Here is a 57,671-nt window from a genome sequence, read left to right as displayed (position 1 = left end):
CGTATCTCAACACCGGCAAGCCGACCCGCGATTGGTACTACTCGGCCGACGGCGACCCGCAGGACATCGTCACCGAGGAGGACGCGGCGCCGCTCATCCACGGCGAGTGCGATTGAGCGGCCTGCCCGCGGGTGGAGTGAGGGCTCAGGGCGACTGCGAACCGTCGCTCTGCGCCGGCGCGAGGCTGTAGAACGCGACGTCGCCGTACCGAGACGGATCGCCGCTGCACTCGGGCAGGCTCCTCCAGCCGGAGAGCAGTTCGACCGGGGGATCGTAGGCCGGGTTGCGGTGGGCGCCGAGCGGCCGCAGCGGGTCGGTCGTGAACTTGCACTGCGCCCCGCGGGCCTCGTCGCCGGTGTCCCGGTACACCGACTCGAGGATCCACTCGTACTCGCCGGCGGCGGACGGGCGCCGCGCCAGCGAGTCGAGCGTGTCGAACAACGGCGGGTCGTTGGCGACGTCGCGGATGCCGACCTCGGCGCCGAAGAAAGTCCTCGACTCCCCGGCGAAGACCGCCTGCCAGCCCTGCATCAACGAGCTGTAGCGGGCGTGCCCGTAGCCGCGGGCGCTGCCGGCCCGCGGGACGACGTTGAGCTCCGTGAGGCCCTTGGCCAGCGCGTGGCCGTCGCAAGCGATCGCGAACTCGCCGTCGTCGAGGGCGACCGAGCCCACGCCGGCGTCGGCGTCGGCGTGCGTCGCCGGGAGGAGCACGGCCAGGTTGGAACCGCCCTCGATCGTCGGGCAGATGCTCCACCACGACTCGCCGCCGATCCGCCCGAAGTCCTCGTGGTCGGGGCCGGGGTCGACGTCGGTGCGGATGTCGTAGCGCGTGATCGTGAAGGTCAGGTCCTCGTCCCCCTGCTCGGTCGTCGCGCCCGCGAACCATAGCTTGCGGCTCTTGGAGGTGTCCCCGCGGGTGACCGTCAGGTCGAAGCGCGCATTGACGATCGGGGCCGTCGCGCCGGTGGCCAGCGCCACGCTGGCCGCGCCGTGCGGGTCGACGATGATCGCGTCGATGGCCGTCTCCGTCGGGGCCATCACGCCGGCGGTCCAGCGCACGCGGACATGGCCGTCGGGGCTGATCGCGTCGACGCCGCGGCGCAGCGACTGGTTGGTGATGTCGAGGACCCCGAGGTACGGCGAGTTCACGCACGGGGTGCCGCAGCGGAAGAGGCTCGGCTCGTCGACGTCGCAGGCGGCGAGGAGCACGGAGAGCGAGGCAAACGAGAACAGAATGGATGTACGTATCATGGGAATGATCGGACCTGGAATGATCTGCCAGTGGTCGAGTTCGCACCCTACGAACCCTCACCGTTCCAGCTACCACGAACGGCGAGACGACGGCAATGCGGCGCCCGCGGGCCCGACCGAGAGTCGGGCCTCCCCTGGCCCGACGCGGCAGGGCCCTCGCGGCCCCTGTGACAGGGCGGACGGGCCGCGCTATAGTGGCGAATCGTGGCCTCGGAGAGCGACGACGACGAGCTGCTGGCGGCGTGGCGACGGGGCGAGCGCGCGGCGGGGCAGCGGCTGTTCGAGCGCTACTACGAGGTCGTCGCCCGCTTCTTCGTCAACAAGGTCGGCGACGCCGGGACGGAGCTGATCCAGAAGACCTTCCTGGCGTGCGTCGAGGGTATGCCGCGGTTCCGCGGCGACGGCAGCTTCCGCAGCTACCTGTTCGCGATCGCGTACCGCCAGCTGTGCCTCCATTACAAAACCCGGGCGAAGGCGCCGGTCGACCTCGCCAGCCAGTCGGTCGCGGGCCTCGACCCCTCGCTCGCCAGCGTCCTGGTCGAGCGCGAGGAGCAGCGGCTCCTGCTCGCGGCGCTGCGATCGATCGCGCTCGAGCTGCAGGTCGTGCTCGAGCTGCACTACTGGGAGCAGTGCCCGGTCGCCGAGATCGCGGCCGCGCTCGAGATCCCGCCGGGCACGGTGAAGTCGCGGCTCCGCCGCGGACGCGAGCAGCTGCGCGAGGCGATCGAGCGCCTGGCGGCCACCCCCGCGCTGGCGCTCAGCACCTTCCGGGGGCTCGAGAGCTGGGCCGCGGCGGTGCGCGCACGCGCGCGCGAGCGGCCGTGAATTTTTTCGTGATCCGGATCGGGCCGGCTCGAACCACGCCGGCATGCTCCACCAACTCGCCGAACTCGTGATGAAGATCGAAGACGCCGACGCGACGCACCCCAGCGGCTCCGCGAGCGTCGCGTCCCCGCCGCACGACACCCTGCTTTCGCCGGAGATGCGACCGGACGTGATCAGCGGGCCCGAGCACGTCCGGGCCAAGCGCTCGGTCGCGGCCGCGCTGTTCGGGGCCGACACCGAGCCGGTGCAGCTCGGCCGCTACCGCCTGCTCGAGCGCCTCGGCGCCGGCGGCATGGGCATCGTCTACGCGGCCCACGACGCGCGCCTCGACCGCAAGCTCGCGCTCAAGCTGTTGCGGCCGACGCGGCTCGGCAGCGCCGAGGCGGCGGCGCGGACCCTCCGCGAGGCGCGAGCGCTGGCCCGGCTGTCGCACCCCAACGTGGTCCACGTGTACGAGGTCGGCGAGCTCGAGGGCCGCGAGATCTTCGTGGCGATGGAGCACCTCGCGGGGCCGACCCTGCGCGCCTGGCTCGACGCCGAGCCGCGGCCGTGGCGAGCGGTGCTCGAGGTGTTCCGCCAGGCGGGCGAGGGCCTGGCGGCCGCGCACGCGCAGGGCATCGTCCATCGCGACTTCAAGCCGCACAACGCGATGTTCGGGGCCGAGGGCCGCGTCCGCGTGCTCGACTTCGGCCTGGCCCAGGTCGACGGCGCAGCCGAATCGGGCGAGGTCGACCTGGGCCAGGCCGAAGCCCGCGACCTCTCGCGCATGCTCACGACCACCGGCGCGGTGCTCGGCACGCCGGCGTACATGGCCCCCGAACAGCTGGCGGCCAGGAGAGGCGACGCGCGCACCGATCAGTTCAGCTTCTGCATCGCCCTCTACGAGGCGCTGTACGGGCATCGACCGTTCGCGGGCGAGACGCTGGCCGAGCTGACCGACTCGATCAGCTCGGAGCGGGTGAAGCCGCCGCCGCGATCGACCGGGGTGCCGGCGTGGGTCCGCACGGCGCTGCTGCGCGGGCTGCGGGCCGACCCCGAGCTGCGCTGGCCGTCGATGACGGCGCTGCTGGCCGCGCTGTCCGGCGACCCGGCGCGCCGGCGCCGGCGGCAGCTGTGGACCGGCGCGACCATGACGGGCGCGATCGTCCTCACCGGCGGCGCGTGGTGGGCCGGCGAGCACCTGCGGCGCGTCGACGCCGAGGCGCGTGCAGAGCTCGACCGCGAGGTCGTGAGCGCCCGCGCCGAGGTCGACCGACAGGCCGTGGCGAGTACCCTGGCGCACGCGCGCGGCCTCCTCGACGGCGACCCGGCCGGCGCGATCCGGGCGCTCGCGCAGCTCGACGCGATCCCGCCGGAGAGCGCCCTCGAGGCGCGCACCCTGGCCCTCGCGGCGCTGTCCCGCGGCCTCCCGGACGCGGCGCTCGTCGGTCCCGAGGCCGAGCTCCTGAGCGTCGCCACGGCCGCGGACAGCGGCACGATCGTCGCCCAGGACGCGGCCGGCGACGTCTGGCGCTGGACGGCCGACGATCGGCCGGGCGAGCGGATCGCCCGCCTCGGTCAGCGCGCCGGCGAGCTCGTCGTGGCCGCGAGCGGACAGGCGTGGGGCGCCGCGCAGGGCGACACGCTGATCGGCGCGCACGTCGAGGGCGACGGGTGGCAGATCTGGCGCGCCGCCGCGCCGGCCGACCCGCCCGATCGCGCTCGCCTGATGATCACCAGCGACGAGCGCTGGCTGATCCGCCACCACACGTGGCCGATCGTCGCGCTCGACCTGCGCAGCGGTCGACCGGTCGCGGACGCGTTCCCCGTGGTCGATGCCGGCGATCGGGCGGTCCAGGCGATCGTGTCGCCCGACGCGCGCTTCCTCGTCCGCGGCCGCGAGGGCGACGACGCCATCACCATCTGGGATCGCACCACCGGCGAGACCCGCAGCGTCCCCGCGCTCGGCGCCCTGCTCGGCCTCACCGGGGTCGTCGGCGACGGTCCCCACGTGCTCGGCGGGAGCAAGCGCGACGGCGTGCCCTTCGCGATCGCGTGGGACCTCGCCCGCGCGACCGCGCACGAGTGGCGCAGCGACGCCGTCGCCGCGGTCGACCTCGGCGGGCTCGTCGGGCTCACGCGCAGCACCGACGAGGGCCGGATCCTGTGCGTCGCGCAGCCGCTGGCCGCCGAATGTCAATGGCAGCAGCCGCTCGTCGATCCGTACGATCGCGTGCTCGCCGACTCACAGCATTATGCGATCGAGTCGGTGCGAGAGCAGCAACCCCGCCGTCCGCTCGAGCTCGGCGATCTCGCCACCGGAGCCGTCACGCGCCGCTTCGTCGCCGGCCCCGCGCGCGACGGCGGTCAGCTCGACCACGCGGGGCGCTACGTCGCCGCGCGAGGCGCCGCGATCGACGTGTGGCAGCGACGCGACCCGGCGCACACGATCGTCGACCTCCGCCGCGACCTCGCCGACACGCTCCATCACCACTCGCCGCACGGCAAATTCCTGGTCCGCCAGCACAAGCCGAGCGGCGCGCTCACGCGGATCGACACCCGCACCGGCGAGGCCCAGCCGCTCGCGCCGTGCCTCGCGCCGGGCGAGAAGATCGGGTGGATCTTGATCGACGAGGAGGGCCGGGCGCTCGTGCGGCACGACGACGGCCGCCTCGATCTGTACCTCGCCGGTTCGACCGAGCCGCGGGCGATCGCCGGCGTCGGCGAGCCGATCCGCTGGACCTACCTCTCGCCCGACGGCCGGGGCTTCGCCGCGCTCGCGGCCGGCGGCACCGCGTATGTGTGGGCCGATCCCGACGCGGCTCCGCGCACCTTCGACGCCGGGGCCAAGGGGTTCCGCTACCTGTTCTACGATCGCAGTGGTTCACGGATCGTCTCGCTGTCCTCGGACCGCGGCGTGCAGGTGTTCAGCGGCGGCGCGCTCACCTCGGTGCCCGTGCCCGCGGAGCCGCAGGAGGGGAGCGTGACGATGGTGCTGTCCGGCGACGGCCGCTGGCTGGCCGGGACGCGCCTCGGCACCGGGACGCTGGTCCTCCACGACCTCGAGGCCGGCACCACGCGCCAGCTCGACCTCGGCCTGAGCCTGCGCGCCGAGGGCTATCACGGCCTCGAGATCGCCCACGACGGCGCGCGGATCGCCGTCACCGAGGAGGAGCGGCTGTTCCTCGTCGATGTCGCGAGCGGCGCGGTGCAGAAGGTCGACGCCGGCGCGAACATCTGGTCGCTGCAATTCGAGCCCGCCGGCGAGCTGCTGTTCGCCGCCGTCGGTGACGCGGTGCAGGCCTGGGACCTCGCCCGCCTGACGGCCACGCCGCTGTGGAAGACCGCCGGCTTCGCGCGCCAGAGCCACCTCACCCCCGACGGCGAGCTGGTGACGCGCGAGCAGGGCGAGGTCCACCGCTTCGCCTTCGCGGCCGTCCCGCGCGAGCCGGAGGCGCTGCACGCCTGGCTGCGCGATCGCGCGGCTCGGCTCGGGCGCTGAGGCGTCGCAGGGCGGGCTCGCCGACTTCGTGTTCCCGTCCGACGGCTAGCGATTGGTACTACTCGGCCGACGGTGACCCGCAGGACATCCTCACCGAGGAGTACGCAGCGCGGCTCATCCACCGCGAGTGCGACTGAAGAGGTCCCGAGACCGGCCGCCGAGAATGCGAGACCCAGAGCCAGGTTGACCAACGCAAACCGGTTGAGCGGACGATCAACTTGGCGAGGGGGTGACCATCGGCGCAGCCGTGCTGGCGGCGGCTAAGAGATCCGCGGTTTGCAGCCCTCGCGCGAGGCGACACGCCGCATCTGATCCTTGCCGCAGGAGACTACACGTCGCCAACCGGGCGGGGCCAGGCGCGCGTGAGCTGAGGCGGCCGCCACACCCGTCCTCCGGCCTCGCGGCCCGGAACGGCGTCCGCACAGCGATGACAGGCATTGTGGTAGAAGTCCGAGCACGGTCTAAATCGCGTACGTCACAGTCACGCCATGGCATCCGTCACAGGCGAACGACCACGGATCAGGTACAACCTGATCCGTGCATCCACGTCGACAGGACCGGTCTCGGACGGCGGCTTCGCCGGAGGAGCGCGCGGCTCGGCAATGCACGAACTAAGATCTCGATGGCAGGCCCTCCGGGGATCGCACTATCGGGGATGACGAAAGTCGCAAGTGACAAAGAGGAGAAATACCACATGAGCAAGGCATATATCGTCCTGGCAGCGCTAGCGGTACTCGGAACGACCGGAGACGCGGTAGCTGCGGGAAAACTGAAGTGTTTCAGCGGGGAGCCGGCGACCTGCTCGATCAGCCAAAACACGGTCACACTCGACACGTCCGAGGGGGGCTTTGCGGGCGCCTTCATCACCAATGCCCGTAGCCTCTCGGGAACGTTGCTCAGCGGCGTCACGTTTTCGTTTCAGTATAACTGTGACCCGAGTGACAACACGACCGATTGCGTAGGTGGTGGCTCACCTCGCTGGAGCATCCCGATCAACACGGGCGGTAACAGCAAAGCCGAGGGCTTCGCATTCATCGACGCAGCCAATTGCGGGTCCACCGGAATCGTCAGCACCGAAAGTGACACGTGCCCCGTGTTCTTTGGCAGTGAAACTTACGACAACTGGGCCGACTTCGCAAGCGAGAACCCGACGTACAGGATCGCGAGTGAGCTCCCCTTCGTGATTACCGACACCACCGAACCGGGAACTACCCTGATCTTCGACATCACGATCGCCAAGGCATAGTCGGCAGCGAAGTGCGACTATGGCTGGGGAAATTTGACCTGCTCGGCGCCGTCCGCGACTGGACTACTCGGCCGGCGGAGACTTCCGGACGTCGTCGCGGCGACCCCCATCCGCTCGGCCGTCCCGAAGCCGCACGGCGAGGTCGCAGCGAGTGACATGCTTCTGAGTTTCCCACCGGCTGGCGCCGACCCGCGGGGATGAAACGGCCCTGGGCCCCCGTGGGGAGGTCTTGGCGGGTGTTGCGCGATTTCGCGCGAGGGAGTATTTTCGCCGCGAATGCCGGCGCAGAGGTCGTTCACGCACTGGTGCAGGGTGAGCCCGTTTCTGAGTTGGACCGGAGGGCCCGTGAGCACCCTTGGTTGCGAGCAGGAGGTCCTTGGACCTCCTGGAGCGCGTTTGAGAGACTTCGAGTTAGGGGCCCTCATGCCGGCGTTCTTCACGGAGGATCGCCATGGAAGTGATGTACGGGACTTGTGCGGGCATGGATGTCCACAAGGACAGCATCGTTGTCTGCGTGCGACGAATGAAGGGCAACAAGGTCGACAGGGAGGTCCGGACCTTCGGCACGATGACCTCGGAGCTGATTCGGCTGGGGGACTGGCTCGAGGACAGCGGCTGTACGGTCGCAGTCATCGAAGCGACCGGCGTGTACTGGAAGCCTGTCTGGCAACTCCTCGCGGGTCGTGTCGAACTGGTGCTGGCGAACGCGCACGAGGTTCGCAACGTGCCTGGTCGCAAGACCGACATGAACGACGCGATGTGGCTCGCGGACTTGATCGCGCACGGGCTTGTGCGTGCGAGCTTCGTGCCACCCGAGCCGATCGCGGATCTGCGGGATCTGACCCGGACGCGCAAGCAGCTCTCGCGCGAGGTCGTCGAGCATACACAGCGGATCCAGAAGGTGTTGGAGACCTGCAACATCAAGCTTGCCTCGGTCGCCTCCAACATTCTGGGCAAGAGCGGGCGGGCGATGCTCGAGGCGATGGTCGCGGGCGAGTCCGATCCCGTGAAGCTCGCCGGCCTCGCCCGCGGGACGCTGAAGGGCAAGCGCGGCAAGCTCATGGAGGCGCTCCGGGGTCGTGTGCGCGATCATCACCGCATGCTGATCTCGACGCACCTCCGGCTCATCGACTCGCTGCAGGCATCGATCGCCGAACTCGAGAAGCGGATCGAGGAAGAGCTCCGCCCTTTTGCTAAGGCCGTCGAGCTACTCCAGACGATCCCTGGAGTCGGACCGACGGCCGCGCAGACCATCATCGCCGAGGTCGGCGTCGATATGAGCCGCTTCCGCTCCGCAGGCCATCTGCGCTCGTGGGCAGGCCTGTGCCCCCGCATGGACGAGAGCGCCGGCAAGCGCCGCTCCAACCGTATGCGCAAGGGTAACGCGTGGCTCAAGACGATGCTCATCCAGAGCGCATGGTCCGGCATCCGCAAGGAAGGTTACCTCTGCGCGCTCTTTCACCGCGTCCGAGCGCGGCAGGGCAAAAAGAAGGCGATCGCCGCCGTCGCCGCCGCGATCCTCACTGCGGTCCACGGGATGCTCCGTGACGGTGAACCTTACCGCGACCTCGGCGCCGAACATTTCAACCGCCACGACCGCGAGCGCGCTGCGTCCCGCCTCGTTCGCCGCATCCGCGACCTCGGCTACGAGGTCGAGATGCGCCCGGCGGCCTGACGACCCCGCTCCGCAAAGCCTGGGCCGCGCGAGGAACAGACGTCCCGTGAACCCAGGCCCAGGCCGCGCGGAGAGGGCCGTTTCTTGAGAGCCGCACGGCGAGGTCGCAGCGAGTGACATGCTTCTGAGTTTCCCACCGGCTGGCGCCGACCCGCGGGGATGAAACGGCCCTGGGCCCCCGTGGGGAGGTCTTGGCGGGTGTTGCGCGATTTCGCGCGAGGGAGTATTTTCGCCGCGAATGCCGGCGCAGAGGTCGTTCACGCACTGGTGCAGGGTGAGCCCGTTTCTGAGTTGGACCGGAGGGCCCGTGAGCACCCTTGGTTGCGAGCAGGAGGTCCTTGGACCTCCTGGAGCGCGTTTGAGAGACTTCGAGTTAGGGGCCCTCATGCCGGCGTTCTTCACGGAGGATCGCCATGGAAGTGATGTACGGGACTTGTGCGGGCATGGATGTCCACAAGGACAGCATCGTTGTCTGCGTGCGACGAATGAAGGGCAACAAGGTCGACAGGGAGGTCCGGACCTTCGGCACGATGACCTCGGAGCTGATTCGGCTGGGGGACTGGCTCGAGGACAGCGGCTGTACGGTCGCAGTCATCGAAGCGACCGGCGTGTACTGGAAGCCTGTCTGGCAACTCCTCGCGGGTCGTGTCGAACTGGTGCTGGCGAACGCGCACGAGGTTCGCAACGTGCCTGGTCGCAAGACCGACATGAACGACGCGATGTGGCTCGCGGACTTGATCGCGCACGGGCTTGTGCGTGCGAGCTTCGTGCCACCCGAGCCGATCGCGGATCTGCGGGATCTGACCCGGACGCGCAAGCAGCTCTCGCGCGAGGTCGTCGAGCATACACAGCGGATCCAGAAGGTGTTGGAGACCTGCAACATCAAGCTTGCCTCGGTCGCCTCCAACATTCTGGGCAAGAGCGGGCGGGCGATGCTCGAGGCGATGGTCGCGGGCGAGTCCGATCCCGTGAAGCTCGCCGGCCTCGCCCGCGGGACGCTGAAGGGCAAGCGCGGCAAGCTCATGGAGGCGCTCCGGGGTCGTGTGCGCGATCATCACCGCATGCTGATCTCGACGCACCTCCGGCTCATCGACTCGCTGCAGGCATCGATCGCCGAACTCGAGAAGCGGATCGAGGAAGAGCTCCGCCCTTTTGCTAAGGCCGTCGAGCTACTCCAGACGATCCCTGGAGTCGGACCGACGGCCGCGCAGACCATCATCGCCGAGGTCGGCGTCGATATGAGCCGCTTCCGCTCCGCAGGCCATCTGCGCTCGTGGGCAGGCCTGTGCCCCCGCATGGACGAGAGCGCCGGCAAGCGCCGCTCCAACCGTATGCGCAAGGGTAACGCGTGGCTCAAGACGATGCTCATCCAGAGCGCATGGTCCGGCATCCGCAAGGAAGGTTACCTCTGCGCGCTCTTTCACCGCGTCCGAGCGCGGCAGGGCAAAAAGAAGGCGATCGCCGCCGTCGCCGCCGCGATCCTCACTGCGGTCCACGGGATGCTCCGTGACGGTGAACCTTACCGCGACCTCGGCGCCGAACATTTCAACCGCCACGACCGCGAGCGCGCTGCGTCCCGCCTCGTTCGCCGCATCCGCGACCTCGGCTACGAGGTCGAGATGCGCCCGGCGGCCTGACGACCCCGCTCCGCAAAGCCTGGGCCGCGCGAGGAACAGACGTCCCGTGAACCCAGGCCCAGGCCGCGCGGAGAGGGCCGTTTCTTGAGAGCCGCACGGCGAGGTCGCAGCGAGTGACATGCTTCTGAGTTTCCCACCGGCTGGCGCCGACCCGCGGGGATGAAACGGCCCTGGGCCCCCGTGGGGAGGTCTTGGCGGGTGTTGCGCGATTTCGCGCGAGGGAGTATTTTCGCCGCGAATGCCGGCGCAGAGGTCGTTCACGCACTGGTGCAGGGTGAGCCCGTTTCTGAGTTGGACCGGAGGGCCCGTGAGCACCCTTGGTTGCGAGCAGGAGGTCCTTGGACCTCCTGGAGCGCGTTTGAGAGACTTCGAGTTAGGGGCCCTCATGCCGGCGTTCTTCACGGAGGATCGCCATGGAAGTGATGTACGGGACTTGTGCGGGCATGGATGTCCACAAGGACAGCATCGTTGTCTGCGTGCGACGAATGAAGGGCAACAAGGTCGACAGGGAGGTCCGGACCTTCGGCACGATGACCTCGGAGCTGATTCGGCTGGGGGACTGGCTCGAGGACAGCGGCTGTACGGTCGCAGTCATCGAAGCGACCGGCGTGTACTGGAAGCCTGTCTGGCAACTCCTCGCGGGTCGTGTCGAACTGGTGCTGGCGAACGCGCACGAGGTTCGCAACGTGCCTGGTCGCAAGACCGACATGAACGACGCGATGTGGCTCGCGGACTTGATCGCGCACGGGCTTGTGCGTGCGAGCTTCGTGCCACCCGAGCCGATCGCGGATCTGCGGGATCTGACCCGGACGCGCAAGCAGCTCTCGCGCGAGGTCGTCGAGCATACACAGCGGATCCAGAAGGTGTTGGAGACCTGCAACATCAAGCTTGCCTCGGTCGCCTCCAACATTCTGGGCAAGAGCGGGCGGGCGATGCTCGAGGCGATGGTCGCGGGCGAGTCCGATCCCGTGAAGCTCGCCGGCCTCGCCCGCGGGACGCTGAAGGGCAAGCGCGGCAAGCTCATGGAGGCGCTCCGGGGTCGTGTGCGCGATCATCACCGCATGCTGATCTCGACGCACCTCCGGCTCATCGACTCGCTGCAGGCATCGATCGCCGAACTCGAGAAGCGGATCGAGGAAGAGCTCCGCCCTTTTGCTAAGGCCGTCGAGCTACTCCAGACGATCCCTGGAGTCGGACCGACGGCCGCGCAGACCATCATCGCCGAGGTCGGCGTCGATATGAGCCGCTTCCGCTCCGCAGGCCATCTGCGCTCGTGGGCAGGCCTGTGCCCCCGCATGGACGAGAGCGCCGGCAAGCGCCGCTCCAACCGTATGCGCAAGGGTAACGCGTGGCTCAAGACGATGCTCATCCAGAGCGCATGGTCCGGCATCCGCAAGGAAGGTTACCTCTGCGCGCTCTTTCACCGCGTCCGAGCGCGGCAGGGCAAAAAGAAGGCGATCGCCGCCGTCGCCGCCGCGATCCTCACTGCGGTCCACGGGATGCTCCGTGACGGTGAACCTTACCGCGACCTCGGCGCCGAACATTTCAACCGCCACGACCGCGAGCGCGCTGCGTCCCGCCTCGTTCGCCGCATCCGCGACCTCGGCTACGAGGTCGAGATGCGCCCGGCGGCCTGACGACCCCGCTCCGCAAAGCCTGGGCCGCGCGAGGAACAGACGTCCCGTGAACCCAGGCCCAGGCCGCGCGGAGAGGGCCGTTTCTTGAGAGAGCATGTCCTGATAGAGATGACATGGCTGCCTCGCTCGGCGCCGTCCGGGGGGCGAATATCCTCCAGTACGCCCGGGGGTCCGCCTTGCAAGGAAGTAACCCCGGATTAACGGTGTTTGACCGGGCGGGGTGTCATGGTCACGGTCGATGCGCTCGGCCTTCGGACCCTGGCTCGCGGCGGCCGTCACGGTGGGCTGCGCGGCCCCTGCGCCCCGCGAATCGGTGACGCTCGCGCCCGCGTACACGCCGACCGCGGACGGGCGCATGCGGGTGCGCGAGGACCTGTGGGAGCGCCTCGAGCTGGTCCGGGCGGAGCGCAGCGACGTGGAGGCGGAGATCGAGGGATTGGGGCGCCTCGAGTTCGCGCCGGACGCGGCCTATGCGGTGCGGGTGCCGTTCGACGCCTACGTCGAGGCGGTCCACGTCGCGGCGGGCTCGCACGTGCGGCCCGACGACGCGCTGGCGACCTTGCGCAGCGGCGAGGTCGCTCGCCTCCGCAGCGAGGTCCGCCGGCTGACGGCGACGCTGGCGGCGCGGCGCGACGCGGTCACGCGCTTCAACCAGCTCGTGGCGCAGGGGGCCGCCTCGCCGCGCGAGCTGGTCGAGGCCGAGGCCGAGCTGGCGGCCGGCGAGGCCGAGCTGCGCGGGGTGCGGGAGGGCCTGCGCGCGGTGCAGGCCGACCACCGCGGGGCCGACCGCTTCGTCCTGCGCGCCAGCGCGGCCGGGCAGGTGCTGCGGCGCACGCTCGACCCGGGCGAGCGCGTCAGCCCCGACGACGTCGAGCCCGCGTTCCTGATCGGCGACGCCGTGCGCCTGATCGCCACCGCGGCGTTCCCCGAGCGCGACGCGGCGGCGGTGCGCGAGGGGGCGGAGTGCACGTTCTTCGCCCCCGCGCTCGGCGCGGAGCGGTTCGCCGGCACGCTCGTGCAGGTCGTGCAGACGCTCGACCGCGCGACGCGGACGGCGGTCGCGGTGTGCCAGCCCGAGACGACCGAGCCGCGGCTGCGCGCCGAGATGGCCGTCCGCGTGCGCGCGGTGGCGCGAGGCGCCGACACGCTGGTGGTGCCGCGCAGCGCGGTGCTGCTGCGCCGCGACGCGATGGTCGTGTTCGTCGCGGCCGGCGACCACGTGCTCGAGCGCCGGGTCGTGTCGCTCGGGGCCAACCTCGGCGATCGGGTGCAGATCACCGGCGGCCTCGCGGAGGGCGACGAGGTCGTGGTCGAGAACGCGGTCCTGCTCGACAGCGAGCTCGATCGCCTGCTGTGAGGGCGGATGTTCGCTGCGCTGACCCGCCTCGCCGTCCGCCGCTGGCCGCTCGTCCTCGTCGGCGCGCTGCTGCTGGCGCTGTACGGCTGGGGGGCCCTGCGCGAGCTGCCGATCGAGGCGTTCCCCGACGTCACCGACCCGATGGTCGAGGTCGTCGGGATCTACCCCGGACAGGCGGCGGAGGAGGTCGAGCGCCGGGTGACGCTCGAGCTCGAGCGCGCCTTCGCGGGCACGCCGAAGCTGATCGACCTCCGCTCGGTGTCGGTGTTCGGGCTGTCGCTGGTGACGCTGACGTTCGAGGAGGGGACGTCGGACTTCGAGCTGCGGACGCTGGTCGCCGACCGCCTGCGCGGGGCGGAGCTGCCCGAAGGGGCAGAGGCGGAGATGGGGCCGCAGGCGACGCCGGTCGGCCAGATCTACCGCTACACGCTGCACGGCGACCGCAGCCTGCGCGAGCTGCGGGCGCTGCAGGACTTCGTGGTCGAGCGCCGGCTGCGGGCGGTGCAAGGAGTCGCCGACGTGGTCACGTTCGGCGGGTTCGAGCGCCAGTACCAGGTCCGCATCGACCCGGCGCGGCTCGCCAGCGCGGGCGTGTCGGTGGCCGAGGTGCACCACGCGCTGGCCCGCAGCAACGCCAACGCCGGCGGCGGCTACGTCGGCATCGGCGCGCAGGAGTTCGTGGTGCGCGGCCTCGGGGCGGTGACCTCGCCGGCCGACCTCGGGCTGGCGGTGGTGCGCGAGGAGAACGGCGTGCCGGTGCGCGTGCGCGACGTGGCGACGCTGGTCGAGGGCTCGACGCCGCGGCGCGGCAGCGTCGGCCGCGGGCCGATCGACGAGGTGGTCGAGGGCATCGTCCTGCTGCGCCGCGGCGAGAACCCGAGCGTGGTGCTGGAGGCGCTGCACGAGCGGGTCGAGCAGCTCAACGCGGAGATCCTGCCGCGCGGCGTCCGCATCGAGACGTTCTACGACCGCACCTGGCTGGTCGACGCGACGCTCGGCACCGTCGGCAAGAACCTGGCCGAGGGCGCGCTGCTGGTCCTGGCGGTCGTGTACCTGTTCCTTCGGACATGGCGCGGCGTGCTGATCGTCGGCGTGGTCGTGCCGCTGTCGATGCTGACCGCGTTCATCGGCCTGCGCTGGATGGGCCTGCCGGCCAACCTGATCTCGCTCGGGGCGATCGACTTCGGGATCCTGGTCGACGGCGCGATCGTGGTGGTCGAGGCGACGCTGCACGCGATCCACCACCAGCCGCAGCGCGACCGCGCGACGGTGATCGAGGAGGCGGCCGGCGGGGTGGCCCGCGCGGTCGCGCTGGCGCTGCTGATCATCATCGCCGCGCTCCTGCCGATCTTCACGCTCGAGCGGGTCGAGGGCCGGATCTTCGCGCCGATGGCCTACACCTACGGGTTCGCGCTGATCGGCGCGCTGCTGTCGGCGGCGCTGGTGGTGCCGGCGCTCGAGCGGGCGCTGTTGCGCGGCCGCGTCGACGCGGCGCCGCCGCGCTGGCTGGCGGCGCTCGGGCGCGCCTACGCGGCGCTGCTGGCCCGCCTGCTGCCGCTGCGCCGCGCCGCGTCGGCGTCGCTGCTCGCGCTCACCGTCGGCCTCGGGATCTACGCGCGCGACATCGGCAGCGAGTTCCTGCCCGAGCTCAACGAGGGCGGGTTCTACATCACCGCAGTGTTCCCCTCGACGATCGCGCTCGACGAGACGCGCCGCCACGTGACGGCGATGCGCGCGGCGATCCTCGAGCTGCCCGAGGCCACCGACGTGCTCACCCACATCGGCCGCCCGGAGGACGCGACCCAGGCGGAGGGGCCCAACAACGCCGAGTTCTTCGTCAACCTCGCGCCGGAGTCGAGCTGGCGCGACGGGACGTCGCGCCGCAGCCTCGAGGCCGAGCTGCGCGCGCGCTTCGGCGACCTCCCGGGGGTCGAGCTCAACTTCTCGCAGCCGATCACCGACCGCGTGTTCGAGACGATCTCGGGGATCATCGGCCAGGTGGTCGTGAAGGTCCGCGGCCAGGACCTGGCGGCGATGACCTCGGTCGCCGAGGGGCTGCGCGAGCGCCTGGCCGAGGTGCCGGGGGTCGCCGACCTGGCGCTCTACCAGGCCGGCAGCGTGCCGCAGCTGCGCATCGAGCTCGACCGCGAGGCGCTGGCCCGTCGCGGGCTGGCGGTCGAGGACGTGCAGACGACCATCCGCGTGGCGCTCGGCAGCGCGGTGGCCACCGAGGTGTGGGACGACGAGCGCCGCTACGGCGTGGCCCTGCGCCTGCCCGACGCGGTGCGGGCCGACCCGGAGGCGCTGCGCCGGCTGATGCTGGCGCGGCCCGAGGACGGGGTGACGCTCGGCGAGGTGGCGACGATCGCCATGGCGCCGGGGCGCGCGGCGATCTGGCGCGAGGACTTCACGCGCTTCGTGGCGGTCAAGTTCAACGTCCGCGGGCGCGACCTCGGCAGCACGGTGAAGGCGGCGCAGGCGGCGGTGGCCGAGCTGCCGCCGGCCGAGGGGATCCAGCTGGTGTGGAGCGGCGAGTTCAAGAATCAGGACCGGGCGATGCGCCGGCTCGCGCTGTCGCTGCCGGTCGCGCTGGCGGCGATCCTCGGGATCCTGTTCCTCAACTTCGGCCGGCTGCGCCCGACGCTCGTCATCGCCGCGTTCCTGCCGCTGGCCTGCCTCGGCGCGATCGCGGGGCTGCGCGCCGCCGGCGAGCTGTTCTCGGTCAGCAGCGCGGTCGGCTGCATCGCCTTGCTCGGGCAGGTCGTGCTGTCGGGGGTGGTGCTGTGCGGGGCGATCGATCACGCGGCCGGCGAACGCGCGGCGTCGGGATCGATCCGCGGCGCGCAGGCGGCCCTCCGCCCCGTGCTCCTCACCACCGCGCTGGCGCTGCTGGGCCTCGTGCCGGCGGCCCTCAGCCACGCGATGGGCAGCGAGACGCAGCGGCCGTTCGCGATCGCCATCGTGTCCGGGCTTTTGCTGACGACCCCGGTGATGCTCGCGTTGCTGCCGCTGCTGTACCGCGGCGACGAGCGGCGAGGTGGCGCGTGATCGGGTGGGCGCTGGCGCTGCTGCTGGCGGGGCCGCCGACGCTCGACGGGCCGCCGCGCGCCGCGACGAGCGCCGCGGAGCCCGGCTTCTCGCTCGACCAGGCGCTCGCGGCGATGCGCGAGGGCCACCCGCTGCGCGAATTCGCGGCGGCGCGCGCCGACTCGGCCGCGGCGACGCGGGTGGCGGCGCGCCTGTGGGAGAACCCGGTCGTCAACGTCGACTACTTCCTGGGCGTGCGCTCGACGTCGTACGACCGCGCCGGCGCGCTGGTGGCCGGCGTGGCGCAGTGGCTGCCGGTGACGGCGGCGCCGCGCGCCCGCGGGCAGGTGGCGTCGCACGAGGAGCGGGCGGTGGCCCGCGACAATCAGGGGCTGTTGCGGGCGCTCGAGCTCGAGGTGGAGCGGGCGATGCTCGGCCTCGCCGGCGCGCTGCGGGCCGCGGAGATCCACCACGACGCGCTCAGGGACCTGCAGGAGAGCGAGCGCATCGTCGGCGCCCGGGTGGCGGGCGGGGTGGCGCCGAAGTACGACGCGACGCGGATCGGGCTGGCCGTCGCCGCGGCCGAGGCGGCGTTCCGCGGCGCCGAGGCGGACGTGTCGGAGGCGCGCGGCCAGCTCGACGTCGCGGTGGGCCCGCTGGCGGAGCGGCTGCGCGGGCAGCCTCGCGTCGACGTGTTCGCCCCCGCCGAGGTGCCGCCGCTGGCGACGCTGCAGGCGCGGATGCTCGAAGGGCGCCCCGACCTCGCCGCGGCGAGCGAGCGCCTCGCGGCCGCGCGCGCGAGCGTCCGCGTGGCCCGCCGCGAGGTGTTCCCCGGCATCGGCCTGCGGGTCGCGGCGGGCTTCGGTCAGGGACCAGGGCAGGTCGACGTCGGCGCCGGCTTGACCGTGCCCCTGCCGATCCTGTCGCGCGGGCAGGGCTTCATCGACCGCGCGCGGGCCGAGGCGCGCGCGGCCGACAGCGTGGCCCGGGCGCTGGTGGTCGCCGCCGAGCAGCGCCTCCGCGCCGCGCACGAGGTCGCCCGCCGGCGCAACGAGACGTCGCAGCGCCACGTGGCGATGAGCCGCGACGCCGCGGAGGCGCTGCTGCACCAGGCGCAGGCGAACTATCAGAACGGCCGCCTCAGCGCGTTCGAGCTGGCCGACGCCAGCCTCAGCGTCCGCGAGATGCACCTCCGCGACCTCGAGCTGGCGCTGGCGGCCCGCCTCGCGGAGCTCGAGGTGCGCCGCGTGGTCGAGGTCGGCGGGGTCGAGTGAGGGCCGGGCAGGCCGTCATCGCATGCTCTTTTGCGCATGTCCTGAAGGTCATGGTGCACGCTCGGCAGGCTGCGCGATCGAATATGACCTGAAGGACAGTATCGCCGGGTCGGCGGGTTCACGGCATCGAGCAGTCGTAGAACGCGGTGAACTTGTCCTCGCAGCCGGCGACGATCGGGCGGCCGGACATGTCGCAGGTGAAGGTCGGCTGCTCGCCGGCGCAGGCCCGCAGCGCGGAGAACTCGGCCTTGCAGGCGCCGACCTTGCTCTCCTCGCAGCCGGTGACGCAGGCCGCCTTGTCGGGCGGGCCGCCCGGGCACATCGGCACGATCACGAAGTCGCAGATCGCGTCGCACTCGAGGCAGGGCGCGGGGAACACTTCGAAGTGCTCCCACAGGCCGCCCTGGCAGACCCAGGTGTTGCAGAACGAGCACTGGTCGGAGCAGTCGGTCGAGCACGACGCGCCCTCCGGGCTGCACGTCATGCCCTCCTCCGGGAAGTTCGGCGGGTCGCACGCCCCCTCGCCGCACTCGGGCGGGGGCACGTTCTCGAAATACGTCCACGCGCCCTCCTGGCACTTCGCGCCGACGAACTTCATGCACAGGTCGGTCTCGAACTGGCAGATTTCTCCCTCGACCGCGCACGCGGTGCCCTCGTCCGGCACCGCGTCCTCGCACGCCACGGGCTCGTCGCCGGTGGTCGGTCCGGTGGTCGGCGCGGTCGTGTTCGTGGCGGTCGTCGTGGTCGCGCCGCTCGTGGTGGTGACGTCGGTCGAGGTCGCTGGACCGCTCGCGGTCGAGGTGTCGGTGTCGGTGTCGCCGCCGCCGCCCGGACAGGCGGCCAGCGCGACGAGTGCAGTGGACAGCAAGGCGAAAGCGAAGCGCATGGGCTGGAAGATGCCCCAGCGGCGGAGCGGGCACCAGCCGCTGCAGTGCGGCGAGCGAAGTGCGCGGGCGCGCGACGGGGGCGGCGCGCGTCGTGTATCCTCCCGTGATGTCGCCGCGCCTCTCGCCCTCGCTCCTCCTCTCGCTCGTCGTCGCCTCGTGCGGGGGCGACCCGAACCCGGACGCCGGCGAGACCTCGACCGGGAGCACGGACGGACCCGCGACGACCGGCGCGAGCGAGCCGACCGGCAGCACGACGGACGCCCCGACCGGCACCACCGGCGAGGCGCACGTCGTGCCCGAGTTCGGCGCGAACTTCGTCGTCATCGGCACCGCCGAGGACGGCCTGAACGCGGTCCGCGACCTCGAGTTCAACCCGGCCGCGCCCGACCAGCTGTGGACGTTCAACATGCTGAGCCACGGCGTCGTGATCTACTTCGCGCCCGGCACCGCGCAGCAGACGTCGGAGGAGCGGATCGACGCCTACGGGCAGCACTTCATGGCCTACGTGTCGTCGGCCGCGTTCGGCGATCTGAACACGTTTGCGACCTGCCAGGAGTCGCGCAACGAGTGGAACGTCGGGCCGCAGGACCCCGACGACTTCATGGGGCCGGCGCTGTGGCCCGCCGACCTGGAGATCTTCGCCAAGGTCGGCCAGGAGTTCCCGCCCAACGGGCAGGAGGGCAGCCACCTCGACATGCTGCACCAGAGCCCGCTGTGCATGGGCATCGCCCACGAGGCCGGCAACGCGTTCTGGGCCTTCGACGGGATGGACGGCAACATCGTCCGCTACGACTTCCAGGCCGACCACGGGCCCGGCGGCAGCGACCACACCGACGGCATCATCACGCGCTACACCGACGTCACGGTGACGCGGAAGGGCAACATCCCCGGACACATGGAGCTCGATCACGCGACCGGGATGCTGTACATCGCCGACACCGGCGCCGGCCGGCTGCTGCGCCTCGACACCGCCACCGGCACGAACACCGGCACCATCCCGGGCGACTGGGACGGCGCGGAGTACACCGGCGTCGAAGGGGCCGACGTGCAGGTCCTCGCCGAGGGCCTCGACGAGCCCTCCGGCCTGGCGCTGCACGACGGACGGATCCTCGTCTCCGAGCACGGCACCGGCGACATCATCGCGTTCGACCTCGAGGGCAAGGAGATCGATCGCATGACCACGCCGGCCAAGCGCATCATGGGGATCACGATCGGGCCGGCCGGCGACCTGTGGTACGCGGACGCCGGCGCGAACGAGATCGTCCGCGTCGATCCGTGAGGCGTGGTCGCGCCGCCCCTCCTTGAGGCATGTCTCGCTCGTGCCCGCGCGGACGTGACAGGCGCCAGCCGTCGGCCGGCTGAGGCGCACATCAAACCCGGGTGATGTCTCTGGCGTCACTCGGGCAATTCGAGCCTTCTACGGCAGCGCCGCTCGACCGCGCCGAGCCAGATGGCATACACCATGATCATGCCGATGCCCCAAAACGGGCCCGCGGCAAATACGACAAGAGCGCCGAGTGACAGCTCCAGGGCGAACCGCACGGCTCCTCCGAGGGTCCCGAAATGGTGACGGAAGAAGGCCTGTTGAAACTCCTCGGTGGCACAGAAGCCGAGAGGTTGATCCGGGCGAACCTGAACCAGGGCCGCGGGCTGCGGGGGGGCGGGGGCGGGTAACCGGGGCGGTCGTCGCTGGATCCGTTCGCGCGTGAACCGCTCGATGATGCCGGCAAGAGGGAGCAGCAGCAGACCATACACCCATAGTTGCCACGCCGATAGACCGAACAAGCTGTCCAGGAGCATGAGTGGGATGAAGGCCAAAACCATCGCCCCGATACCCAGGGGGGTGCGAATCGCGACGCTCCAGAATTCTCGCGTCGGCCAGAAACCCAGGTGCTGGGCCGGGAAGGCCCGCTTCCCGTAGATCGAGAGTTCCATGGGCCCCTTCACTTCTTGTTCTGGGCCTTGTCACATTTGTTCTTCACATAGGCCCCGGCGGCGAGCGCAGTCGTGGCGCCGCAGGGACCACAGCCGGTCACTGTGATAATGCCGACCGTGGCGGCCGTAAAGGCTCCAGCGAGCCAACACTTCCATCGCTCCTCGTCCTCACTCGGGCCCCCGAGCTCAAGACCTTCATCCAACCAGACTTGCACGGTACTGGCGGCGATGCGGGCCACGTCCTTCGGGGATGAGGATGTCGGTGAGTGATCGAGCTCGCCAGCGAACTCCCAATCGACGAACCGGAGGTCGACGAACGGAACGCGATCGATGACCAGTGCAGCCGTACCGCTCCCGCTCGCATCGAGCGACAATGCAATGCTCACCGCGCCGACGTCCGGCAGGTCATAGTCGATCCGGCCGGCGATCCCGTCCGTGAAGTCGAATGAGGCTGCGAGGTTCCTGATGTCGCTTGGCAACGCCGCTGCTTCAGCGAAGGTAGCCTCGACCTGCTCGCACGCCAGCTTCGGGGCCGGCGAGGAGACGGAGAGGAGGAGCATGGTGTGCAGGAGCATCCTGGGATACCTGGATGAGGTTCGGAGAGCTGCAAGGTGTGACGCGCACTCTTCTCGATACCGTCGCCAGCGGTGATTTGGCGTGTCCAGGACGCTGGCGATGTCGCCGCCGATCTCGCCGCGCCTGGCCGCCAAGTGCGGCGACCTCGGCAGCGCGGTCGGCGAATCTAGCGAGCGAGCAGCCAGGCGAAGCGCGAGCAGTCGCGGTTGCCATGGCGGGCGTCTCGCCAACACGTCCAGCGCGGGCACGGTGAGCGTCGCGCCCGTACGGGCCGGCCCGGTGAGGGCGGTCCGACAACGTCGAGTAGAAGCTGAACTGAGCGCTACGGGTGTGGTTACCGCCCGGGTGAAGTCGCGCCGGCGAAGGCCGCGAGACCTGCAATTGCGCCGCTCAGGGCGCGCGCCATTCGTAGGTCTGCTCGCCGTGGTCGCTGCCGCAGAACGGCGGGTCGCTGTGGGCGATCAATCGGAAGCCGCATGCTTCGTACAATCGGCGGGCGGCGTCGAGGCCGGGCAGGGTGGTGAGGTAGACGCGGGCGTAGCCCTGGTCGCGGCAGAAGGCCATGGCGCGGGCGAGCATCTCGCGGCCGAGGCCGCGGCCGCGGGTGGCCTCGTCGAGGATGAAGAAGCGCAGGCGGGCGGCGTCGCGGCCGGCCTCGGGGCGCGGGCCGTCGATCGTCAGGGCGCCGTGCGGCACGCCGGCGATCATCGCCACCCACACGCGGTCGCGGGCCGGGTCGAAGCGGCGCAGGAACTCGGCCTGGCCCTCGGCGATGAAGACGTCGACCTGCCAGTCGGTGCCGTGGCTGGCGCCGATGATCCGCCCGAACAGGCCGGCGACGACGCCCAGCAGGCCCGGCGGGTAGTCGGCGAGCGAGCGCATCTCGAGGATCGTGGCCTGGTCCGTCGTGGGCTGTCCGGGGGTCGCCGGCATGTCCCGGACGATCGACCGCAGCGAGCCCGGCGGTCAAGCCGCAGTCGGGCCGCGATGTGCGCACTTCGAGCGAGCAGCGGCCCCAGAGTCGCCATGGCGCGGGCGCGGCGGGCGTTCGCGCGACGTGCGAGTGCCGCCGGGAGCGCGCCCTTCACCATGGCGGCATGGAACTCTTCGCCGACAGCGTCCGTCGCGACCCGTATCCGTTCTACGAGCACCTGCGATCGGAGTCGCCGGTGGTCCACGACTCGCGGACCGACGTGTGGATGTTGCTCGATCACGACAGCGTCCGCCGGGCCCTGAACGACCACGAGGTGTTCAGCTCGGCCGTGGTGGCGCCGCCGGCGATGACGTCGCAATGGCTGGTGTTCAACGATCAGCCGCGGCACACCCGGCTGCGCGCGCTGGTCACCCGCGGGTTCGCGCCGCGGGCGGTGGCGGCGATGGAGCCGCGGATCCGCGAGCTGGCGCGCGAGCTGCTGGCGGCGACGCGCGGGCGCGAGGCGTTCGACCTGGTCGACGAGTTCGCGGTGCCGCTGCCGCTGCGGGTCATCGCCGAGCTGTTCGGCGCGCCGGCCGAGGACCTGCCGCGCTACCGCCGGTGGAGCGACGTGATCATGGCGCTCGGGTGGTCGGTGGCCGGCGGCGAGGCGGCGGCGCGGGTGCACGCCGAGTTCGCGGCGGTGACCGACGAGATGCGCGAGTACCTGGCCGGGCTCACCGACTCGCGGCGGGTCGCCGGGCGCGACGATCTGCTGACGCGGCTGGTCGAGGCCGACGCTGACGGCGAGCTGCTCGGCGCCGACGAGCTGCTCGGCTTCTTTCAGCTGCTGCTGTCGGCGGGGCACGAGACGACGACCAACCTGATCGCCAACGCGGTGCTGTGCCTGCTCGAGCACCCGCACGAGCTGGCCCGCCTGCGCGCGACGCCGGAGCTGCTGGGCACGGCGATCGAGGAGGTGCTGCGCCACCGCTCGCCGGTCCAGGCGATGTTCCGCGTGACGCGCTCGCCGGTCGAGCTGCACGGGCGGACGATCCCCGAAGGTCGCATGGTGATGCCGATGATCGGCGCGGCGAACCGCGACCCGCGCAAGTTCGACGACCCGCACCACTTCGACATCACCCGCGACCCCAACCCCCACCTCGCGTTCGGCCACGGGATCCACTTCTGCGTCGGCGCGCCGCTGTCGCGCCTCGAGGCCCGCGTGGCCATGGGCGAGCTGCTGGCCCGCTTCGTCCGCATGGAGCGCGCCGACGACGAGCCGTGGCAGCCGCGCCGCGCCATCCACGTGCTCGGCCCGACCCACCTGCGCCTGCGCTGCACGGAAGGGTGAGGCGGGCGCGCCGCGGCGGGTTGCGGCCGCCCATGCCGTCATGGGCGTGCGCGCATGTTGTACAGGGCATGCTCATGGGAGCATGTCCTTTCATGCATGTCTGTATGGACATTCTCGAAAGAACATGTTCGTTCAGTCATGCAGCCCGCGCGTGGCGGCGGGCCCAGAACGGGCGGTCGGGCCAGCGTTGCTCGCGGCAGTAGGTGTCGTCGCGGTGGCGGACGTAGGCGGCGCGGACGCGGTCGAGCTGCTGGGCGTACTCGGCGAGGGCGTGGGGGGCGCCGTCGAGGTGGCGGCTCATCGCCTCGGCAGCGGCGAGGCCGGTGTAGAGGGCGTGGAACAGGCCCTGCGAGGCGAGGGGGTCGAAGGCGAGGGCGGCGTCGCCGACGGCGGCCCAGCCGGGGCCGGCGGGGGGCGCGAGGACGGTGCCGTGGGCCAGGGCCAGGCCGGCGGCCGGGGGCGCGCTGAAGCGGGCCCCGGCGAGCACGGGGGCGAGGCCGGGGACGTCGGCGGCGCGGGCGAGCAGGCGCACCGGGTCGCGGGCGTCGCGGGCGGCGGGCAGGTCGGCGTCGGTGTGAAAGGCGAGGACCTGGCGCTCGCCGGGCAGCGGGGCGGAATACCACCAGCCGTCGGGCTCGGCGACGAGGGTGGTCAGGCCGGGGCCGCCGCCCTCGCCGTGCAGCCAGCCGCAGACGAGCCGGTCGTCGCGGCTGCGCCCGCCGCCGAGGCGACGCGACAGCGGCGAGCAGCGGCCGCCGGCGTCGATCAGCGCGCGGGCGTGCAGGTGGAGGACGCCGCCGGGGCCGCGCAGGACGACGCGCCAGCCGGGGCCCGCGGGCGCGACGTGGTCGGCGGCGGCGTGGACGAGGCGAGCGCCGCGGGCCACGGCCTCGCACTGCAGCCAGGTCTCGAAGCGGGCGCGGTCGAGGTGCCAGCCGGGGCCGTCGGGGCCGCGCAGGAAGTCGAGCTCCTCGACCGCGTCGCTGCCCCAGCAGGAGGTGTTGCCGTACCACGGCGCGTGGCCCTCGCGCTCGAACGCGGCGAACAGGCCCATGTCGACGAGCAGCCGGCGCGCCGCGGGCAGCAGCGACTCGCCGACCCGGACCGCGCGCTCGCGCCGTTCGACCAGCAGGAGCCGGCGCCCGGGCGCGAGGTTCAGCGCGGCGACGGCCCCGGCCGGACCGCCGCCGACGACCACGACGTCGACCTCCGGGCTCATCGGCGCAGCCCGGTCGGGAAGCGATGGACCTTCTCGATCGCCAGCAGCTCCTGCTCGAGCGCCTCGACCTCCTGCGGGGTGGCCCCGGCCGTGGGTCGTTTGCTCTGCGGCACGGCGAGCAGCGGGGGCGGCAGATCCTCGACCTCGATCACCGCGGGGAACGGCGCGCCGTCGCTCGGGCCGGGGCGCGGCTCGACGATCCCGGGCGACTCGATGTGGCCGATGAAGTTGTTGATCGTGTCGGTGTACGAGCTCCTGTCGAAGGTGCGCGTCCACGAGGCCCGGTTGGCGAACGCGGCCAGGCGCTCGGCGAGCGGCTTGCTCGGGTCGACGACGATGTCGTAGTTGTCGCGCGTGAGCACCTGGTTGGGCACCCGCGCCGGCCAGAAGGTCGGCAGGTAGGGGTCGTACGACTTGAGGTAGCCGGAGCGGCAGCTGGCGGTGTCGGTCTGCCACGGCACGGCCATCCAGCGGGTGATCCCGCCGGGGAACTGCCCGGCCAGCGGCCCGTCGGGCAGGGTCAGCGTGTCGCCGATCAGGCTCGCGCCGTAGCTCGGCTCGACCTTGTGGGCGGCGTGCTTGAAGCGAAACGCGGACATGTACATCGAGGCATGTCGCACGGGCCAGGTCATCTCGCAGCCGGGGTGGAAGGCGTCGGCGAGGCAGTGGTCGAGGGCGGCGCGGTCGAGCGCGTCGCCCTGCCGGGCGACCGGGTAGTCCTCGAGGCGGGCCGGCGGCGGGGCGGTGTCGTAGTCCTCGTCGAAGTCGCCGGCGGCCCACTGCTGCAGCATGGCCAGCTGGGTGTCGGTGAGCGCCGCGTTCTGCCGCGGGGTCTCGGCGGGCGGGACGTTCATCGCGTCGCCGTACAGCCACGGCCACGGCTGGGCGGCCCAGGCGTCGCGGTCGAGGACGCGGAACTGGTTGGCGAGCACGTGCCGGGCCTCGCGCTGGGCCGGGTCGGCGACGGCGAGCCGGCGCAGCGTGGTCGGCTCGGTCAGGTCGAACTGGCCCTTGTAGCCGAACGCGGCGGCGAAGCCGGCGTTGACCCACTGCAGGCCGGACAGGCGCTCGAAGATCGGGCGGATGTCGTGGTTGAACGAGGGCCGCGCGGGCCGGGGCAGCATGCCGTTCTGGATCGCCAGGTCGCGCATCAGATCCCACATCGTCCGCACGCTCTTGCGCATCGGCGCGTAGTCGGGCGGCGCGACGATCACCCACGCCGGCTTGACCGCGAGGGCGCGGCCGTCGAGCTCGACCTCGGCGGTGACCGGGCCGTCGGCGGTGTCGTCGTGCCAGCCGTCGTTGTTGCCGAAAGTGACGGCGCGGCTGCCGTCGAACGAGGCCGAGTGGCCGCGCCCGCCGAGGACGACGAGGCGCCCCTTGTCGTCGGTGCGCAGCTCGCCGAGGTAGACGCGCGCGCCCATGAAGGTGCCGGTGTCGAACGCGACGCCCGGCCGGTCGACGCCGGAGACGCTGCGCGGCCCGGGGTCGATGACGAGCTGCTTGCGATCGCCGACGCCGGCGTTGCGCAGCAGGGTCGGCGGCGCAGAGGCGGCCTCGGGGATGTCGAGGGCGAGCTGGAACTCGTACCAGGCCGCCTTCTTGTTGGCGAGGTGGACGGTCCACTTGACCTGCGCGTCGGTCAGCTCGCGCACGATCTTGCCGGTGGCGTCGACGCCGTAGACGCGGAACCGGGCGGCCTGGCGGGCGAGACGGCCCTGGTCGTCGCGGCGGCTGCCGGGCTCGGGGGCCGGCGGGTCGGGCACCTCGGGGCCGTAGAACCACTTGTCGGGGCTGTTGCCGACGCGGGCGACGCCGATCGCGGGGTGGATCACCGCGCCGACGATGCACGAGTCGGCGGGCGCGGGCGCGGCCGGAGGAAACGGCCGCTTGACCCGCGGCTCCTCGTCGGCGACGCCGTTGGCGGTGTGACGCGTGGTCGCGCTGGCGGCGTAGACCCGCCTGCGCACCTCGGCGATGCTGCCGACCGGCTCGTGCTCGGCGAGCGCGTGCCAGATGTTGAAGGCGAGGTTCTCGCCGTAGCTGCTCTGCCCGGCGGCGTCGATGTCCTGCTGCGGGATCTCGAGCGTGGCGACCACGATCGGCTCGCTGTTCCACGGCACGGTCGCCGCGTCGAGCGGCATGTTGGCCGGATCGGTGCGCCGCTGGACGCAGAACTCGAAGGTGTAGCCGCCGTCGCGCAGGCGCGTGCGCAGGTCGGTGGCCAGGTAATCGGGGTCGTCGTCGGGGACGTTCGCGGGCAGGGTGGTCGGGCGCAGGAGGTACTTGACGTAATCGCTGCTGCCGAGGCGGAACGGCAGGGCGCTCCAATAATTCGTGGTGAGGACGCTGCCCTCGACCTTGGCCATGTCCTTGAGGATCTGGTCGGTGCGCGGGTGGGCGTCGAGGTACGGTTGATAATCGCCGGCGACCACGCCGGCGTAGGTGAACTCGCACATGTCCTTCGCGGTGTCGACGAAGAACACGTCGTGGTTCTGCAGCAGGAAGTCGTGGGTCTCGCCGTCGCCGAGCAGCTTGCGCCCGGGCACCCCGAACAGCTTGATGCCGACGCCGATGGTGCTGGTCAGGTCGCTGCTGGTGGGGGCGGTGTCGCTCGAGAAGCGGACCCAGGCGTCGTACGCCGAGCCGGCGAATACGCCGACGGCGAGGTCGGGCGGCAGGCCCGGCTTGACGACGAAGCGGGCGCCGACCACCCCGTGCAGCTTGCGGAACACCGGCCGCATCGCCGGCGACTGGCCGAGCGCGATGCGCCGCTTCTGCACGATCTCGACGAACATCTGCTCCAAGCGCCCGCCGGGCTCGGCGGCGCAATCGAAGCAGGAGGGAAGGTCGCGGGATTTGTCTTTCATCGCAGGGTCCTCGGGGCTCGCCAGACAAAACACGCCCACGGCCCCGGCAGGAGCGCCGGCGCCTATGGTGCGAGAGGGGCGCACCATACAATTCCCGGAGCAAACCATCAACCGAGCCGGTCCGGAGGGCACGCGATCGAGCATTGCGGGGAGGAACACGATCCGTCGGCGCGCTCGCGCCATTGCAGCGAGTCGCGAATGGGCCTTCGCGCCGATCGCGGATACGGGGGCAGGTGGCCTCGCGCCGCTTTTCGAGGTGAGTTCAACGCCGTTCGGCCCGACGGCCCCCAGAGGCGCGTACGCAGCGAACGGGCTCACCGGCGAGCTCGGCGGTGCGCGGGCGGTCGGCGGCGAGCGCAGGTCTGTGCGATCCTCTGCGGCTCGCCGGGGAACGAATGGGGTGGCAGGGGTCAGCCCGGCCGCGACGGAATCGTGGCAGGACAGCGGTTATCGTCGGGCTCGCTGCGCATTCGCCGGATCGATCTCGAGGCCGATCGAAGCCGGGTGGCCTGCTCAACTCCGCGCGCTCCGACGAGATCGGGCGCGCTCCTGTGCGTGGCCGCGAGGCGCTGGCGAAGCGGCTGTGCGAGGGGATCAGCGCAGCAGGTTGGTCTTCGCCAGATCGACGACCTGATCGACGCGCCCGTTGAGGACGGCCTTGAGCATGAAGAGGCTGAAGCCGAGCACCTGATCGGCCGCGAGGGACGGCGGCATCGCCAGCTCCTGGCGGGCGACGACGACGTCGAGCAGCGCGGACCCGTCGTGCGCGAGGGCCCGGTCGAGGGCAGGCCGCACCTGCTCCGGCGCCTCGACCCTGAGACCGAGGATGCCGGCCGCCTCGGCCAGCCTCGCAAAGTCAGGATTGTGCAGCTCGGTGGCGAAGTCGAGGATGCCGGCGGCTTTCATCTCGAGCTCGACGAACCCGAAGGCGCCGTTGTTGAAGATCACCAGCTTCACCGGCAAATTCAATTGCCGCAGCGTCAGGAGGTCGCCCAGGAGCATGGCGAGTCCGCCGTCGCCGGAGAGCGTGATGACTTGCCGATCCCGATGCGCGAGCTGGGCGCCGATGGCCTGCGGCAAGGCGCTGGCCATCGACCCGTGGTTGAACGAGCCCAGCAGTCGCCGCCGCCCGTTCATCTGCAGGTAGCGCGCGGCCCAGATCGTCGGCGTGCCGACGTCGCAGGTGAAGATGGCGTCCCCGGCGGCGACCTCGCTCACCATCTTCGTCACGTATTGCGGGTGGATCGGCCTTCGCCCGGGCTCACCGACCGCGAGGTCGTCGAGCTCGCGGCGCGCCTTCCGGTAGTGCTCGAGGCAGCGGTCCAGGTGGTCGCTGTCGGTCTTCGGCTCGAGCGCGGGCAGCAAGGCGGCGAGGCTGGTCTTGACGTCGCCGACGACCCCCAGGTCGACCCGGGTTCGCCGGCCGAGCTGTTCGCCGCAGATGTCCAATTGAACAATGGTGGCGTCGCGCGGGTAGAACTGCTGGTAGGGGAAATCGGTCCCGAGCATCAGCAGGGTGTCGCACTGCATCATGGCGTGGTACCCCGACGAGAACCCGAGCAGGCCCGTCATCCCGACGTCATGCGGATTGTCGTGCTCGATGAATTCCTTGCCGCGGAGGGCGTGGACGACCGGCGCCTTGAGGACCTGGGCGGTCCGCACCAGCTCGGCGTGGGCCCCTGCGCAGCCCGCACCGCCGAGGATCGTGATCTTCTTGGCCTTCTTCAGGACCGCCGCCAATTCCGCGAGCTCCGCGTCGGAGGGGCGAATGCTCGGCTCGGGGGCGCGCCGGCGCGGCCGGGGCGGATCGTGCACCGCGGGCCGCAGGGCGACGTTCCCGGGCAACACCACGACGGCGACGCCGCGGCGGGAGAGGGCGGTCTGCACGGCGATCTCGAGCAGCCGCGGCATCTGCTCCGGCTCGGACACGAGCTCGCAATAATGGCTGCACTCGCGGAACAGCCGCTCCGGGTGGGTCTCCTGGAAGTAGCCGCTCCCGAGCTCCTCGCTGGCGATCTGAGCGGCGATCGCCAGCACCGGCACGCGACTGCGGTGGCAGTCGTACAGCCCGTTGATGAGGTGCAGGTTGCCCGGGCCGCAGCTGCCCGCGCACACGGCGAGCCGCCCGGTCAGGTGGGCCTCGGCGCCGGCGGCGAAGGCGGCGGTCTCCTCGTGTCGCACGGGGATCCACGCGATGTCGTCTCGCGGCCGGATCGCGTCCGTGATCCCGTTGAGGGAGTCGCCGGCCAGGCCGAAGATCCGGGTGACGCCCGCCGCGACGAGCGTGTCGACGAGCAGCTGCGCAACGGTTCGTGTCGCCATGATCGCTGGATCTCCGGGCCTGCCTCACAGGCAGCGCATGAAGGCCGTCAGGTCGGCCTTCTCCTCGTCGGTGAGCCGCAGCGCGAGCACGAGGTTGAAGAACTCGACGGTGTCCTCGAGGGTCAAGAGCCGGCCGTCGTGGTGATAGGGCGGGCTGTCCTTGATCCCGCGCAGGGTGAAGGTCTTGATCGGCCCGTCGGCGATGTTGTACTGGTCGCTGATCGTCTCCGGGGTATAGAACCGCTCGAGGTGCAGGTCGTGCATCTCGTTGTCGAGGAAGAACGGGGGCGGATGGCACTGCGCGCACTTGCCCTTCCCGTGAAACACCTTCTCGCCGCGCAGCTCGGACTCCGTCGCCTTGGCCGGGATCAGCCGGCCCAGCTCGTCCAGCTTCGGCGCGGGCGGGAAGTCGAGGATGTTCTGCATCTGGGCCATCATCACCACCTGGCTCGCACGATCGGGCAGGTTCACCCCCTTCTTCGCGGCGATCACGTGGTCGCCGTCGAAGTAGGCGGTCCGCTGCTCGAACTCGGTGAAGTCCTCGATCGAGCGCAGCGACCGCTTGGAGCCGTGGATCTGCTGGTTGAACACCCCGCGCAGCGAGGTCGTGTCGAGGCGGAACCGGGCCGCCTGCGGGCGCGTGTCGGGGTTCTCGTGGAACGCGGCGTTGGTGTGGCCGTTTTGATGGCAGTCGAGGCAGGACACGCCCAGGCTGGCGTCGGCGCTGCGGCGGTCCTCGGTCTGGTTGAATTGCTGCTGCGGAAACGGGGTCAGCAGCAGCCGGAGGCCCTCCATCTGCACCGGCGTGATGATGCCGTGGAAGATCTCGTAGTAGTTCTTGATCGTCACCAGCTTGCCCTGCGACACGTCGCCGAGGTCGGGCCGGGTGGTCAAGAAGATCGGCGGCGGGAACTCGGGCGTGAGGTGGTCCGGCAGGTCGAACTCGACGTCGAATCGCTGGAGGTCGCGGCTCTCGGCCTCGAGGATCGCGTCGATGTGGTTGGCCGGGAACACCTGGCCCCCGGCCAGGTGCTTGACGTGCGGCAGGGGGCGAAACCCCATCGGAAACAGGTTCTGGGCCCGGATCTGCTCCGGCGTGAGGTCCGCCAGCGTGGTCCAGGCGTTCGCCTGCTCCGGCAGCCGCACGCGCACGCCCTGCTGAACGGCCTTTCGCCCGCCCGACATCATCACCTCGGAGGGGCGATCGCCCATGTCGTAGCGGGCCGCGAGCAGCTCCCTCTGACGATTGAGGACGCGCGGCTTGTCGGCCTCCTCCCGCTGCTTGAGGGTGGCGAAGGTCTCGCCGATCACCACGGGCATGTACGTCTGACCGCGGGGCTCCGCGGACATGTTGGCCGCCGATGGCCCTTGCGGGGGCTCGGCCTCGACCGCCAATGTCTTGCCCTCGGCCCGGGGTACGTCCGCTCGCTCGCCCCGCTCGGCGGCTCCCTCTCTGGCCGTGCAGGCGGCCAGCAGTGCGAGCGAAGACATGGCTCCGATCCGCTTGTTTGCTCCCATGACGAGAATCTCCTTCTCTCCGCGGCAGGGCTCGCCCATACCGAGCCGGGCCTCCGCTCCGGTTAATGATGCAGATATGGGCTCGTGCCACGCTGCGAAGCCACCGGACGGGCGAGCCGCGATTCGAAGGGTCCGCGTGCGGGCCTGGATGGCCCGAGACTGGTGCCGACAATTCGCGACGGGCTGTGCCTGTGTCGACACGCCGTCGGCTCGACGGGCGGGAGCGACGCGGAGATCGCCCGGGCCCGTAGCGGCAAGCGCCGGTCGCCTGCGAGGGCTCGACGGATCCGGGCGCGGGCGAAGGCATGAGGATCGCTCGGCGTGCGCCACGACGGCCTCGACGGTCGTGTGTCGCCGGCGACCCGGGGTGAGGCACGCGCGGAGGAGCGCGCCCCGCGGCGGTGATTCGCGCGCCTGCGGGCTTGATCGGCCGTCGCGGATGAGAAATCGTGGCGTATGACTTACGCCTCGCCTGTTCGTCCCGATCTCGTCCACGCGTGCGCCGGCGTCGGTGCGGTGCTGCTCCTCGCCTGCGGCGGTGCGGGCGGCGGCACGGCCTCGGGCGGGATGTCCGACTCGGTGGCGAGCGAGAGCGACAGCGAGAGCGAGACCTCGCCGAACCAGCCGACCGGGACGACCGTCAGCGGCAGCGAGAGCGACGGGCAGACGGGCACCGACACCGCGTCGCCGACCTCCGCGAGCACCGAGGGCAGCGACTCGATGTCCGACCCATCGAGCGGCACGACGGCGGTCGGGGTGACCGAGGGGACGGGCGAGTGCGGCAACGCGGCGCTGGAGCCCGGCGAGCAGTGCGACGACGGCAACACGCTGGACGGCGACGGCTGCGAGTCGAACTGCCTGCTGCCGCACACCTGTGGCGACGGCAAGCTCGAGGTCGGCGAGGCGTGCGACGACGGCAACACGATGAACGGCGACACGTGCAGCGCCGACTGTCAGGTGGTGACGCCGCCGCAGGACTGCGGCAACGGCTCGGTCGAGCTGCCGGAGCTGTGCGACGACGGCAACCAGGCCGGCGGCGACGGCTGCGAGGCCGATTGCACGTTCACGCCGCCCGAGTGCGGCAACGGGAAGATCGAGGCCGGCGAGGCGTGCGATGACGGCAACGACGTCGACGGCGGCGACTTCGACTTCTGCAACAACGACTGCACGAAGTCGCAGCCGGGGTTCTGCGGCGCGCCGGAGAATTACGTGGTGTGCGACGACGCGATCGACCTCGGCGACAAGTCGGACCCGCGCGACGCGTTGCGGGCGATCGGGGTGTGCGACCTGGGGGCCGACGACTCGATCGTCGTCACCGCGTTCGAGTTCGACCCGGCGGCCCAGCCCGACACCTGGCAGGTGGCGCGCGGGTTCGGCAGCTACGTCGCCGACCTCGACGGCGATCCGAACACGCCGCCGCAGCGGCTGTACGCGCCGCGCGAGGGCGAGGCGTTCCTGATGCTGTCGACCGGGCGGATCGCGGCGCCGGACGCGGAGGGCGTGGTGCTCGAGGACACCAACTCGCAGGTGGGGCACACGGGCAACGGCAACTCCGGCGACGACGCGCTGCCGCCCCCGTTCAGGGCCGAGGACGGCAGCAACGGCGGGATGGGCGGGACCCCGTTCACCGGGTGCGACAACGTCGAGCCGGGCGGCGACCGCGACTGCTCCGACACGCTGCAGGCGCAGTGGCAGAAGACCAACGGCAAGGTCAACGACCGCATCTACTTCACGTTCGACACGGTGGTGCCCGCGGCCACGCACGGGTTCACGTTCGACTTCGTGTTCTGCTCGTCGGAGTGGCCCGGTTCGGTCGGCACCGTGTTCAACGACATGTTCTTCGTCTACCAGGTCGACCCGACGCCCGACGATCCGAACGCCAACCCGCCCGTCGACGCCTACAGCGGCAACGTCGCCTTCATCCCCGACCCGGACGACCCGACGAAGGGGCTGCCGGTGACGATCACCGCGCTCGACAGCTACTTCGACGGCCCGGGCTACACGAAGGCCGAGCCGCAGCTGTGGGGCACCGGCTTCGAGACCCACGCGTGCTCGGACTGGTTCACCGCCCGCGGCGGGGTCCAGCCCGGCGCGGCGATCACGGTGGGCTTCTTCCTCGCCGACATGTCCGACGCGAACTTCGCCACGGTGGCGCTGATCGACGCGTTCCGCTGGGACTGCGAGGGCTGCGTGCCGAGCGAGGCCGACGACTGCGGGATCAAGCCGCAGTAGGCGAGCGCGAGGGGCTTGACATTGTCCTTGTGCGACAGGACCCTTTCCAGGGGATTGATTCATGCGGATCCAGCCTGGCATCTATCGCCATTACAAGGGACCCGAGTACCGGGTCTTCGGGGTCGCCCGGCACTCCGAGACCGAGGAGCAGGTGGTCGTCTACCAGGCGCTCTACGGCGAATACGGCCTGTGGATCCGGCCCCTGTCGATGTTCGTGGAGTCGGTCGAGGTCGACGGCGAGACGGTCCCGCGCTTCGCTCTGGTCCGGGTCGAGGACGACCTGTTCAGGCCGCCGGGCGAGGCTGCCGTCTGAGCCGCCGCGCTTGCTCTGCGGTCCGAGTCGTCACTCGCTCGCCGTCATGCGCAGGGCGAGCGTCAGCAGCCGCGCCTGCAACCATTCACCCGCGCCGCGGGGACGATCGAGCTGCATGCGCTGCAGGGCCTCGCGGTCGTCGCTGAGGCCGGCCCTGGTGGCGCGCAGCAGCAGGCGCAGCTTCGCGTCGCCGTGTTGCTTGAGCCAGGCGAGCGCTCTGGCCAGGCGCGCCTCGACCTCGGTGAAGTCACAGCCGAGCGGATAGTCGGGCAGCACGCCGGCGGCCCGGTGCGGGGCCAGCTGCTCGCGCAGGCGCCCGGGCGTGCACTCGGCCCAGCGCGCCGGCGGGCGGAAGCTCGGCCGCAGCTTGCCGTTCTTCACCGCGGTGGCGAGCAGCTCGTCGTGGAAGCGGGCGTCGGCGATCGCCGTCATGGCGACGACGCAGTCCTCGTCGGTGCGGCCGCGCAGGTCGGCGAGCCCGTACTCGCTGACGTAGACGTCGCGCAGGTGGCGAGGGATCGTGGTGTGGCCGTAGCTCCAGACGATGTTGGAGGTGGTGCGCCCGCCGCCGCGACGGGTGGCGCGCAGCATGAGGATCGAGCGCGCGTCCTGCAGGGCGTGGGCCATGGCGACGAAGTTGTACTGACCGCCGACGCCGGACACGACGCGGCCGCTGTCGAGGCCGTCGGACGTGGCGGCGCCGAGGGCGGTCGCCAGCATGCAGGTGTTGAAGAAGCAGGCGTCGCGCCGCTGCAGCCGCCTGAGCGCCGCGTCGTCGCCGTCGAGGTCGTTGACCTCGCTGACGCGCTTCATGCCGATCGCGCGCGCCAGGGCGGGCGGGAGCTCGCGCAGCCACGCGTAGAGCTCGGGCGAGCCGAGGTAGAAGGCGCCGTGGAGGAGCTGGCCGTCGCGCTCGAGGCGGGCGAGGTCGTCGTCGTCGGCGCGGCCGTCGGCGAGGCGGCGCATCAACGCGAGGTCGTCGACGACCTTGCGCCGGAGGACGCCGACCTGCACGAGGCGGCGGAAGCCCTCGTTGATCATCTCGCTGCAGCCGTACAGGCCGGCGCTGAATGGTGCCAGCGCCGGATCGGCGGCGCGCGGCGAATGCAAGGAGTGCAGGACGCGGCGATAGGCGGCGTTGTCGGTGTGGCGCAGGACGAGCGCGTGGCACAGCGCGTCGGCCAGCGTGCCGATGCCGATCTGCAGGGTGCCGCCGTCGCGCACGAGGGTGCTGGCGTGAAAGCCGATGGCGTAGTCGACGTCGCCGACGGGCTCGCGCGGGAGCCCGAACAGCGGCGGATAGGGGCCGGGCGGGGTGACGACGACGTCGAACCACTCGACCGGCACGACGGCGCTGCCGCCGAGCCACGGCAGCTGCGGATCGATCTCGGCGATCAGCAGCGGCCGCGCCCGGCCGCGCGCGAGCACGGCGTCGACGGTGTCGAGGGTCAGGTCGGTGTTGCACGACAGCGACAATTGCGTCGGCGTGGCGGCGTCGTCGGGCGGGCGGGCGACCTTCTGCACGATGGCGTTGACGCCGCGATCGGTCAGGGCGCGGGCGACGTGGGTGTAATTGAGGCTGGCGTAGCGCCGCTGCGCCGCCGACGAGCGCAGCAGGGCGCCCGATTGCAGGTAGAACTCCTCGACCTCGACGTGCGAGGGCAAGGCGTCGCGCCGCAGGGCCTCCACGTAGGCGAGGCGCGGGAAGTCGGGGCCGAAGTGACGCCGCACGAACGGGCCGAGGAAGCGCGCCTGCAGGCCCTCGCCGGGGTCGGGCGGGTCGAGCGAGAGCGCGGTGTAGAGGTGCAGCGGGCGCGAGGGATCGCCGGCGATCCGCGCGTAGAGGGCGTTGAGCAGGCGGTGCGGCTTGCCGAGGCCGAGCGGGGCGCCGACGTGGAGGGGGCCGCTGACGCGCGTCAGGAGGGCCTCGACGGCGTCGTCGAGCGAGGCGAGGAAGGTCGGCGCGGGGCGCATGCGCACAGCGTAGCGCCGTCGTCGAGGGGCGCCGCCGTCGGCCGCGCGCTTCCTCCGCGGAGCGCTCGCGGCGCATTGCATGTCCCTTCGGACATGTCCTCAATTTCAGCCGCGGCCTCCGGGGCGGCTCCCCGGCAGGGGGCAAGGAGCGGCTGCGGGTTTCGCGCGAGGGGCGGACGGGAGCGGGCGAAATTTTTTTTCGTCGGCGGTGTCGGCGATGTCGAAATCGCCGGGGCGGAAACGACTCATGACGTGAGCACGGCCGACGGTGCCGCCCAGGCAGGGGGACAGGCCGGGGTTCATCCCAACTCAAACACGGCACGTCACGAAGGAAAGACACCATGGCAGGCAAGATCAAGCAGCGAATCTCGGCATTCCTCTGGTTCGACGATCGCGCGGAGGAGGCGGCGAAGTTCTACACCTCGATTTTCCCCAACTCGAGCATCGGCAAGATCACCCGCTACACGGAGGAGAGCGGCGGACCGAGCGGGCGGAGGGCGGGCACGGTCATGACCGTGGGGTTCACCCTCGACGGGGTGGAGTTCGGCGCCATCAACGGCGGGCCGCACTTCAAGTTCACCGAGGCGATCTCGCTGGTGGTCCACTGCGAGTCGCAGGCCGAGGTCGACCATTACTGGAGCCGCCTCGGCGAGGGCGGCGACCCGCGGGCGCAGCAGTGCGGCTGGCTGAAGGACAAGTTCGGGGTGTCGTGGCAGGTCGTGCCCGAGGCGCTGTTCGAGGTGCTCGAAGACCCCGACCCGGAGCGCGCCCGCAGGGCCGCCGCGGCGCTGATGCAGATGAAGAAGCTCGACGTCGCCGAGCTGCGCCGCGCGGCGGCCGGCTGAGGCGGCTCGGACGCGCAGACGGTCCCGGCAGCGGTCCCGGAGGCGGCGAGGCCCCGCACGCCGGGAGGCGTGGGCCGCTGCGACATGTCCGCCGGGACATGTCGCTCCTGCGGCCGTGTTCGCGGGGCGACCGGGTTCACGGGGCCGGGCGGCCGCGGCGGTCATCATAGATGTCTGATAGAACATGTCCATGCGGACATTGTGAGTCGCCCGCCGGCTCAGGCCGGCGGGGCGCGGTAGCGCGGCCCGACGTACAGCCACACCGCCCAGGCGAGCAGGCCGACGCAGTAGAGCCCGACCACGGAGACGGTGAAGCCACCGGGGAGGACGCGCCCGCGGGCGACCGCGCCGACGGCGGACATGACGAGCGTGAGCAGGAGGAAGGTGGCGGCCCCGACGCCGGCCAGGTCCTCACGCATCATGCTGATCATGCGCGGGTGATTCTCGGGGCGCATCCAGTAGCCGACGTTCGGGACGTTCACCTGCGAGGGCGGGAGTCGGGGCAGCCAGCGGGCGGCCCCGACGAGCACCAGGGCGACGAAGGCTCCGATCGCCAGCGCCTGCACTACGTGGGCGGTGCGGCCGTGCCAGCGGGTGGCGTTGCCGAGGACGTCGAGGTGCGCCGGCACCTGGTCGGGGAGCGCGAACGCCTGCCAGCCGATGAGCGCGGCGTAGGCGAGCAGACACAGCCAAAAGAACGTCCGGCGTTGCATTCCACGCAATCTACGATTGGCCGCAGCGGCGCGGATGCCGACCGGAACGAGCGCCGCGGACGGCCGCGCGGAGGATGTTCATGATTGCGGCGAGGCGAACGGGCGCGCGGCCCGCGATCGCCTGCGCGACGGGCAACGTCGACGGCGAGACGTACCTGGAGGAGGTGGCGAACGAGGCGCGGCCTGCTCGCGGGGCGGGACCGCGGCGACCATCAAACTGAGGCGCGACGTCGCCGGTGAGACGTGTCCGTGGCCGACGAGGCGCAGATCCGCCCGCAGGCCGGAGCTACCTCGGCGGGGGCGGCTTCGAACCGGTCTGCGGCGAGGGGCGAGCGGGCGAGGTTTGCGGTGACATGTCTCTTTGGACACTGCTTATCGAGACATGTCCTCAGGAGCACGTCGGAGGCCGACGCGCTCGTGCGAGCGGTCGCATCGCGCTCGGCTGCGAGGGGGGTCGTTCAGGCCGCGGTGGCGTTCGGCCGCCAGGGTCTGGACACCCCAATCGAGGCTCGCGCCGGCGACTGCGAGGCCTCCGGGACACGGTTTACGGTTGCGCCTATTGCGCGTGACTGCGACGAGGTGCTGCTCTGTGTCGGCCGCGGATCTGTTACAGTCGAAGCATTCGAAGATGACCCGTATTTCTTGCGTTCCCATCCTCGTCTTGACATCGATCGCGGCGTGCAGCTCGAACGACCCCGCCGGCACCGACACCGACACCGACGCAGCGAGCAGCACGACGACCTCGACGTCTTCGACCACGGACACGCCGACGACCACCGATCCGACGATCGGCGACGACGACGACCCGCACGCCTGTCAGTTTCGCCCCGGCGCCGAGGAAGAAGGCGTCGAGTGGTACATGCTCTGCGGCGGTCCCGGCGGCGAGCACGTCGACGAGATCGCGATCGACGCCGAGGGCAACATGTACCTCGGCATCGAGCTGTCGGAGCCCGAGCCGGGCGTGACGCTGCGCTTCGGCGAATTCGAGGTCACTCCGGGTGGGCTCACCGACGTCGTGTTCCTCAAGCTCTCGCCCGCCGGCGCGCCGCTGTGGCTGCGCGCATTCACGGGGCCCGGCGAACAGAGGGTCTCCAACCTCGAGCTGTGCGGTGACGGCTTCGTCGCCGTCGGCGACGCGGCGGCGGGGAGCCTCGACCTCGGCGGCGGCGCGCTCCCCGGTACCGCGTGGATCGGCTCGTTCGCCGCCGACGGTACGCACCGCTGGAGCCGGACGCTCGTCGACGTCGAGGAGAATTCGCGGGCGTCCTTCTCCGGCCTCGACTGCGACGGCGCCGGCCGGATCGTCGCCACCGGGGAGTATTCGAGAGGCGTCGACTTCGGCGAGGGTCCGCTCGAGCCGGCCCTGTACGGGGACGGCTTCGTCGCCATGTTCGACGACAGCGGCGCGACCGTGTGGGCGCGCCCGTTCAACGGCACCGGCGATCGCGCCGATGGGGGCCACGTGGCGTTCACGCCGGCGGGCGAGGTGGTGTTCACGGGCACCTTCAACGAGACCGTCGACCTCGGCGGCGGCGTGCTGACCTCCGTCGCCGCGGAGGACATGCTGCTCGCCAAGCTCGACGGAGGCGGCGGTCACGTGTGGAGTCAGCGCATCGGCGGCCCCGGCTCGCATTACGGGGTGGGGGTGGCGGTCGGTTCCGCCGGTCAGATCGCCCTCAGCGGGCTGTTCACCCATGAAGTCGAGATCGGCCCCGCGCTGTTCGAAAACCCGAACCCCGAGGACTTCTCCGTCGACGGCTTGCTCGCCGGCTTCAACCCGGCCGGCGAGCTGCAATGGGCGACACAGCTCGGGTCGACCAGCTCGGCGCACATCTTCGCGATGGAGTTCGATCCGGCCGACGCGCTGGTCGTGACCGCGATCCTCGACGAGACCCTGTCCGTGCGCATGTTCGTGGGATCGGACCAGACCTGGGATTGGACGACCGACCAACTCGGCAACGGCCTGGCCGCCGTCGCCGGGCCGGATGCGCTGATCGTCGGCGCCTGGCCGGGCCTCGACAAGGTCGTCGACTTCGGCGGCGGTCCCCTGGTCGGGCGCGGCAACGGCGACTTCTTCCTGGCGAAGGTCCGCCGCTGACGCTGCGGCGGCGACACGCTCTCGTCATTTCGAGCGACGGCGCGTTCGCCGGCAGACTGATGGCAATGGCTCGAATGTACATACCTCGACCTCGGCGAAACCCGCGGGGGGGTTCACGCCTCGGCCTCGCCGGGCATCTCCGCGCTCGGGGACCGTCTGACGAATCATTCGTCGTACGAGGCTCCCCGAGGACGCCGGAGACGGCGCGCAACAAATTCACGCCGTACACCTGCACCTCGTCGCGGGCGCGAGCGGGTCCGGCAGCGTAGGCTGAGGCCGCGATGGCGACGGCGACGGAGATGCAGCGCGCGCTCGAGTTGTTTCAGGCAGCCGCGGACGCGCTGCCGTACAGGATGTTCTGGAAGGACCGGGCGCTGCGCTACGCCGGTTGCAACGCGGCGTTCGCGGCCGCCGCCGGCCTGGCCTCGCCGGCCGACCTGATCGGCCGTGACGACTTCGAGATGCCGTGGCCGCGCGCGCAGTCGGAGGGGTTCCGCGCCCACGACCGCGAGGTGCTCGACAGCGGGGTGGCCAAGCTCGGCATCCTCGAGACGCTGCGGGTCGACGGCGTCGACCACTGGGTGGAGACGCACAAGGCCCCGCTGCGCGACGCGAGCGGCGCGGTGATCGGCCTGGTCGGGTGGTTCCACGACGTCACCGACCGCAAGCTGGCCGAACAGGCGGCGGCGCAGGCCCACCTCGACGCGCTGCAGGAGCTGGCGACGCCGCTGCTCCCGGTCGCCGACGGGGTGGTCGTCATGCCGCTGATCGGCATGATCGACGCGCGGCGCGGCACGCAGGCGACCCACATCCTGCTCACCGGCGTGGCCGAGCACGGCGCGCACACGGCGATCCTCGACGTCACCGGGGTGCGCAGGATCGACACGCCGGTGCTCGAGGGTATCGGTCGCGCCGCCCGCGGCGTCCGCCTGCTCGGGGCCGAGGCGGTGATCACCGGCGTGAACCCTGCCGTCGCCCAGGCGATCGTGACCCTCGGGGTCGACCTGCGCGACATCGTCGCGCTCGCCGATCTCAAGGCCGGGGTCGCGTACGCGCTGCGATCGCGGCGCACGTGAGCGGCGCGGCACCAGATCACGACTCGACGAGGATCACCGGCGAGGCGGTCAGGTCGAGGCCGAGCAGGCCGCCCTCCGGGGCCAGCGGCGTGGCAATGCCGGTCTGGCTGAAGTCCCAGGCGTGGAGGTCGAAGCTCGCGTCGGTCGGCATGTCCCAGTGGGTCTGCGTCGATTCGTCGGTGCCGAGAGCGTAGGCCCAGGCGACGATCGCCGTGCGGTCGTCAGGCAGGCGGAACGCGTAGGCGCGGACGTCGGGGCCGGCGGCCAGCGCCGCGGTGGCCGCCGGGTCGGCGCGCGAGTCGGCCAGCAGGGTGTTGAGGGTCCTGGCGGCGACGCCAGTGACCGATAGCACGCCGTCTTCCTTGGCCGGGAGGTCCTTGATGTCTTGATAGAGGCCCATCTCCCCGAACACCTGCCCCGGGTCGCCGTCGCTGAGGATGAACCAGTCGGCGCCGACGAACTTCTCGGCCTGGGCGCGCGCGAACACCTTGATGTAGAAGTTGCGCGCGTACTCGATGCCGCCCGGCTGACCGTCGACGACGGCCTTCGGCGCGCCGACCTCGGTGACGTTGTACGGCCGCTCGGGCAGGCCCGCGGCCGCCATCTTGGCGGCGAAGCCGTCGCGCGTGGCGAAGAAGCCGTCGGCGCCGGCGTCCGAATTTCCGGGGGTCCACAGCGGGTAATAATGATAGTTGAGGATGTCGAAGTAGGCGGCGCCGGTCTCGGGGAATTCGGGGGTGACGGCGCCGCCGTCGGGGTTGTCGGTGTAGCGCAGCAGGGCGTCGAGGAAGTTGGCGTAGCCGATCCCGCCGAGGGCGATCTTGGCGTCGGGGTCGGCGAGCAGGGCGGCCTCCTTGCTGACCCGCAGCATGCGCACGTAGTCGAAGATCGAGCCGCCGAAGCGCACCAGCTGCTCCTTGGTCGGCGGATCGGTGTCCCACGTCTCGGTGTAATTCCAGTCGGCGACCCAGTCGGGCTCGTTCCAGATCTCCCACATGTCGACGTGGTCCTTGTACGTGCTGACGGTCTTGTACACGTATTCGGCCCAGTAGTTGTTCGGATTGATGGCACCGTCGATGGTGGCCGGCTCGTACAGGTTCTGCGGGATCCAGTGCGCGAGCTCCCAGTCCGGGGTGCCCTCCGGCGCGGTCGAGTGCTCGCGGATCGGCGTGGTCAGGAAGGCGATGTGATGATCGAGGCCCATGCCGGCGTACGCGTCGATGTCGGGGACCTCGATGTCGTAGCCCCAGGTGACGAGGTGCTGCTCCGGCAGCGAGACGCGGATGCTGTTGCAGCCGACCTGCGCGGCGAGCCAGGCGCACTCGGGATCGGAGAAGTTCGGGTTGCGCACGCCGATGTTGATCCCGCGACGGAACGGCCCGCCGAGCTCGTTCGGGTCCGGCGGCTCGCCGGTGGTACCGTCGGTCGTGGTGACCGGCGGGGCGGTGTCGCTCGACTCGCTGGCGCCGCCGGTCTCGGTCGGAGCGCCGGGCCCTCCCGTCGGCGGATCGTCGGTCGCGGTCGCCGGCGTGTTCCCGCCGGTCGACGGCCCGGCCGTCATCGTCCCCGGCGCGCCGGTCCCGTCGGTCGCGTCCGTGTCGCCGCCGCCGCCGTTGCACGCCAGCGCGCACGCGGCAGACACGCCCCAAAGCCATGTCGCAGGTCGCATCGGCCGATCCAAACACAAAACCGCGAGGTTGTCGCGCTGGCCGGGCCTCGGCGGACAATGCAGGGTGTTCGGTGGGCATGGGGGGGGCTGGGCGCTCGCGGATCGGACGATCCCTCAGCGCATGTCCGCGAGGACGAGGCGCGCGCCGAGGCGCAGCAGACCCCTGCGCCGGCGAGGGTGCGAGACCCCACGGCGATGGACGAGACCGAGCGCCGTGGTGCCGCGAATCCCGTCGATGGATTCGCCGGGCGACGAATGAGGGGAGTCGAGGCGGCCCGGGTGCAAGATGTGCTTGCCGCGCCGAGGACACGACGAGCGCGCCGGGACCGAGTGGGCAAGTGAGCCATTCGCGATAATGGTACTGAGATGTTTGAAGGGACATCTCCGTGTATTCACCGGAGCCGCCAGTCGGGCGACGGGGGCTCAGCGGCCGCGGCCCTGCGTGCGGGCGGCGTAGTGGATGCCCTCCTGCAGCGTGGAGAGGGTGACGACGCCGCGGAGGTCGACGTCGAGGCCGACGAGGGCGCGGGCGACGTCGGGGCGGATGCCGGTGAGGATCGGCTCGACGCCGAGGAGGCGGACGGCCGCGGCGGCGCGCAGGAGTGCGCCGGCGACGGCGGTGTCGGCGTGGGGGACGCCGGTGACGTCGAGGATGGCCCAGCGGGCCTTGCGGGCGGCGCAGCCGGCCAGCAGGACTTCGATGATCTGGTCGGCGCGCGGGCCGTCGAGGGCGCCGACCAGCGGCATGGCGACGAGGTCGTCGCCGAGCGGGATCAGCGGGGTCGAGCGCTCGGCGAGCGCCTGCGCCTGGGTCCGGATCAGCTCGTCGCGGATCTGCGTGCGCTCGGCCTCGAGGCGGTTGCGCTCGGTGACGTCGAGGTACACGACCACGGCCGCGAACATGGTGCCGCCGTCGTCGCGCACCGGCGCGGCCGACAGCTCGAGCGTGACGATGCCGCGACCCTCCTTGCTGACGACGTCGACGACGCCGCTGCGCGGCTCGCCGGTCGAGAGGGTCTGGTAGAGCGGGAGCTCGGTGAAGGGCAGCGGATCGGTGGTGCCCTGGCGGTAGATCGTGTAGGCCTCGTAGTAGACCTTGCCGTCGGGCTCGACGCGCTTCTGGGCGAGGGTCTCGACGCCGATCCGGTTGGCCAGCAGCGGCTTGTGCGTGCCGGCCTCGGCCAGATAGACGCCGATCGGGAGGTTCTCGATCACGGCCTGCAGCATCCGGCGCTGGCGCTCGGCCTGCTGCAGCGACTCCTCGCGCTCGGCCAGCAGGCGGCGGCTGGCGAGGAACGAGGCTAGCCCGCAGGACAGGGTCTTCAGGACATATTGCTCCTCGCTGGTGAACCGCCGCGGGGCGTGGAAGTGGAGCACGACGACGCCGATCACCCGCCCGACGGCCTCGCTGTGCAGCGGCAGCATGGCCTGGGCGGCGACGTCGATGGCGGCCATGTGGCGGCGATAGCCGTCGTCGCAGCGCGGGTCGGCGGCGATGTCCTCGAGCAGGACCGGCGCGCTCTGGTCGTACCAGAGCCGGGAGATCGAGAGGTGCGAGCCGAGGTCGATGTCGGTGTCCCGCGGGCAGGCTTCGAGCGGCTGCGCCTCGGACCAGTGGGCGACGATGCGAGCGTGGGTGGGGACGTTGTCCGCGAACTCGGTGGTGAGGAGGAGGTCGGCGGCGAACGGGCCGAGCGGGCGCAAATAGACCAGCACGGCGTTCAGCAGGTCGACCTCGCTGCGGGCCTCGGCGAGGCCGGTGAACGCGGTGGCGAGGATATGGGCGGTCGATGTCGAGAGCTCGACGGCGGGACGGGCATCGGCGGGGGTCATACGGCGAAGGCGCACAAGGGTAACGGCCGACGGGATGGACCGGGCAGGGCCTCGCCGGCGCCCGCGTCGGCCAGGAAGACGCCGACGTGACCTCCGCGCTCGATTCCGCGCGTTGCGCCCGGAGATCCAATGCGCGACGGTGCCCTTCGTGACCGGCCGGACCCGCCTCTCCACGCTCGCCGTCCACGCCGGCGAGCGCCGCCCGAACCCCGACAGCGCGATCGTGCCACCGATCGCGTGCACGGCGACCTACACGTTCCGCGACACGCAAGAGCTGCGGGATCACTTCGAGGGACGGATCCAGCGCGAGGAGTACGGGCGCTACGGCAACCCGTCGGTGGCGGCGGTGGAGCGCAAGCTGGCGGCGCTCGAGGGGGCGGAGGACTGCGCGCTGTTCAGCAGCGGGATGGCGGCGATCTCGACGACGCTGTTCGCGTTGCTGCGCGCCGGCCAGCACGTGGTGCTGACGGCCGACGGCTACCGGCGGACGCGCCAGTTCGTGACGGGGCTCCTGCGCAAGTTCGGGGTCGAGGCGACGCTGGTCGAGCCGGGCGACTACGAGGGGCTGACAGGCGCGATCGTGCCGGGCAAGACGCGGGTGGTGCTCGGCGAGTCGCCGACCAACCCGTATCTGCGCGTGGCCGACCTCGATCGCCTGGCGGCGATCAAGGCCCAGCACCGCGGGTCGGGCCTCAAGGTCGTGATCGACGCGACCTTCGCCACGCCGGTCAACCTGCAGCCGCTGCAGCGCGGCGCCGACCTCGTGCTGCACGCGGGCACCAAGTACCTCGGCGGACACAACGACCTGCTGGCCGGGGCCGTGTGCGGCGACGCGGGCGTGGTCGGGGCGATCCGCGACCTCCGCGGGATGCTCGGCGGGGTGCTCGACGGCCACAGCGCGTACCTGCTGCACCGCGGGCTCAAGACGCTGGCGCTCCGCGTCGAGCGCCAGAACGCGAGCGCGCTGCGGATCGCCGGCTTCCTCGAGGGGCACCCGGAGATCGAGCGGGTGTACTACCCGGGCCTGGCGTCGCACCCCGACCACACGGTCGCGCGCGAGCAGATGCGCGGGTTCGGCGGGGTGGTCAGCTTCCTCGTCCGCGGCGACCTCGACCGCACGTCGCGCTTCATCGACGCCTGCAAGCTGCCGCAGATCGGCCCGTCGCTCGGCGGGGTCGAGAGCCTGATCGAGCAGCCGGCGCTGATGTCGTTCTACGAGCTGTCCTCGGCCGAGCGGGCCGAGGTCGGGATCCGCGACAACCTGGTCCGCCTGGCCGTCGGGGTCGAGGACGTCGAGGACCTGCTGGCGGACCTCGACCAGGCGCTGCGCGTCTGAGGCTGTCCGCAAGGACCTGTCCGAACGGCCCGGTGCGAAGAGACATGCCCCGAGGGGCATGTCCCTTCATTCCGCCTTGGGCTGGGCGGCGCCGACGATCCGGCGCAGGTTGGCGAGCTTGATCGGCTTGATGATGTGCTCGTCGAAGCCGGCCTCGTGGGCGCGGTCGCGGTGCTCGGGCGAGCCGTAGCCGGACAGGGCGATCAGCAGCGGCGAGCGGTCGTCGAGCTGGGCGCGGACGCGACGAGCGACCTCGTAGCCGTCGATGCCGGGCAGGCCGATGTCGACGAAGGCGACGTCGGGGCGATCGGCGAGGGCGCGGCAGACGGCCTCGAGGCCGTCGGCGGCCTCGGAGACCTCGTGGCCGTGCAGTTCGCACAGCTTGCGCAGCATCTTGCGGCCGTCCTCGTTGTCGTCGACGACGAGGATCTTGCGCCGCCCGGGGGCGGCCGGCTCCTCCTTCACGGGCGCCGCGACGAGCTCGCCGTGGGCTTGGAGGGGCAGGCGGATCCGCAGCTCGGTGCCGAGCCCGAGGCCGGCGGACGCGGCGGCGATCGTGCCGCCGTGCAGGTCGATCAGCCCCTTCGCCAGCGTCAGCCCGATCCCGAGCCCGCCGTGCGAGCGGTCGAGCGAGCGGGTCGCCTGGGCGAACAGGTCGAAGATCGTCGGCAAGGTGCCGGCGTCGATGCCGATGCCGTGGTCGCGCACGACCAGCTCGGCGTGGCCGCCGTGGGCGCCGAGCCGGACGTCGATCGCGGTGCCGGGGTCGGAGTACTTGCTGGCGTTGTCGAGCAGGTTGGTCAACACCTGCTCGATGCGCCCGCTGTCGGCGAACACCGGCACGGGGCCCGGCGGCAGGTCGAGGCGGAGCTGCTGCTGGCGCGGCTCGGCGACCCGCTGGCGCATGGTCTCGACCACGCGCGCGACGAGCTTGCCGAGGTCCATCGGCTCGCGGTGCAGCTCGATGCGGCCGCGGGTCACGCGCGAGACGTCGAGGAGGTCGTCGACGAGGCGGGCGAGCAGCGTCAGCTGCCGGCGCATGATGTCGCGCGTCTGCTGCTCGAGCTCGTCGTGCGGGGGGAAGCGGTCGAGCACCGGCAGGCCCATGTGGAGCGCGGCCAGCGGGTTGCGCAGCTCGTGGGCGAGCATGGCCAAAAACTCGTCCTTGCGCCGGTCGGCCTCGACGAGCAGGTCGTTGCGGGCGACCAGGGTGGCCTCGGCCTCGTGGAGGCGGAGCAGCGCGCGCACGCTGGCGATCAGGTCCTGCGGCTCGAAGGGCTGGGTGAGGTAGCCGTCGGCCCCGGCCTCGACGCCCTCGACGCGGTTGTCCGAGGTGACGAAGGTCGCCGAGGTGTGGAGGATCTTGATGTCCTTCGTCCGCGGGTCGGCCTTGAGCCGGCGGCAGACCTCGAAGCCGCTGATGTCGGGCAGGCGGACATCGAGGACGATGAGGTCGGGCTTGCTCGCGGGGTCGGCGGCGAGGGCCATGGCCTCACGCCCGGTCGAGGCCTCGGAGACCTGCATGCCCGCGTTCTTGAGCATCTTGGAGACCATGTAGCGGTTGGCCACGTGATCGTTGACGTTGAGGACCATGGGCTTTCGGGCCTCCCTCATGTTCCACCTCGCTCGCTGCCGGGCGGCCGCTCGCGGATGCCGGCGCGCCGGAGCGCGTCGCGGATCCGGTTGATCGCCAGCTCGCGCGACAGGTGCTCCTTGGACAGGATGGCCTCGGTGTTCTCGGCCAGCCGCCGCCGCTCCTCGACCGGCAGCGCGTGCGAAGTGACGATGATGACCGGGATCGACCGCGTGCGCGGGTCGGCCTTGAGTTGATCGATGACGTCGAACGCGGTCATGTTCTCGAGCAAGAAGTCGAGGAGGATGACGTCGGGCCGCTCGCTGCGCGCCAGCTGGACGCCCGTGAGGCCGTCGGCGGCCTCGAGCAGCGCGTAGGGCGTGGCCTCGAGGAACTTCTTGATGAGGTAGCGGGCCGCGGGCTCGTCGTCGACGACCAGGACCTTGGCGCCGCGTCCGGCCGCGAGCAGCTGCAGCTTGCGGATCAGCTTGTCCTCGTCGACCGGCTTGAGCCAGAACTCGTCGGCGCCGAGCGCCCGGGCCCGCGACTCGCGGTTCATCACCGTGCACACCAGCACCGGGATGTCCCGCGTCGCCGGGGCGCGCTTGATGTCGGCGAGGAAGGCCCAGGTGTCCTCGCGCTCGAGCATGACGTCGAGCAGGATCGCCGAGGGGCGCACCTGCTGGAGGAGCGTGCGGGCGTCCTCGGTGGTGCGGGCGGGCAGCACCTGAAAGCCCGCCATCGCCAGGTAGCGCTCGTAGACGAACACGGCGCTGCGATCGTCCTCGACCACCAGCACCGGCGCGCGCGACGGATCGGGGGTCTGCGCGGCGACCTCGAGCCTGCGGAAGGCGCCGATCTCGGCGTGCTCGAGCGGCACGCCGAGGGTGAAGGTCGAGCCGACGCCGGGGCGGCTGTCGAGCTCGATGCGCCCGCCGAGCGCCTCGGCGAGCTTCCTGGCGAGCGGGAGCCCGAGGCCGGTGCCGCCGGCGCGCCGCTGCAGGGCGCCGTCGAGCTGCACGAACTCCTCGAAGATCCGCGCCTGGTCGGCGGCGGCGATGCCGATGCCGCTGTCCTCGACGACGACGCGGAGCTCGTCGCCGGCGACGGCGGCGCTGACGCGGACCGCGCCGCGCTCGGTGAACTTGAGCGCGTTGGCGATCAGGTTGCGGAGGATCTGGGCCAGCTTGCCCTGGTCGGTCTCGAGCTCGACGTCGGGCGCCGGCTCGAACACCAGCGCGACGGCGCCGTCGTCGCGCAGCAGCGGCCGCATCGTCCCGCGCAGCGCCGACCAGAAGTCGCGCAGGTCGAAGCGGGCGGCCCGGATCGGGGCGTTGCCGGCGTCGAGGCGCGAGAGGTCGAGCATGTCGTTTATCATGCGCGACAGCTCCTCCGCGGAGTCGCGGATGAACGCGACCTGGGTCTGCTGTTCGTCGTTGAGCGGGCCGTCGGAGCCGGACAGCAGGAGCCGCGAGAGGCCGAGGATCGAGTGCAGCGGGGTGCGGAACTCGTGGCTGACGCCGGCGACCAGCCGACCCTTGATCTCGGCCGAGGCGCGCAGGCGATCGGCGTGTTGCTCGAGCTCGGCGTGCAGCGCCTTGATGGCGCTGTTCGACTCCTCGAGGCGAACTTTTTGCCGCGCGAGCTGGCGGTTGAGCGTGACGATCTCGTGGACGGCGCGGTCGGCCTCGCGGATCGAGTCGGCGTAGTCCTGCGGCAGGAGGCTGCCGAGCAGGGCGATGCGGCCGTCGACCGGCTGGGCCGCGAACGAGACGGTGGCCGGCTTGCCGGCGAGCACCAGCGGGAGCTCCCACGCGCTCACCGGCTCGTCGGCCGCCCGCCGCAGCAGGTCGGTCAGCTTGTCCTCGCAGCCGGGGACCACCGCGACGCCGAGGTCGCTCGCGGGCGCGAGCCCGTGCCGCTCCGCTCGCGCGTCGACCCACTCGATCCGCCCGTCGCGCGCGACGAGCAGCGCGAGCTCGCGGCTGAGTGCGTCGAACGCAGCTCCGATGGTGGCGGGAATTGGGTGCATACGGTGAGCGGCGGCTCTCCCCCTGTGTGGCCGATACTCGTGCTCGCGTCGACCCTCGATGAAACATGTCAGGTAAATCACCCGCGCCTTGACCGATCGCGCCACCCGGGACACGGTGCCGTCGTGATCGCGGGTCACGGACCACTTCGTCGGCTCAAGGACGGTACGGCGGAGCTCCATCAAGAGGCGGAGCTCCACGTGCGGATCCTCGACGCCGACGCGACGCTGACCGACTACCGCCGCTACCTCGCGGCGATGTTCGGCTATCACGCACCGCTCGAGGATGCGCTGGCGGGCCACGAGGGGCTGCGCCGCGCCGGTTTCGATCCTGCCCGGCGGCGCAAGTCGCCGCTGCTCGTGGCCGATCTCCGGGCCCTGGGTGAGGACCCCGGGGCGCTCCCCCCGTGCGTCGCGGTGCCGCCGGTGACCACGCTGCCGCGCGCGCTCGGCGTCGCCTACGTGCTCGAGGGCGCGACGCTCGGCGGGCGCTACATCCTCGCCAAGCTGCCGCCGCAGCTCGCTCCGCTGCGCGGGCGCGCGACCGCTTTTTTGGCGGGCTACGGCGCGCAGACGGGGGCCTGCTGGCGCGCCTTCGCGGCCGTGGTCGAGCGGGTGCTCGTCACGCCGGAGGCCGAGGCCGAGGCGGTGGCCGGCGCGCGCGAGACGTTCGCGCGGCTCATCGACTGGCTGGCCGCGCAGACGCGAGCAGCCGGCGCGGCGCTGCGGGAGGCGTCGTGACGCCGGCGCTGGCGCGGCTGCGCGAGTGTTACTTGCGGGCCCAGCTCGCGGGCGACCGCCGCGAAGCCGTGCGCCTGTTGCTCGAGGACGGGCTCGGGGCCGGGGCGCGGGTCGAGGAGCTGCAGGACCACGTCGTCCGCGCGGCGCAGGACGAGATCGGCCGGCTGTGGCAGCTCAATCGCGTCAGCATCGCGCAGGAGCACCTGGCGACGGCGATCTCGCAGCTCTCGCTGGCGGCGCTGTTCGAGCGCGCCACGCCGAGGCCGGCGCTCGGCAAGCGGGTGCTGCTGGCGTGCGTCGAGGGCGAGCTGCACGAGCTGCCGGCGCGTCTGGTCGCCGACGTGCTCGAGCTCGACGGCTTCGAGGTGCGCTACCTCGGGGCCAACGTGCCGACCGACGAGCTCGTCGGCGAGGTCCAGGCCGAGCAGCCGGACCTGATCGGTTTGTCGGTGACGATGAGCTTCAACCTGCCGGCGCTGCGCGCCGCGGTCGTGGGGGTCCGCGGGGCCGGCGAGCGGCCGCTGTTCATCGGCGGGCACGCGATCCGCTGGTCGCCGGGGCTCGCGCGCGAGCTCGACGTGGCCGAGGCGGGCAGCAGCCCGGCGGAGCAGGTGGCGACCGCCCGCCGCCTCGCGGGGGTGGCGTCGTGAGCCGGCACGCCGCGCTCGTCGAGCAGCTCGAGGCCGCCGGCGCGCGCCTCAGCGAGCGCGTGCTCGCCGAGATGTACGTCGACCCGTTCTGGCACGAGCGCTTCGACCGGCGCGCCGACACGCACGGCCGCCAGGATGGCCGCTTCCACGTGCAGTACCTGCAGCAGGCGCTGGCGCTCGGCGACCCCGCCGTGCTCGAGAACTACGCGCGCTGGCTGCAGCAGGTGCTGACGACCCGCGGGATGTGCACGCGCCACCTCGCCGAGAACTTCGAGCGCCTGGCCGCCGCCATCGCCGAGGAGCCGTGGCCGGACCGGCAGGCCGCCGTCGATCTGCTGCGGGCCGCGACAGCGGCCTTGACGTACCCGGACGGTCTCGCGCGCGCGGTGCAGCTGCGCGCGGAGGCGGTCGTGCGCGCGGCGGCGGCGACGCTGGCGGACGCCGACGCGCCGGTGGTCGCCGAGCTCGACGCGCTGGTGTCGTACTGCGCCGACGCGCTGGCCCTCGCGTCGCCGGCGGTGCTGGCCAACCACGTGGCGTGGCTGGCCGGGTTCCACACGCGCCGGGGGATGGCGCGCGAGCGGCTGGTCGCGCGGCTCGCGGCCGTGCGCGCGGCGCTCGAGCAGGAGCTCCCCGAGAGCCGGGCGGCGATCGCCGGGCTGCTCGGGCCGGCGCTGGCGGCCGCGTCGGGCTGACTCGCGGGAATGTTCAAGGGACATGTCTGTTCAGACATGTTTTTTGTCACATTTCCTGGAGGACATGTCCTCGGAGCTTGTTCGGCGAGGCGAACCACGCCGCCTGCCGCCCGGGCGAGGGGGGGCAGCGAGCCCGGGCTGTCCGGGAAGCGCCGGCGCCCGGCGGATCGGCGCAGCCGTGCGGCGGGGCACGAGAGCAGGGGCACGGGGACATGCACGAAATCGCGCAGACCCCGCGGAGCCGCCGCGAAGCCGGGCCAGCGATCGTCGCGGGGGACGAGGTGCTGCTCGCGGCCCCGGGACCCGCCGCGATCGTCCGCGGCGTCGCGGTCGTGCGACCGGTCCGGCGAAGGCGGCGCGCTTGCGCGGCTCGGCGGCGGCGCGTTAGCCTGGCGGGCGATGTTGCGCAAGTTCGCCGTCCTCGCGCTCGCCCCGCTGTTCGCCTGCGGTTCGTCCACCGCCACGTCCACGGACACCGACACAGCGAGCTCGACCGGAGAGACCGGGACGAGCGGGACCACCGGCGAGCCGGCCTATCGCGCGACGATCCGGCGCACCAGCTACGGCGTCGCCCACGTCCAGGCCGACGACCTCGGCAGCGTGCTGTTCGGCCAGGCGTACGCGTTCGCGCAGGATCACGTGTGCACGCTGGCCGACCAGATCGTCAAGGTCCGGGCCGAGCGGGCCAAGTACTTCGGCCGCGGCGACGGCGACGCGCACCTGACCAGCGACTTCACCTACCTCGCGCTCGAGGTGGAGCAGCGGGCGCAGCGGATGTGGGACGCGACGCCGGCCGACGTGAAGGTGGCGATCGAGGGCTACGCGGCCGGCTACAACCAGTACCTGCGCGACACGCCGCCGGGCGAGCTGCCGGCCGACTGCGCGGGGGCGCCGTGGGTGAAGGAGATCGAGGCGCTCGACCTGGTGCGCTACTACGTCGACCTCGGGCTGCTCGGCAGCAGCAATCAATTGGCGAGCTACATCGGCACGGCGCAGCCGCCCGGGGCGCCGCTGACGATGCCCGGCGGGCCGCTGCGGGGCCTCGGGACGTTGACGAGCGGCGGCTTCGGCAGCAACGGCTGGGCCCTCGGCGCCGACAAGACGACCGGCGGCGGCGGCATGGTCGTGGCCAACCCGCACTTCCCGTGGACCGGCGAGCTCAAGCTGTGGGAGAGCCACCTGACGGTGCCGGGCGAGGTCAACATCTACGGGGTCGGCCTGATGGGCGTGCCCGGGGTGCTGATCGGCTTCAACGACGCCGTCGCGTGGACGCACACGTTCTCGTCGGGCAACCGCTTCACGTTCTACAAGCTCGCGCTCGACCCCAGCGACCCGACCGCGTACCTGTACGACGGGACATCCCGGCCGATGACCAAGAAGACCTTCGAGGTCGAGGTCGCGGACGGCGGGACGGTGACCCGCACGATGTACTACAGCCATTACGGGCCGATGCTCAACGTCGACCCGATCGGCTGGTCGACCGACATCGCGCTGACCTACCGCGACGCCAACATCGACAACCCGCGGCTCATCGAGCAGTTCCTCGGCATGGACCGGGCGAAGACCCTCGACGAGTTCAAGGCGGTGTTCCAGACGGTGCAGGGCATCCCTTGGGTCAACACCATGGCGGCCGACAAGGCGGGCAACGCCTGGTACGCCGACGCCTCGGCGACCCCGCAATTGTCCGACGAGGCGATCGCCGGCTGGCAGGCGGCGATCGAGGACGACTTCCTGACCGGGCTCCTCTATCAACAGGGCGGGCTCGTGGTGCTCGACGGCAGCGACTCGACCTACGAATGGGTCGACAGCGGCGACGCGCGCGCGCCGGGGCTGGTGCCGTTCGCGGGCGTGCCGCAGCTCGACCGCCGCGACTTCGTGTTCAACGCCAACGACTCGTACTGGCTGGCCAACCCGGCCGCGCCGCTCGAGGGCTTCTCGCCGCTGCACGGCTCCGAGCGCGCGCCGCAGTCGCCGCGCACGCGGATCAACGCGATGCTGCTGCAGAACGACCCGCGCTACGCGGCGGCCGGCGACGACGGGACGTTCACGCTGGCGGAGATCCAGGCGGCGATCCAGGGCAACCACTCGCTCACCGCCGACCTCGTCCTCGACGATCTGCTGGCGCGCTGCGGGGCCCACCCGGTCGTCGACGTCGACGGCTCCAAGGTCGACCTGCGCACGGTGTGCGGGATCCTCGGCGCGTGGGACCGCCGCTTCAACCCCGACAGCGTCGGCGCGGTGCTGTTCCGCGAGTACCTGGCGGCCTACAGCGGCGGCGCGGTGCTCGACCGCGGCTCGCTGTTCCACGTGCCGTTCGACCCCGACGATCCGATCGGCACGCCGCACACCCTGATCGCGCCGGCGGAGGGGCAGGCCGACGGGGCCCTGGTCGCGCTCGGCGAGGCGGCCCGGCACCTGGCCGAGGCCGGCGTGCCGCTGTCGGCCCCGCTCAAGCAGCTGCAGCGAGCGCCGCGCGGGAGCGTCGAGATCGGGGTGCACGGCGGGTTCGCCAAGGAGGGCATCGCCAACGTGGTCGGCTACGACGGCGGCCTCAACTCGACGCTGCTGCCGAAGGTGCCGCGGCCGCCGTCGATCGCCGGCACCGCCGGGCTGACCGAGCGCGGCTACGTGATCAACTACGGCTCGAGCTTCGTGATGGCGGTCGAGTTCCTGCCCGAGGGCCCGCGCGGCGAGGCGTTCTTGACCTACTCGCAGTCGGAGGACCCGCGCTCGCCGCACTTCCGCGACCAGACCGAGCTGTTCTCGCGCAAGGAGTGGCGGCCGCTGCTGTTCCGCGAGGCCGACATCGCCGCCGACGCCAACCTGCGAGAGACCGTGGTCGAGGGCGGATGAGCGGGATGCGCTCGTTCTTCCTGTACGCGGGGATCGCCCTCGTCGCGGGCTCCGGGCTCGCGCTCGAGATCTTGCTGACGCGGATCACCAGCGTGATCGCGTGGTACCACCTGTCGTTCTTCGTCATCGCCCTGGCGATGCTCGGCATGACCGCGGGCGCGATCTACGTGTTCATGCGGCCAGGTCTGTTCGGACAGGCGGTGCTGGCCCGCCGGCTCGCCCGCAGCTCGGCCGCGTTCGCCGCCCTGGCGCCGCTGGCGGTCGCGTGGGCGATGTCGGGGCCGCTCCTGCCGGTCACCGACCTGATGGGCTTCTTCGCCCTGCTCGGCTTCGGCGCGGCGCTGGCGGTCCCGTTCGCGGCCGCCGGGGTGGCGCTGACGCTGGCGCTGACCCGCATGGGCCTGCCGGCCGGGCGCGCCTACGGCTGCGACCTGCTCGGCGCGGCGGCCGGCTGCGGGCTCGTGATCCCGCTGCTCGACGCGGTCGACGCCGCCAGCGCGGTGCTGGTGGTCGGCGCGATCGCGGCGCTCGGCGCCCTGGCCTTTGCGACATGTGACGAAGACCCTGGTGAAAGGCGCAGGTCTCTCGGGACATGTGGGGCGCTGGCGCTGGCGCTGCTGGCGTTCGCCGGGATCAACGCCGCCGCCGACGCGCCGCCGCTGCGCCCGGCGTGGGTCAAGGGCGTGCGCGAGGACCCGCGCGAGTTCATGCACGTGGCCTGGAACACGCACTCGCGGGTCACGGTGTCGAACCAGATCGCGCTGCCGCCGTACCTGTGGGCGCCGGGGCGCAACATGCCGCCCGAGGCGCGGCTGCCGATCCAGCAGCGGGTGCTCAAGATCGACGGCGCGGCGGCGACGCTGATGGCCGAAGGGGCAGCTTCGGACCACGCCTACCTCGACTGGGACCTCAGCACGTTCGCGCACCGGCTGCGCCCGAGCGGGCCGGCGGCGGTCATCGGCGTCGGCGGCGGCCGCGACGTGCTGGCGGCGCTGCGCAGCGGCCACTCGCCGGTGGTCGGGGTCGAGCTCAACGCGGCGATCGTCGACCTGCACCGGCGCACGATGGCCGACTTCTCGACCGTCGCCGCGCGCCCGGGCGTCGAGCTGCACACCGACGAGGCGCGCAGCTTCTTCTCGCGCGACCGCCGGCAGTACCAGGTGATCACGATGTCGCTCATCGACACCTGGGCGTCGACCGGCGCCGGCGCCTACAGCCTGTCGGAGAACGGGCTGTACACCGTCGAGGGCTGGCTGGTGTTCCTGCGCCGCCTGGCCCCCGAGGGGGTGTTCACGGTGTCGCGCTGGTACAAGAAGGAGTCGCCCGGCGAGACCGCGCGAATGCTGGCGCTGGCGATGGAGGCGCTGTGGCAGCTCGGCGTCGACAAGCCGCGCGCGCACCTGCTGCTGCTGCAGGCCGAGAGCGTGGCGACGCTGCTGGTCTCGCCGTCGCCGTTCTCCGCCGCCGACCTCGACGCGATGCAGCGCGAGGCGGTCCGCCTCGGCTTCAACATGGTGCTCACGCCGCGCCGCCTGCCGGCCCAGCCGCTCCTCGCCGAGCTCGGCGCGATCGACGAGCGCGCGGCGCTGTGGCAGTGGGCCGAGCGCCAGACCCTCGACCTCACGCCGCCGACCGACGACCGCCCGTTCTTCTTCAACATGCTGAAGCCCGGGACATGGCTCGAAGGACAGGAGGAGGTCAGCGACCTCGACCTCGGCTTCCTCGGCAACCTGCAGGCGACGCAGACGCTGGTGTACGCGACGCTGGTGAGCCTGCTGCTGACGCTGGCCGCGCTGCTCGGGCCGCTGCTCGGCCGCTCGCCGGCGACGGCGGAGGGGCCGAAGCAGGCGTCGCGCACGGGCCTGGCCCCCGCGACCCTGGCGGCGGCGCTGGCCTACTTCGCGCTGATCGGCCTCGGCTTCATGTTCGTCGAGATCGCGCTGCTGTCCCAGGTGGGGGTGTTCGTCGGCCACCCGACGCTGTCGCTCGCGGTGGTGCTCGGCGGCATCATCCTCGCCGCCGGCGTGGGGAGCCTGCTCAGCGGCAAGCTGAACGTCGAACGCGGCGGCGCAGCAGCGTGGCTGTTCCCGCTGATCCCGGCGCTGCTGGTGGTCGCCGCCCGCGTCGCCACCGGCCCGGTCACCGAGGGCTTCGCCAGCGCCGACACGTCCGTGCGCGTGCTGCTGTCGATCGCGCTCATCGCCCCGCCCGCCCTCGGCATGGGCATCTGCTTCCCGCTCGGCCTCCGCCTGGTCGAACGCGCCGGCGGCCACGCGGTCACACCCTGGCTGTGGGGCATCAACGGGGCGTTCGGCGTGTGCGCCAGCGGCCTGGCCCTCGGGACATCCATGACGTGGGGGATCTCGACGACGATGGCCGTCGGCGCAGGCTGCTACCTGGCCCTCGTCGCCTGCGCGCGCCAGCTGGCGCGCGCGCGGGCGTGAGCCACGGTTCACCTGCGGCATCTGTCTTCGAGGACAGGTCCTACGAGACCTGTCCTGAGAGCTGCTGCTGTCAGTCCGCGTGGCCCGCTCGCGCGAGGAGCACACGCAGACCGGAGAGAGCGAGGCAGGCGACGAGCATCGAGACGGCGCCGGCGCGCTCGGCAGTGCCCCAGGCGGGCCCTTGCATGGCGGCGAGCAGCGCCGACAGGGCGAGGATGAGGAGGACGTCGCTGACGAAGTGCCCGGGCGATCGGGTGCCGACCTCGGCGCTGCCGGCTCGCGCGACGTGGATCGTGCGGTGTCCGGCGCGGATCCGTCGCACGAGGATCCAGTGGCCGGCGACGGCGACGGCGAGGCACACGAGGTAGCCTGGAAGGTCGTCGGTCGTCAGGCCGCGGACGATGCCGGCGACCACGCCGCCGGTCGCAAGCACGGCGAACACCTGGACCAGCAGGTCCTGGAGGACGGCGACGATGGCAAACAGCAGAGACATGCGGGCGCGGGCGAGGTCCTGGCGCCGTCGCGCTCACGCTGGTCGCGTCACCGCGCGCAGCCACTGCACGTAGGGCTCGCCGCAGGCGCTCGGCTGGAGGGCGACGACCTTGGGCACCGAGTACGGGTGGACCTCGGGGATCGCGGAATAAAGGGCGTCGAGGCGATCGCGCGTGGTCTCCATGACGACGAGGGCCTCGTCGTCGCTGCAGATCTGGCCGTCCCACCAGTAGCGCGAGCGCACCAGCGGGATGATGTTGCCGCAGCCGACGAGCCGGCGCTCGAGCAGCGCGAGGAGGATCTTCTCGGCCTGGTCGGGAGGACAGGTCATGAGGATCACCTGGAGGTCGGGGGAGTCGCCGTGCACGGGTCGAGGGTACCGCATTCCGGGTGATGCGCCCGTCCGGCCGCGTCGCGGTCCGGCCGCGATGTCGGCGGGGCCGGAAGCGGGGCTGATCGTGGCGGACGAATTCATCGGCGAGCTGGACGCGTGCTTCGGGGAGAGCAGTGTCCGCCGGCCGGCGGGGCAAGTCCAGCGGCAGGCAGGAGCCAGGCTCACAGCGTCTTCAGATACTCGATCACCGCCAGCCGCTCGCTCGCGTCGAGCCCGTCGCCGAAGGTGTGGCCGCCGTTGCCGTAGCCGGGCTGCGTCGTGTCGTAGATCTTCTTGCGCACCTCGGCCGAGGGTTCGCCTTCGTGGCCGTGGTCGAGCGCCTCGTGCTTCCAACCCAGGGCCGCGGAGTCGTAGTCGGTCGATTCGTAGGAGCGCGTCCAGTACGTCGGGCGCGACGTGCTGTCGAGCATCGCGGCGACTGTCGGCACCGAGCCGTTGTGCAGATACGGCGCCGTCGCCCAGATCCCGTCGAGCGGCGGCGCCACGTAGCCGCTCTGCGGCTCGAGCCGCGAGACCTCGCCGTAGAACCCCTTATTGAACCAGTCGAGGTAGCGGCCGGCGAATTGCGAGGCCTCGGTGGCGAGCGCGGCGTCGGTGCCGATCACGTCGAGGTCGACGAGCAGGTTCGGATAGGTGTCCTCGGCGCCGTAGGTGCCGTGACAGCCGGCGCAGGTGGCGGCGAACACGTGGGAGCCGGCGGCCGCGAG

General features: G+C 71.7%; 41 protein-coding genes (2 of these 41 running past the window's edge). 23 read left to right on the top strand and 18 right to left on the bottom strand.

What is annotated here, in order from left to right; genetic code table 11:
- On the top strand, positions 1-116 hold the final stretch of the coding sequence (locus K7C98_RS24585; RefSeq protein WP_224194191.1) for an alpha/beta fold hydrolase. The gene continues 1,045 nt to the left of window position 1, outside the view; 116 of the gene's 1,161 nt are visible here — the last part of the coding sequence; the start codon falls outside the window, past its left edge; its stop codon occupies positions 114-116.
- Between the two features lie 28 nt (positions 117-144).
- Here K7C98_RS24585 and K7C98_RS24580 read toward each other — a convergent pair whose 3' ends face one another.
- Positions 145-1,251 (bottom strand): hypothetical protein, encoded by a 1,107-nt coding sequence (locus K7C98_RS24580; protein ID WP_224194190.1) that lies wholly within the window; start codon positions 1,249-1,251, stop codon positions 145-147.
- 204 nt (positions 1,252-1,455) lie between these two features.
- Here K7C98_RS24580 and K7C98_RS24575 point away from each other — a divergent pair, with 204 nt between their 5' ends.
- From K7C98_RS24575 to K7C98_RS24535, 9 genes are all read left to right on the top strand, one after another.
- Complete coding sequence (locus K7C98_RS24575) at positions 1,456-2,076, top strand: RNA polymerase sigma factor (RefSeq protein WP_224194189.1); 621 nt, start codon at positions 1,456-1,458, stop codon at positions 2,074-2,076.
- A 43-nt stretch (positions 2,077-2,119) separates the two neighbouring features.
- Entirely contained in the window at positions 2,120-5,557 is a 3,438-nt protein-coding gene (locus K7C98_RS24570; RefSeq protein ID WP_224194188.1) for a serine/threonine-protein kinase, read from the top strand.
- 655 nt (positions 5,558-6,212) lie between these two features.
- Positions 6,213-6,803: a hypothetical protein gene (locus K7C98_RS24565; protein ID WP_224194187.1), complete on the top strand. Its 591-nt coding sequence runs from the start codon at positions 6,213-6,215 to the stop codon at positions 6,801-6,803.
- Positions 6,804-7,254: 451 nt separating this feature from the next.
- Positions 7,255-8,478 carry an IS110 family transposase gene (locus K7C98_RS24560; protein WP_224190887.1) on the top strand — a complete coding sequence of 408 codons (1,224 nt, stop codon included), beginning with the start codon at positions 7,255-7,257 and terminating at the stop codon, positions 8,476-8,478.
- Between the two features lie 413 nt (positions 8,479-8,891).
- Complete coding sequence (locus K7C98_RS24555) at positions 8,892-10,115, top strand: IS110 family transposase (protein WP_224190887.1); 1,224 nt, start codon at positions 8,892-8,894, stop codon at positions 10,113-10,115.
- Positions 10,116-10,528: 413 nt separating this feature from the next.
- Positions 10,529-11,752, top strand: coding sequence for an IS110 family transposase (locus tag K7C98_RS24550; protein WP_224190887.1), 1,224 nt, complete (start codon positions 10,529-10,531; stop codon positions 11,750-11,752).
- Positions 11,753-11,990: 238 nt separating this feature from the next.
- Positions 11,991-13,109, top strand: coding sequence for an efflux RND transporter periplasmic adaptor subunit (locus K7C98_RS24545; protein WP_224194186.1), 1,119 nt, complete (start codon positions 11,991-11,993; stop codon positions 13,107-13,109).
- A gap of 6 nt (positions 13,110-13,115) precedes the next feature.
- Positions 13,116-16,157, top strand: coding sequence for an efflux RND transporter permease subunit (locus tag K7C98_RS24540; protein WP_224194185.1), 3,042 nt, complete (start codon positions 13,116-13,118; stop codon positions 16,155-16,157).
- Positions 16,154-17,410 carry a TolC family protein gene (locus K7C98_RS24535; protein ID WP_224194184.1) on the top strand — a complete coding sequence of 419 codons (1,257 nt, stop codon included), beginning with the start codon at positions 16,154-16,156 and terminating at the stop codon, positions 17,408-17,410. The genes K7C98_RS24540 and K7C98_RS24535 overlap by 4 nt, the downstream gene beginning before the upstream one ends.
- A 118-nt stretch (positions 17,411-17,528) precedes the next feature.
- Here K7C98_RS24535 and K7C98_RS24530 read toward each other — a convergent pair whose 3' ends face one another.
- Positions 17,529-18,296 (bottom strand): hypothetical protein, encoded by a 768-nt coding sequence (locus K7C98_RS24530; protein ID WP_224194183.1) that lies wholly within the window; start codon positions 18,294-18,296, stop codon positions 17,529-17,531.
- A gap of 107 nt (positions 18,297-18,403) precedes the next feature.
- On the opposite strand from K7C98_RS24530, the gene K7C98_RS24525 reads away from it, so the two are divergent.
- Positions 18,404-19,576 carry a hypothetical protein gene (locus tag K7C98_RS24525; RefSeq protein ID WP_224194182.1) on the top strand — a complete coding sequence of 391 codons (1,173 nt, stop codon included), beginning with the start codon at positions 18,404-18,406 and terminating at the stop codon, positions 19,574-19,576.
- A gap of 116 nt (positions 19,577-19,692) precedes the next feature.
- On the opposite strand, the gene K7C98_RS24520 is transcribed toward K7C98_RS24525, so the two are convergent.
- The 3 genes from K7C98_RS24520 to K7C98_RS24510 all read right to left on the bottom strand — a co-directional run bounded on the left by K7C98_RS24520 (position 19,693) and on the right by K7C98_RS24510 (position 21,741).
- Positions 19,693-20,232, bottom strand: a complete 540-nt coding sequence (locus K7C98_RS24520) for a hypothetical protein (RefSeq protein WP_224194181.1) — start codon at positions 20,230-20,232, stop codon at positions 19,693-19,695.
- A gap of 8 nt (positions 20,233-20,240) precedes the next feature.
- Positions 20,241-20,792, bottom strand: coding sequence for a hypothetical protein (locus tag K7C98_RS24515; protein WP_224194180.1), 552 nt, complete (start codon positions 20,790-20,792; stop codon positions 20,241-20,243).
- A 406-nt stretch (positions 20,793-21,198) separates the two neighbouring features.
- Positions 21,199-21,741: a GNAT family N-acetyltransferase gene (locus K7C98_RS24510; protein WP_224194179.1), complete on the bottom strand. Its 543-nt coding sequence runs from the start codon at positions 21,739-21,741 to the stop codon at positions 21,199-21,201.
- A gap of 164 nt (positions 21,742-21,905) precedes the next feature.
- Between K7C98_RS24510 and K7C98_RS24505 the strand changes: the two genes are divergently transcribed.
- A complete protein-coding gene (locus K7C98_RS24505) occupies positions 21,906-23,075 on the top strand; it encodes a cytochrome P450 (RefSeq protein WP_224194178.1) in 1,170 nt (389 codons plus the stop codon).
- Between the two features lie 136 nt (positions 23,076-23,211).
- Here the strand turns inward: K7C98_RS24505 and K7C98_RS24500 are convergent, their stop codons facing one another.
- The 4 genes from K7C98_RS24500 to K7C98_RS24485 all read right to left on the bottom strand — a co-directional run bounded on the left by K7C98_RS24500 (position 23,212) and on the right by K7C98_RS24485 (position 30,977).
- Positions 23,212-24,294 carry an FAD-dependent monooxygenase gene (locus tag K7C98_RS24500; RefSeq protein ID WP_224194177.1) on the bottom strand — a complete coding sequence of 361 codons (1,083 nt, stop codon included), beginning with the start codon at positions 24,292-24,294 and terminating at the stop codon, positions 23,212-23,214.
- The gene (locus K7C98_RS24495) at positions 24,291-27,164 is read right to left on the bottom strand and encodes a LodA/GoxA family CTQ-dependent oxidase (RefSeq protein ID WP_224194176.1); all 2,874 of its coding nucleotides are present in this window, start codon (positions 27,162-27,164) and stop codon (positions 24,291-24,293) included. The genes K7C98_RS24500 and K7C98_RS24495 overlap by 4 nt, the downstream gene beginning before the upstream one ends.
- Before the next feature lie 594 nt (positions 27,165-27,758).
- The gene (poxB, locus tag K7C98_RS24490) at positions 27,759-29,486 is read right to left on the bottom strand and encodes a ubiquinone-dependent pyruvate dehydrogenase (protein ID WP_224194175.1); all 1,728 of its coding nucleotides are present in this window, start codon (positions 29,484-29,486) and stop codon (positions 27,759-27,761) included.
- A gap of 24 nt (positions 29,487-29,510) precedes the next feature.
- Positions 29,511-30,977: a hypothetical protein gene (locus K7C98_RS24485; RefSeq protein WP_276572697.1), complete on the bottom strand. Its 1,467-nt coding sequence runs from the start codon at positions 30,975-30,977 to the stop codon at positions 29,511-29,513.
- Between the two features lie 483 nt (positions 30,978-31,460).
- Between K7C98_RS24485 and K7C98_RS24480 the strand changes: the two genes are divergently transcribed.
- Together K7C98_RS24480 and K7C98_RS24475 are read left to right on the top strand one after the other, a co-directional pair.
- Complete coding sequence (locus K7C98_RS24480; RefSeq protein WP_224194174.1) at positions 31,461-33,236, top strand: DUF4215 domain-containing protein; 1,776 nt, start codon at positions 31,461-31,463, stop codon at positions 33,234-33,236.
- A 61-nt stretch (positions 33,237-33,297) separates the two neighbouring features.
- Entirely contained in the window at positions 33,298-33,549 is a 252-nt protein-coding gene (locus K7C98_RS24475) for a DUF1653 domain-containing protein (protein WP_224194173.1), read from the top strand.
- A 30-nt stretch (positions 33,550-33,579) separates the two neighbouring features.
- Here K7C98_RS24475 and K7C98_RS24470 read toward each other — a convergent pair whose 3' ends face one another.
- Positions 33,580-35,523 carry an acetyl-CoA hydrolase/transferase C-terminal domain-containing protein gene (locus K7C98_RS24470; RefSeq protein WP_224194172.1) on the bottom strand — a complete coding sequence of 648 codons (1,944 nt, stop codon included), beginning with the start codon at positions 35,521-35,523 and terminating at the stop codon, positions 33,580-33,582.
- A gap of 341 nt (positions 35,524-35,864) precedes the next feature.
- Between K7C98_RS24470 and K7C98_RS24465 the strand changes: the two genes are divergently transcribed.
- Positions 35,865-36,368, top strand: coding sequence for a VOC family protein (locus K7C98_RS24465; RefSeq protein WP_224194171.1), 504 nt, complete (start codon positions 35,865-35,867; stop codon positions 36,366-36,368).
- A gap of 218 nt (positions 36,369-36,586) precedes the next feature.
- Here K7C98_RS24465 and K7C98_RS24460 read toward each other — a convergent pair whose 3' ends face one another.
- Entirely contained in the window at positions 36,587-37,081 is a 495-nt protein-coding gene (locus K7C98_RS24460) for a hypothetical protein (protein WP_224194170.1), read from the bottom strand.
- A gap of 628 nt (positions 37,082-37,709) precedes the next feature.
- On the opposite strand from K7C98_RS24460, the gene K7C98_RS24455 reads away from it, so the two are divergent.
- Positions 37,710-39,179 carry a hypothetical protein gene (locus K7C98_RS24455; RefSeq protein WP_224194169.1) on the top strand — a complete coding sequence of 490 codons (1,470 nt, stop codon included), beginning with the start codon at positions 37,710-37,712 and terminating at the stop codon, positions 39,177-39,179.
- 281 nt (positions 39,180-39,460) lie between these two features.
- Entirely contained in the window at positions 39,461-40,255 is a 795-nt protein-coding gene (locus K7C98_RS24450) for a PAS domain-containing protein (RefSeq protein WP_224194168.1), read from the top strand.
- 16 nt (positions 40,256-40,271) lie between these two features.
- Here the strand turns inward: K7C98_RS24450 and K7C98_RS24445 are convergent, their stop codons facing one another.
- Together K7C98_RS24445 and K7C98_RS24440 are read right to left on the bottom strand one after the other, a co-directional pair.
- Positions 40,272-41,924, bottom strand: coding sequence for a hypothetical protein (locus K7C98_RS24445; protein WP_224194167.1), 1,653 nt, complete (start codon positions 41,922-41,924; stop codon positions 40,272-40,274).
- 423 nt (positions 41,925-42,347) lie between these two features.
- Positions 42,348-43,757: an STAS domain-containing protein gene (locus K7C98_RS24440; protein ID WP_224194166.1), complete on the bottom strand. Its 1,410-nt coding sequence runs from the start codon at positions 43,755-43,757 to the stop codon at positions 42,348-42,350.
- A 148-nt stretch (positions 43,758-43,905) separates the two neighbouring features.
- On the opposite strand from K7C98_RS24440, the gene K7C98_RS24435 reads away from it, so the two are divergent.
- On the top strand, positions 43,906-45,093 hold the full coding sequence (locus tag K7C98_RS24435; RefSeq protein ID WP_224194165.1) for a trans-sulfuration enzyme family protein: 1,188 nt from the start codon (positions 43,906-43,908) through the stop codon (positions 45,091-45,093).
- Between the two features lie 66 nt (positions 45,094-45,159).
- On the opposite strand, the gene K7C98_RS24430 is transcribed toward K7C98_RS24435, so the two are convergent.
- Both K7C98_RS24430 and K7C98_RS24425 read right to left on the bottom strand, forming a co-directional pair.
- The gene (locus tag K7C98_RS24430) at positions 45,160-46,707 is read right to left on the bottom strand and encodes a response regulator (protein ID WP_224194164.1); all 1,548 of its coding nucleotides are present in this window, start codon (positions 46,705-46,707) and stop codon (positions 45,160-45,162) included.
- On the bottom strand, positions 46,704-48,698 hold the full coding sequence (locus K7C98_RS24425; protein ID WP_224194163.1) for an ATP-binding response regulator: 1,995 nt from the start codon (positions 48,696-48,698) through the stop codon (positions 46,704-46,706). Before K7C98_RS24425 ends, K7C98_RS24430 begins: the two co-directional genes overlap by 4 nt.
- Before the next feature lie 123 nt (positions 48,699-48,821).
- Here K7C98_RS24425 and K7C98_RS24420 point away from each other — a divergent pair, with 123 nt between their 5' ends.
- From K7C98_RS24420 to K7C98_RS24400, 5 genes are all read left to right on the top strand, one after another.
- Positions 48,822-49,436 carry a biliverdin-producing heme oxygenase gene (locus K7C98_RS24420; RefSeq protein ID WP_224194162.1) on the top strand — a complete coding sequence of 205 codons (615 nt, stop codon included), beginning with the start codon at positions 48,822-48,824 and terminating at the stop codon, positions 49,434-49,436.
- Positions 49,433-50,086, top strand: coding sequence for a cobalamin B12-binding domain-containing protein (locus K7C98_RS24415; protein WP_224194161.1), 654 nt, complete (start codon positions 49,433-49,435; stop codon positions 50,084-50,086). Before K7C98_RS24420 ends, K7C98_RS24415 begins: the two co-directional genes overlap by 4 nt.
- Positions 50,083-50,781, top strand: coding sequence for a hypothetical protein (locus tag K7C98_RS24410; protein WP_224194160.1), 699 nt, complete (start codon positions 50,083-50,085; stop codon positions 50,779-50,781). The genes K7C98_RS24415 and K7C98_RS24410 overlap by 4 nt, the downstream gene beginning before the upstream one ends.
- A gap of 399 nt (positions 50,782-51,180) precedes the next feature.
- A complete protein-coding gene (locus tag K7C98_RS24405) occupies positions 51,181-53,634 on the top strand; it encodes an acylase (protein WP_224194159.1) in 2,454 nt (817 codons plus the stop codon).
- Between the two features lie 5 nt (positions 53,635-53,639).
- The gene (locus tag K7C98_RS24400; RefSeq protein ID WP_224194158.1) at positions 53,640-56,078 is read left to right on the top strand and encodes a hypothetical protein; all 2,439 of its coding nucleotides are present in this window, start codon (positions 53,640-53,642) and stop codon (positions 56,076-56,078) included.
- Between the two features lie 70 nt (positions 56,079-56,148).
- Here the strand turns inward: K7C98_RS24400 and K7C98_RS24395 are convergent, their stop codons facing one another.
- The 3 genes from K7C98_RS24395 to K7C98_RS24385 form a co-directional block, all read right to left on the bottom strand.
- Positions 56,149-56,571, bottom strand: a complete 423-nt coding sequence (locus K7C98_RS24395; protein WP_224194157.1) for a hypothetical protein — start codon at positions 56,569-56,571, stop codon at positions 56,149-56,151.
- Between the two features lie 33 nt (positions 56,572-56,604).
- Positions 56,605-56,937, bottom strand: coding sequence for a divalent-cation tolerance protein CutA (gene cutA, locus K7C98_RS24390; protein ID WP_224194156.1), 333 nt, complete (start codon positions 56,935-56,937; stop codon positions 56,605-56,607).
- 188 nt (positions 56,938-57,125) lie between these two features.
- Positions 57,126-57,671 carry the end of a c-type cytochrome gene (locus tag K7C98_RS24385; RefSeq protein WP_224194155.1) on the bottom strand. Its footprint extends 960 nt past the window's final position, so only the last 546 of its 1,506 coding nucleotides appear in the window; its start codon lies beyond the right edge, outside the window; it ends in the stop codon at positions 57,126-57,128.

It is taken from the genome of Nannocystis pusilla (assembly GCF_020073745.1).
In the GTDB taxonomy this organism is placed as follows: Bacteria; Myxococcota_A; Polyangia; order Nannocystales; family Nannocystaceae; genus Nannocystis; species Nannocystis radixulma.
This window is presented reverse-complemented; position numbering and strand designations above follow the sequence as displayed.

Coding starts and splice junctions, on each gene's coding strand:
- K7C98_RS24475 (WP_224194173.1), top strand. CDS start 33,298: ATGCGGATCCAGCCTGGCATCTATCGCCATTACAAGGGACCCGAGTAC.
- K7C98_RS24480 (WP_224194174.1), top strand. CDS start 31,461: ATGACTTACGCCTCGCCTGTTCGTCCCGATCTCGTCCACGCGTGCGCC.
- K7C98_RS24470 (WP_224194172.1), bottom strand. CDS start 35,523: ATGCGCCCCGCGCCGACCTTCCTCGCCTCGCTCGACGACGCCGTCGAG.
- K7C98_RS24545 (WP_224194186.1), top strand. CDS start 11,991: ATGCGCTCGGCCTTCGGACCCTGGCTCGCGGCGGCCGTCACGGTGGGC.
- K7C98_RS24500 (WP_224194177.1), bottom strand. CDS start 24,294: ATGAGCCCGGAGGTCGACGTCGTGGTCGTCGGCGGCGGTCCGGCCGGG.
- K7C98_RS24555 (WP_224190887.1), top strand. CDS start 8,892: ATGGAAGTGATGTACGGGACTTGTGCGGGCATGGATGTCCACAAGGAC.
- K7C98_RS24465 (WP_224194171.1), top strand. CDS start 35,865: ATGGCAGGCAAGATCAAGCAGCGAATCTCGGCATTCCTCTGGTTCGAC.
- K7C98_RS24505 (WP_224194178.1), top strand. CDS start 21,906: ATGGAACTCTTCGCCGACAGCGTCCGTCGCGACCCGTATCCGTTCTAC.
- K7C98_RS24530 (WP_224194183.1), bottom strand. CDS start 18,296: ATGCGCTTCGCTTTCGCCTTGCTGTCCACTGCACTCGTCGCGCTGGCC.
- K7C98_RS24495 (WP_224194176.1), bottom strand. CDS start 27,164: ATGAAAGACAAATCCCGCGACCTTCCCTCCTGCTTCGATTGCGCCGCC.
- K7C98_RS24580 (WP_224194190.1), bottom strand. CDS start 1,251: ATGATACGTACATCCATTCTGTTCTCGTTTGCCTCGCTCTCCGTGCTC.
- K7C98_RS24570 (WP_224194188.1), top strand. CDS start 2,120: ATGCTCCACCAACTCGCCGAACTCGTGATGAAGATCGAAGACGCCGAC.
- K7C98_RS24440 (WP_224194166.1), bottom strand. CDS start 43,757: ATGACCCCCGCCGATGCCCGTCCCGCCGTCGAGCTCTCGACATCGACC.
- K7C98_RS24450 (WP_224194168.1), top strand. CDS start 39,461: ATGGCGACGGCGACGGAGATGCAGCGCGCGCTCGAGTTGTTTCAGGCA.
- poxB (WP_224194175.1), bottom strand. CDS start 29,486: ATGGCGACACGAACCGTTGCGCAGCTGCTCGTCGACACGCTCGTCGCG.
- K7C98_RS24460 (WP_224194170.1), bottom strand. CDS start 37,081: ATGCAACGCCGGACGTTCTTTTGGCTGTGTCTGCTCGCCTACGCCGCG.
- K7C98_RS24515 (WP_224194180.1), bottom strand. CDS start 20,792: ATGCTCCTCCTCTCCGTCTCCTCGCCGGCCCCGAAGCTGGCGTGCGAG.
- K7C98_RS24550 (WP_224190887.1), top strand. CDS start 10,529: ATGGAAGTGATGTACGGGACTTGTGCGGGCATGGATGTCCACAAGGAC.
- K7C98_RS24445 (WP_224194167.1), bottom strand. CDS start 41,924: ATGCGACCTGCGACATGGCTTTGGGGCGTGTCTGCCGCGTGCGCGCTG.
- K7C98_RS24525 (WP_224194182.1), top strand. CDS start 18,404: ATGTCGCCGCGCCTCTCGCCCTCGCTCCTCCTCTCGCTCGTCGTCGCC.
- K7C98_RS24565 (WP_224194187.1), top strand. CDS start 6,213: ATGACGAAAGTCGCAAGTGACAAAGAGGAGAAATACCACATGAGCAAG.
- K7C98_RS24405 (WP_224194159.1), top strand. CDS start 51,181: ATGTTGCGCAAGTTCGCCGTCCTCGCGCTCGCCCCGCTGTTCGCCTGC.
- K7C98_RS24455 (WP_224194169.1), top strand. CDS start 37,710: ATGACCCGTATTTCTTGCGTTCCCATCCTCGTCTTGACATCGATCGCG.
- K7C98_RS24540 (WP_224194185.1), top strand. CDS start 13,116: ATGTTCGCTGCGCTGACCCGCCTCGCCGTCCGCCGCTGGCCGCTCGTC.
- K7C98_RS24430 (WP_224194164.1), bottom strand. CDS start 46,707: ATGAGGGAGGCCCGAAAGCCCATGGTCCTCAACGTCAACGATCACGTG.
- K7C98_RS24560 (WP_224190887.1), top strand. CDS start 7,255: ATGGAAGTGATGTACGGGACTTGTGCGGGCATGGATGTCCACAAGGAC.
- K7C98_RS24520 (WP_224194181.1), bottom strand. CDS start 20,232: ATGGAACTCTCGATCTACGGGAAGCGGGCCTTCCCGGCCCAGCACCTG.
- K7C98_RS24510 (WP_224194179.1), bottom strand. CDS start 21,741: ATGCCGGCGACCCCCGGACAGCCCACGACGGACCAGGCCACGATCCTC.
- K7C98_RS24395 (WP_224194157.1), bottom strand. CDS start 56,571: ATGTCTCTGCTGTTTGCCATCGTCGCCGTCCTCCAGGACCTGCTGGTC.
- K7C98_RS24485 (WP_276572697.1), bottom strand. CDS start 30,977: ATGTCTTCGCTCGCACTGCTGGCCGCCTGCACGGCCAGAGAGGGAGCC.
- K7C98_RS24425 (WP_224194163.1), bottom strand. CDS start 48,698: ATGCACCCAATTCCCGCCACCATCGGAGCTGCGTTCGACGCACTCAGC.
- K7C98_RS24400 (WP_224194158.1), top strand. CDS start 53,640: ATGCGCTCGTTCTTCCTGTACGCGGGGATCGCCCTCGTCGCGGGCTCC.